Origin of the sequence: Streptococcus cristatus (assembly GCF_003943465.1) — a bacterium.
In the GTDB taxonomy this organism is placed as follows: Bacteria; Bacillota; Bacilli; order Lactobacillales; family Streptococcaceae; genus Streptococcus; species Streptococcus cristatus_C.
Genome location: NZ_RJPR01000011.1, coordinates 1 through 57,671, shown reverse-complemented (window position 1 = coordinate 57,671; position 57,671 = coordinate 1). Strand labels below are relative to the sequence as shown.

At 39.8% G+C, this 57,671-nt stretch carries 52 protein-coding genes and 1 pseudogene (1 of these 53 running past the window's edge); 47 read left to right on the top strand and 6 right to left on the bottom strand.

Annotated elements, in window-relative coordinates; all coding sequences use genetic code 11:
- The 41 genes and pseudogenes from prfA to D8793_RS09755 all read left to right on the top strand — a co-directional run.
- A protein-coding gene (gene prfA / locus D8793_RS09960; protein ID WP_125371734.1) for a peptide chain release factor 1 crosses the window boundary here: on the top strand, positions 1–97 show its end. Its footprint begins 983 nt before the window's first position; only the last 97 of its 1,080 coding nucleotides appear in the window; the start codon falls outside the window, past its left edge; the stop codon is at positions 95–97.
- Positions 97–927 (top strand): peptide chain release factor N(5)-glutamine methyltransferase, encoded by an 831-nt coding sequence (gene prmC / locus D8793_RS09955; RefSeq protein ID WP_125371733.1) that lies wholly within the window; start codon positions 97–99, stop codon positions 925–927. The genes prfA and prmC overlap by 1 nt, the downstream gene beginning before the upstream one ends.
- Positions 920–1,510, top strand: coding sequence for an L-threonylcarbamoyladenylate synthase (locus D8793_RS09950; protein ID WP_125371732.1), 591 nt, complete (start codon positions 920–922; stop codon positions 1,508–1,510). Before prmC ends, D8793_RS09950 begins: the two co-directional genes overlap by 8 nt.
- A 47-nt stretch (positions 1,511–1,557) precedes the next feature.
- A complete protein-coding gene (gene glyA / locus D8793_RS09945; protein ID WP_125371731.1) occupies positions 1,558–2,820 on the top strand; it encodes a serine hydroxymethyltransferase in 1,263 nt (420 codons plus the stop codon).
- A gap of 1 nt (position 2,821) precedes the next feature.
- Entirely contained in the window at positions 2,822–3,796 is a 975-nt protein-coding gene (locus tag D8793_RS09940) for a nucleoid-associated protein (RefSeq protein WP_125371730.1), read from the top strand.
- The gene (locus D8793_RS09935; protein ID WP_125371729.1) at positions 3,796–4,398 is read left to right on the top strand and encodes a lysozyme family protein; all 603 of its coding nucleotides are present in this window, start codon (positions 3,796–3,798) and stop codon (positions 4,396–4,398) included. The genes D8793_RS09940 and D8793_RS09935 overlap by 1 nt, the downstream gene beginning before the upstream one ends.
- Before the next feature lie 221 nt (positions 4,399–4,619).
- Positions 4,620–5,117: a free L-methionine (R)-S-oxide reductase MsrC gene (msrC, locus tag D8793_RS09930; RefSeq protein ID WP_125371728.1), complete on the top strand. Its 498-nt coding sequence runs from the start codon at positions 4,620–4,622 to the stop codon at positions 5,115–5,117.
- Complete coding sequence (gene dnaX, locus D8793_RS09925; protein WP_125371727.1) at positions 5,117–6,781, top strand: DNA polymerase III subunit gamma/tau; 1,665 nt, start codon at positions 5,117–5,119, stop codon at positions 6,779–6,781. The genes msrC and dnaX overlap by 1 nt, the downstream gene beginning before the upstream one ends.
- Before the next feature lie 38 nt (positions 6,782–6,819).
- On the top strand, positions 6,820–7,011 hold the full coding sequence (locus D8793_RS09920) for a DUF3272 family protein (RefSeq protein WP_062005208.1): 192 nt from the start codon (positions 6,820–6,822) through the stop codon (positions 7,009–7,011).
- A 210-nt stretch (positions 7,012–7,221) separates the two neighbouring features.
- Positions 7,222–8,505: a 3-phosphoshikimate 1-carboxyvinyltransferase gene (gene aroA, locus D8793_RS09915; RefSeq protein WP_125371726.1), complete on the top strand. Its 1,284-nt coding sequence runs from the start codon at positions 7,222–7,224 to the stop codon at positions 8,503–8,505.
- Positions 8,498–8,974 carry a shikimate kinase gene (locus D8793_RS09910; RefSeq protein ID WP_125371725.1) on the top strand — a complete coding sequence of 159 codons (477 nt, stop codon included), beginning with the start codon at positions 8,498–8,500 and terminating at the stop codon, positions 8,972–8,974. The genes aroA and D8793_RS09910 overlap by 8 nt, the downstream gene beginning before the upstream one ends.
- Positions 8,971–9,819, top strand: coding sequence for a prephenate dehydratase (pheA, locus tag D8793_RS09905; protein ID WP_125371724.1), 849 nt, complete (start codon positions 8,971–8,973; stop codon positions 9,817–9,819). Before D8793_RS09910 ends, pheA begins: the two co-directional genes overlap by 4 nt.
- A complete protein-coding gene (locus D8793_RS09900; protein WP_125371723.1) occupies positions 9,816–11,153 on the top strand; it encodes an LCP family protein in 1,338 nt (445 codons plus the stop codon). Before pheA ends, D8793_RS09900 begins: the two co-directional genes overlap by 4 nt.
- A 182-nt stretch (positions 11,154–11,335) precedes the next feature.
- On the top strand, positions 11,336–12,697 hold the full coding sequence (gene rlmD, locus D8793_RS09895) for a 23S rRNA (uracil(1939)-C(5))-methyltransferase RlmD (protein ID WP_125371722.1): 1,362 nt from the start codon (positions 11,336–11,338) through the stop codon (positions 12,695–12,697).
- Between the two features lie 210 nt (positions 12,698–12,907).
- Positions 12,908–13,081 carry a hypothetical protein gene (locus D8793_RS09885; protein WP_003052100.1) on the top strand — a complete coding sequence of 58 codons (174 nt, stop codon included), beginning with the start codon at positions 12,908–12,910 and terminating at the stop codon, positions 13,079–13,081.
- Positions 13,078–13,902: a replication initiator protein A gene (locus tag D8793_RS09880; protein WP_125371720.1), complete on the top strand. Its 825-nt coding sequence runs from the start codon at positions 13,078–13,080 to the stop codon at positions 13,900–13,902. Before D8793_RS09885 ends, D8793_RS09880 begins: the two co-directional genes overlap by 4 nt.
- Before the next feature lie 155 nt (positions 13,903–14,057).
- Entirely contained in the window at positions 14,058–15,425 is a 1,368-nt protein-coding gene (gene dcm / locus D8793_RS09875) for a DNA (cytosine-5-)-methyltransferase (protein ID WP_125371719.1), read from the top strand.
- Complete coding sequence (locus tag D8793_RS09870; RefSeq protein WP_125371718.1) at positions 15,397–15,825, top strand: hypothetical protein; 429 nt, start codon at positions 15,397–15,399, stop codon at positions 15,823–15,825. Before dcm ends, D8793_RS09870 begins: the two co-directional genes overlap by 29 nt.
- A 10-nt stretch (positions 15,826–15,835) precedes the next feature.
- Positions 15,836–16,219 carry a thioredoxin domain-containing protein gene (locus D8793_RS09865; RefSeq protein ID WP_125371717.1) on the top strand — a complete coding sequence of 128 codons (384 nt, stop codon included), beginning with the start codon at positions 15,836–15,838 and terminating at the stop codon, positions 16,217–16,219.
- Positions 16,220–16,228: 9 nt separating this feature from the next.
- Positions 16,229–16,462 carry a helix-turn-helix domain-containing protein gene (locus tag D8793_RS09860; RefSeq protein ID WP_125371716.1) on the top strand — a complete coding sequence of 78 codons (234 nt, stop codon included), beginning with the start codon at positions 16,229–16,231 and terminating at the stop codon, positions 16,460–16,462.
- A 2-nt stretch (positions 16,463–16,464) separates the two neighbouring features.
- The gene (locus D8793_RS09855) at positions 16,465–17,046 is read left to right on the top strand and encodes a CPBP family intramembrane glutamic endopeptidase (protein WP_125371715.1); all 582 of its coding nucleotides are present in this window, start codon (positions 16,465–16,467) and stop codon (positions 17,044–17,046) included.
- 76 nt (positions 17,047–17,122) lie between these two features.
- The gene (locus tag D8793_RS09850; protein ID WP_125371714.1) at positions 17,123–17,611 is read left to right on the top strand and encodes a hypothetical protein; all 489 of its coding nucleotides are present in this window, start codon (positions 17,123–17,125) and stop codon (positions 17,609–17,611) included.
- A complete protein-coding gene (locus tag D8793_RS09845) occupies positions 17,611–19,431 on the top strand; it encodes a VirD4-like conjugal transfer protein, CD1115 family (protein WP_125371713.1) in 1,821 nt (606 codons plus the stop codon). The genes D8793_RS09850 and D8793_RS09845 overlap by 1 nt, the downstream gene beginning before the upstream one ends.
- 17 nt (positions 19,432–19,448) lie before the next feature.
- Entirely contained in the window at positions 19,449–19,691 is a 243-nt protein-coding gene (locus D8793_RS09840; RefSeq protein ID WP_003094402.1) for a hypothetical protein, read from the top strand.
- 16 nt (positions 19,692–19,707) lie between these two features.
- Positions 19,708–20,562, top strand: a complete 855-nt coding sequence (locus tag D8793_RS09835) for a VirB6/TrbL-like conjugal transfer protein, CD1112 family (RefSeq protein ID WP_125371712.1) — start codon at positions 19,708–19,710, stop codon at positions 20,560–20,562.
- A gap of 61 nt (positions 20,563–20,623) precedes the next feature.
- Positions 20,624–20,977: a PrgI family protein gene (locus tag D8793_RS09830; RefSeq protein WP_125383882.1), complete on the top strand. Its 354-nt coding sequence runs from the start codon at positions 20,624–20,626 to the stop codon at positions 20,975–20,977.
- Complete coding sequence (locus D8793_RS09825) at positions 20,955–23,285, top strand: VirB4-like conjugal transfer ATPase, CD1110 family (RefSeq protein WP_260471127.1); 2,331 nt, start codon at positions 20,955–20,957, stop codon at positions 23,283–23,285. Before D8793_RS09830 ends, D8793_RS09825 begins: the two co-directional genes overlap by 23 nt.
- Positions 23,282–26,086: a phage tail tip lysozyme gene (locus D8793_RS09820; protein WP_125371709.1), complete on the top strand. Its 2,805-nt coding sequence runs from the start codon at positions 23,282–23,284 to the stop codon at positions 26,084–26,086. Before D8793_RS09825 ends, D8793_RS09820 begins: the two co-directional genes overlap by 4 nt.
- 138 nt (positions 26,087–26,224) lie before the next feature.
- Positions 26,225–27,229, top strand: coding sequence for an Abi family protein (locus D8793_RS09815; RefSeq protein ID WP_125386914.1), 1,005 nt, complete (start codon positions 26,225–26,227; stop codon positions 27,227–27,229).
- A 239-nt stretch (positions 27,230–27,468) separates the two neighbouring features.
- Positions 27,469–32,394: pseudogene (locus D8793_RS09810) on the top strand (SspB-related isopeptide-forming adhesin).
- On the top strand, positions 32,395–32,589 hold the full coding sequence (locus D8793_RS09805) for a calcium-binding protein (RefSeq protein ID WP_125371708.1): 195 nt from the start codon (positions 32,395–32,397) through the stop codon (positions 32,587–32,589).
- A complete protein-coding gene (locus D8793_RS09800) occupies positions 32,573–33,124 on the top strand; it encodes a hypothetical protein (RefSeq protein WP_125371707.1) in 552 nt (183 codons plus the stop codon). Before D8793_RS09805 ends, D8793_RS09800 begins: the two co-directional genes overlap by 17 nt.
- A gap of 49 nt (positions 33,125–33,173) precedes the next feature.
- On the top strand, positions 33,174–39,989 hold the full coding sequence (locus D8793_RS09795; RefSeq protein ID WP_125383880.1) for a helicase-like domain-containing protein: 6,816 nt from the start codon (positions 33,174–33,176) through the stop codon (positions 39,987–39,989).
- A 70-nt stretch (positions 39,990–40,059) separates the two neighbouring features.
- A complete protein-coding gene (locus tag D8793_RS09790) occupies positions 40,060–40,359 on the top strand; it encodes a DUF5962 family protein (RefSeq protein WP_003094641.1) in 300 nt (99 codons plus the stop codon).
- 15 nt (positions 40,360–40,374) lie between these two features.
- Positions 40,375–40,665 carry a DUF5966 family protein gene (locus D8793_RS09785; protein WP_125371705.1) on the top strand — a complete coding sequence of 97 codons (291 nt, stop codon included), beginning with the start codon at positions 40,375–40,377 and terminating at the stop codon, positions 40,663–40,665.
- A gap of 224 nt (positions 40,666–40,889) precedes the next feature.
- Positions 40,890–43,463, top strand: coding sequence for a hypothetical protein (locus D8793_RS09780; RefSeq protein ID WP_125386912.1), 2,574 nt, complete (start codon positions 40,890–40,892; stop codon positions 43,461–43,463).
- A 140-nt stretch (positions 43,464–43,603) separates the two neighbouring features.
- Positions 43,604–44,242 (top strand): peptidylprolyl isomerase, encoded by a 639-nt coding sequence (locus D8793_RS09775; protein WP_125371704.1) that lies wholly within the window; start codon positions 43,604–43,606, stop codon positions 44,240–44,242.
- Positions 44,243–44,281: 39 nt separating this feature from the next.
- Complete coding sequence (locus D8793_RS09770) at positions 44,282–45,370, top strand: toprim domain-containing protein (RefSeq protein WP_125371703.1); 1,089 nt, start codon at positions 44,282–44,284, stop codon at positions 45,368–45,370.
- Between the two features lie 53 nt (positions 45,371–45,423).
- On the top strand, positions 45,424–45,648 hold the full coding sequence (locus D8793_RS09765) for a DUF5965 family protein (protein WP_125371702.1): 225 nt from the start codon (positions 45,424–45,426) through the stop codon (positions 45,646–45,648).
- 3 nt (positions 45,649–45,651) lie between these two features.
- The gene (locus D8793_RS09760) at positions 45,652–46,047 is read left to right on the top strand and encodes a DUF5945 family protein (protein ID WP_125371701.1); all 396 of its coding nucleotides are present in this window, start codon (positions 45,652–45,654) and stop codon (positions 46,045–46,047) included.
- Positions 46,048–46,091: 44 nt separating this feature from the next.
- Positions 46,092–46,379, top strand: a complete 288-nt coding sequence (locus D8793_RS09755) for a hypothetical protein (RefSeq protein WP_125371700.1) — start codon at positions 46,092–46,094, stop codon at positions 46,377–46,379.
- A gap of 23 nt (positions 46,380–46,402) precedes the next feature.
- On the opposite strand, the gene D8793_RS09750 is transcribed toward D8793_RS09755, so the two are convergent.
- From D8793_RS09750 to D8793_RS09735, 5 genes are read right to left on the bottom strand one after another with little or no spacing between them, the layout of a single operon-like run.
- Positions 46,403–46,702 carry a DUF5960 family protein gene (locus tag D8793_RS09750; RefSeq protein WP_125371699.1) on the bottom strand — a complete coding sequence of 100 codons (300 nt, stop codon included), beginning with the start codon at positions 46,700–46,702 and terminating at the stop codon, positions 46,403–46,405.
- Positions 46,689–47,057 (bottom strand): hypothetical protein, encoded by a 369-nt coding sequence (locus D8793_RS09745; protein ID WP_084825933.1) that lies wholly within the window; start codon positions 47,055–47,057, stop codon positions 46,689–46,691. Before D8793_RS09745 ends, D8793_RS09750 begins: the two co-directional genes overlap by 14 nt.
- A complete protein-coding gene (locus tag D8793_RS09740) occupies positions 47,054–48,469 on the bottom strand; it encodes a Y-family DNA polymerase (protein ID WP_125371698.1) in 1,416 nt (471 codons plus the stop codon). Before D8793_RS09740 ends, D8793_RS09745 begins: the two co-directional genes overlap by 4 nt.
- Positions 48,470–48,473: 4 nt before the next feature.
- Complete coding sequence (locus tag D8793_RS12260) at positions 48,474–48,608, bottom strand: hypothetical protein (RefSeq protein WP_260471140.1); 135 nt, start codon at positions 48,606–48,608, stop codon at positions 48,474–48,476.
- A 2-nt stretch (positions 48,609–48,610) separates the two neighbouring features.
- Complete coding sequence (locus D8793_RS09735) at positions 48,611–49,303, bottom strand: helix-turn-helix domain-containing protein (RefSeq protein WP_125371697.1); 693 nt, start codon at positions 49,301–49,303, stop codon at positions 48,611–48,613.
- A 179-nt stretch (positions 49,304–49,482) separates the two neighbouring features.
- Between D8793_RS09735 and D8793_RS09730 the strand changes: the two genes are divergently transcribed.
- The 6 genes from D8793_RS09730 (at position 49,483) to D8793_RS09705 (ending at position 57,336) form a co-directional block, all read left to right on the top strand.
- Positions 49,483–51,072, top strand: a complete 1,590-nt coding sequence (locus D8793_RS09730) for an ATP-dependent nuclease (RefSeq protein ID WP_125371696.1) — start codon at positions 49,483–49,485, stop codon at positions 51,070–51,072.
- Complete coding sequence (locus tag D8793_RS09725; protein WP_125371695.1) at positions 51,054–52,100, top strand: RNA helicase; 1,047 nt, start codon at positions 51,054–51,056, stop codon at positions 52,098–52,100. The genes D8793_RS09730 and D8793_RS09725 overlap by 19 nt, the downstream gene beginning before the upstream one ends.
- Positions 52,101–52,110: 10 nt before the next feature.
- A complete protein-coding gene (locus D8793_RS09720) occupies positions 52,111–54,423 on the top strand; it encodes a CHAT domain-containing protein (RefSeq protein WP_125371694.1) in 2,313 nt (770 codons plus the stop codon).
- A 326-nt stretch (positions 54,424–54,749) separates the two neighbouring features.
- Positions 54,750–55,109, top strand: a complete 360-nt coding sequence (locus D8793_RS09715) for an SAG1252 family conjugative relaxosome accessory protein (protein WP_125371693.1) — start codon at positions 54,750–54,752, stop codon at positions 55,107–55,109.
- Between the two features lie 9 nt (positions 55,110–55,118).
- Positions 55,119–55,484 carry a MobC family plasmid mobilization relaxosome protein gene (locus D8793_RS09710; protein WP_125371692.1) on the top strand — a complete coding sequence of 122 codons (366 nt, stop codon included), beginning with the start codon at positions 55,119–55,121 and terminating at the stop codon, positions 55,482–55,484.
- A complete protein-coding gene (locus tag D8793_RS09705) occupies positions 55,471–57,336 on the top strand; it encodes an SAG1250 family conjugative relaxase (RefSeq protein ID WP_125386908.1) in 1,866 nt (621 codons plus the stop codon). Before D8793_RS09710 ends, D8793_RS09705 begins: the two co-directional genes overlap by 14 nt.
- 44 nt (positions 57,337–57,380) lie before the next feature.
- Here D8793_RS09705 and D8793_RS09700 read toward each other — a convergent pair.
- Positions 57,381–57,671, bottom strand: a 291-nt coding sequence (locus D8793_RS09700) for an Rgg family transcriptional regulator (protein WP_446677592.1), incomplete at its 5' end; no start/stop codon positions are given.

Below are 57,671 nucleotides of genomic sequence, written 5' to 3'. Positions count from 1 at the left end.
AAAGCTAGATACGATCTTGTCTGGTAAATTGGATGAAGTTGTAGATGCCTTGGTACTCTATGACCAAACGCAAAAACTAGAAGAGCTGAATAAATAATGACCCTAGCTCAATATTTAGCTGAGTTAGAGCAGGAGCTGGTAGCAGCGGGAGAAGAAGCAGAAAGCCTGTCTTTCGTTTATCGAGCTCTCAATGACCTCTCTTTTACCGACTTTGTTCTCAAGCTTCAGGCAGAGGTTAGTCAGGAAGATCGTGACCAGCTGAAAGCAATTCATGAGCAGCTGCTCGCTCATAAGCCAGCCCAGTATATCATTGGGAGCAGTGACTTTCACGGCTTGACTCTCAAGGTGGACGAGCGAGTTCTGATTCCAAGGCCTGAGACAGAGGAACTGGTGGAACTGATTTTGTCAGAAAATCTCGAAGGTTCTCTGTCTGTCTTGGATATCGGAACGGGTAGTGGGGCCATCGCTCTGGCACTGGCAAGCAGTCGTCCAGACTGGCAGATTACTGCTTCTGACCTCTCAGAAGATGCACTTGCCTTGGCGGCGGAAAACGCCCAATCCTGCGGACTTAACCTTACTTTTGTCCAATCCGATTGCATGGAAGCGTTTAGCGGGACATTTGACATCATCGTTTCCAATCCGCCCTATATTTCAGAAGCGGATAAGAATGAAGTTGGACTTAATGTTTTGACCTCAGAACCTCACATGGCCCTCTTTGCTGAGGAGGATGGCTATGCCGTCTATCGGAAAATAGCCGAGCAGGCAGGAGACTATCTGACAGAAAAAGGAAAAATATATCTGGAAATTGGTTACAAGCAAGGAGATGGCGTCAGGGAATTGCTAAAAAAATCCTTCCCTCAAAAACGAATCCGAGTCTTGAAAGATCAATTTGGAAAAGATAGAATGGTGGCGGTTGACAATGGATAAGATAGAAAAGACTCTGGCAGCAGGCGGAGCGGTTGTCCTGCCGACGGAAACGGTGTATGGCCTCTTTGCCCAAGCCTTGAACGAAGAGGCGGTTGAGCGAGTCTACGAATTAAAAAGACGACCGCGTGACAAAGCACTCAATCTCAATGTGGCTAGCTTGGAAGATATTTATGCCTTTTCCAAGAACCAGCCCAGCTATCTGGAACAAGTCTATCAAGCCTTTCTACCTGGACCACTGACTATTATCCTCCAAGCTAATGACCGAGTTCCTGCTTGGATAAACTCAGGTATGGAAACTGTGGGCTTTCGGATCCCTAAGCATCCGGTTACGCTGGACTTGATTCGCAAGTACGGTCCCTTGATTGGTCCATCCGCCAATCTTTCTGGAAAAGCCAGTGGAACTGATTTCCAGCAGATTATGATGGATTTTCAAGAGCAAGTCTCGGGAGTAGAAGATGACGCTTCCTTGACTGGTCAGGATTCAACCATTCTGGACTTGTCTGGAGAAAAGGCACGTATTTTGCGCCAAGGAGCCATTACCCGCGAGGACATTCTCGCCCAAGTAAATGATATAACATTTTAACTATTAGGAGCCTAGCGCCCTATTTTCTCAAAAAAAGGAGACACCTTATGATTTTTGACCAAGAAGACTACAAAGCATTTGACAAAGAACTCTGGGATGCCATTGCCAATGAGGAAGAGCGTCAGCAACATAATATTGAGCTGATTGCTTCAGAAAACGTCGTTTCTAAAGCTGTTATGGCGGCTCAAGGTTCTATTTTGACCAATAAATACGCTGAGGGCTACCCAGGTCGCCGCTATTATGGTGGAACAGACGTAGTGGATGTAGTGGAGAGCTTGGCAATTGAGCGCGCTAAGGAAATTTTTGGTGCCAAGTTTGCCAATGTGCAACCTCACTCAGGAAGTCAGGCCAATTGCGCAGCTTATATGGCTTTGATTGAGCCGGGCGACACTGTTATGGGCATGGATTTGTCTGCTGGCGGTCACTTGACTCACGGGGCTTCAGTCAGCTTCTCTGGCCAAACCTACAATTTTGTATCCTATAGTGTTGATCCAGAAACAGAATTACTGGACTTTGATGCCATCCTCAAGCAAGCCAAAGAGGTTCAGCCTAAGCTGATTGTGGCGGGTGCTTCAGCCTACTCTCATATCATTGACTTTTCAAAATTTCGTGAAATCGCTGATGCAGTGGGTGCCAAGCTTATGGTAGATATGGCTCACATCGCTGGCTTGGTCGCTGCTGGCCTCCATCCGAGCCCAGTGCCTTATGCGGACATCACAACTACGACGACCCACAAGACCTTGCGCGGCCCTCGCGGTGGTTTGATCTTGACAAATGATGAAGACTTAGCTAAGAAAATTAATTCAGCTATTTTCCCAGGCATTCAAGGCGGACCATTGGAGCATGTCATTGCAGCTAAGGCTGTGGCTTTTAAAGAAGTGCTTGATCCAGCTTTCAAGGTTTATGCCCAGCAGATTTTGGACAATGCCCAAGCTATGGCGCAAGTCTTCCGTCAGCATGATAAGTTCCGCGTGATTTCTGACGGTACTGAAAATCACCTGTTCTTGGTTGATGTCACTAAGGTTGTAGAAAATGGGAAAGTAGCACAAAATCTCTTGGATGAGGTCAATATCACGCTTAATAAAAACTCCATCCCTTATGAGACTTTGTCACCATTTAAGACTAGCGGTATTCGTATCGGTACAGCAGCTATTGCAGCTCGGGGTTTTGGTGTCGCAGAAAGTATCAAGGTGGCTGAGCTTATTATCAAGGCTCTGGAAAACGCTGAAAACGAAGCGGTGCTGAACCAAGTGCGGGCGGAAGTTCGTGAACTGACGGATGCTTTTCCGCTCTATGAAGGTTTGAACTAAGATGGACATTTACGTAAAAAAGGCCATCATTCATCAATTCAGTCCAGCTGATACCGAACTGCTGCTGTCGGATAAGTTTCTCAACATTACTCCAAAGATTGAGGAATACTTGCGTAAGAAAATCGAACAGGTCTATTCAGACGAGGCTAAAACAGGCATTTTCGAACCTGATAATGTCTTTTTAGCCCAGCTTTCAGACGACTTACTGGAAACATCCGTGACAGTGGCCAAACTTTGGCAGGAAGAGTTTTCGGTCAGTGAAAACCAGAAAACCAACGATCTGATTTTCGTTCAGTTTGACAAGGAAGGCGTGGAGCATTTTGCTTTTCTGCGGATTGCGCTGCGGGAAACCCTGACCCACTTGGGTGGTGAGACGGACAATCCAATCAAGCTGACGCAGAACAATCTGCCTGGCTTTGGTACAGGTGCGGACGAGGCTCTGGTCATCAATCTCCAGTCTCGCAAGTACCATCTGATTGAAAAGCGCATCAAGTACAATGGTGCCTTTCTCAACTATTTTTCGGATAATCTCTTGCAGGTCAGTCCCAAGATTTCACCAAAAAAATCTATCAAAGCTCTGGAAAAAACAGCTCAAAAGATTGCTGAAAGCTTTAACACAGACGACTTTCAGTTCCAGTCTAAGGTCAAATCCAGCATTTTCAAAAATCTGGAAGAAAATGATGAATTGTCTCCTGAAAAGTTGGCAGACGAGCTGTTTGACAGCAATCTGACAGCTCGACTTACCTTTATTGACCAAGTTAAGGAAACTGTGCCAGAGCCAATCAAGTTTGATGAGATTGACAGCAGTCGCCAGAAAAAGAAGTTCGAAAATCAAAAATTATCCCTCTCTAATGGAATAGAGCTAATCGTTCCCAATAATGTTTATCAGGATGCTGAATCCGTGGAATTTATCCAGAACGACAACGGGACCTATTCTATTCTCATCAAAAATATCGAGGATATACAAAGTAAATAATGTTTAAATTTATCAGAAGATTGATTTTGCTCATCATTCTGGCTGCCATCGCGATAAAAGGCTATCAAGTCCATCGTGATGTTAAGCAGGTTATGACCTATCAAAGCTTGGTTAGAGAAGTGCTGGACGAGCAGGACACAGCGGCTAATGAAGAGCTAGTCCTAGCCATGATCTACACAGAAACCAAGGGAAGAAACAACGACCTCATGCAGTCTAGTGAGAGTGCAACAGGCGAAATCAATTCGATTACAGACAATAAAGAAAGTGTTCGGCAAGGTATTCAGACTTTATCGGACAATCTAGAGCTGGCCAGCGAGAAAAAGGTGGATGTCTGGACGGCAGTTCAGGCCTACAATTTCGGCCAGGCTTATATCGACTATGTTGCGCAAAATGGCGGCGAGAATACGCTCGAGCTTGCAAAAAAATACTCAAAAGAAGTGGTTGCACCGAGTCTTGGCAATGTGACTGGAAAAACCTATTCATACTATAATATACTTTCTATTTTTTACGGCCCCAAGCTTTATATTAATGGTGGAAATTACTACTATTCGCGTCAGGTACGACTAAATATGTACCTTATCCGCTTTATGGGGTGGCTGTAAACAGATGAGTTGAGCATAGATCGCCTTTCTATAGGAATAAGAGGCTGGGATGGATAATCTCAGTTTCTTATTTTTGAATAAAGAAAAATAAGGATTAGGTCTCTCTTTTGTAGCGGTCAGAATAAGAAAATGTTTTTCAAATTGAAGCTCGGACTAGAAAAGAAGCTAAAAAGTTTTGATTTTTTCTTCTGTAGGACGTGCTTTTTGATATAATAGAAAGTATGAATAAAAGGGAAAAAATTTCAAATTATCAACTATTACTGGCTCAGCTGGAAGCCTTGTTGGAGGGTGAGACCAACGCTTTGGCCAATCTTTCTAATGCTAGCGCCCTGCTCAATCAAGCCCTGCCCAATTCGGTTTTTACTGGTTTCTATCTTTTTGATGGGAACGAGCTGATTCTGGGGCCTTTTCAAGGCGGTGTTTCCTGTGTCCATATTGCCTTAGGTAAGGGAGTCTGTGGGGAATCTGCTGAGAAAGAGCAGACGATTATCGTAGATGATGTGACCCAGCATGCCAACTATATCTCTTGTGATAGCCGTGCTAAGAGCGAGATTGTGGTGCCCATGGTAAAAGATGGCCACCTTTTGGGAGTGCTAGATTTGGACTCAGCCTTGACGGGTGATTATGATAAGGTAGATCAGGAATATCTAGAAAAGTTTGTTCAGATTTTGCTTGAAAAAACGACTTGGAATTTTGAAATGTTTGGAGAAAAAGCCTAATGTATCAAGCTTTATATCGAAAGTACCGCAGTCAGACCTTTGGTCAGCTAGTGGGGCAGCAGGTAGTAGCCACCACCCTGCGTCAGGCTGTGGAGCAAGGCAAAATCAGCCATGCCTATCTCTTTTCTGGTCCGCGTGGAACAGGGAAGACTAGTGTTGCCAAGATTTTTGCCAAGGCTATGAACTGTCCGAATCAAAAGGACGGTGAGCCCTGCAATGACTGCTATATCTGTCAGGCTATCACTGAGGGAAGCCTTGAAGACGTCATCGAAATCGACGCTGCTTCAAATAATGGGGTAGATGAGATTCGTGACATTCGGGACAAGTCAACCTATGCACCCAGTCTTGCCAAGCACAAGGTCTATATCATTGACGAGGTCCACATGCTCTCGACTGGGGCCTTTAACGCCTTGCTCAAGACCTTGGAAGAGCCAACCGAAAATGTGGTCTTTATCCTAGCGACGACAGAGCTGCATAAGATTCCAGCGACCATTCTTTCTCGTGTTCAGCGATTTGAGTTTAAGTCTATCAAGACGCAGGACATCATTGGTCATATTGAGTGGATTCTGGAGCAGGAAGGCATTGATTTTGAGCAAGAAGGTGTGCAGATTATTGCCCGTCGAGCTGAGGGCGGTATGCGAGATGCCTTGTCTATCCTCGATCAGGCTCTTAGCTTGACCCAAGAAAATCGTTTGACTACTGATATTGCTGAAGAGATCACAGGCTCTATCAGCTTAGGTGCCTTGGATGCCTATGTAGCAGCCTTGATTGCTCATGATGCAGTAGCAGCCTTGGATAATCTCAATTTGATTTTTGATAGCGGCAAAAACATGGCCCGTTTTGTGACGGACCTCCTGCAATATCTGCGTGACTTGATTATTGTCAAAACTGGCGGGGAAAATCATCATGCCAGCGAGCTCTTTCTGGAAAATCTCAAGACACCGCAGGACACTCTCTTTGCCATGATCGAAATGGCGACCAAGAGTTTGGCAGACATCAAGAACAGCCTGCAGCCCAAGATTTATACAGAAATGATGACCATTCGACTGGCTGAGGAAAAAGCAAGCTCGGATCAGATTCCTGACAACTTGGTAGAGGAACTGTCTAATCTCAAGCAGGAAATTCAAGAGCTTAAGCAACAATTAGCCAACTTTGGCAGTCAGCCAACTCCAGCAGCTAAGAAATCGGAGGCACGACCTCAGAAGGCTAAGACCTATCGCGTAGACCGCAATAAGGTCAATGCCATCTTGGAAGAAGCGGTGGAAAATCCTGACTTGGCTCGCAGCAATTTGACCAAGCTGCAAAATGCTTGGGGTGAAATCATCGAGAGTCTGGCAGGAGCGGACAAGGCGCTGCTTATTGGTTCGCAGCCAGTTGCAGCCAATGAAAACCATGCTATTTTAGCTTTTGAGTCTCATTTCAACGCTGAGCAGACCATGAAAAGAGAAAATCTCAATACCATGTTTGGAAATCTGCTGAGCAATGCTGCTGGCTTTTCACCAGATATTCTGGCTATTTCTCTCGAGGACTGGACTCAGATTCGGGCAGAATTTTCAGCTAGAAGTCGTAGCAATAAAGCAGAAGCAGCTGAAAAGCAGGAAGAAAGTTTGATACCGGAAGGCTTTGATTTTCTAGCGGAAAAAATCACCGTTCAGGATGATTGAATTTAGATTTTTATGATTTTTCATGCTATAATGGAAGAATGAATAGACGACAATTTATTGTAATGGCGGCTTTTACAGCCTTAGAAACGTACTTTTTTAATAAATCAATCATGTCTGAAGACTATCTGATGGCTATTTTCTGGGCTATCTTGATTGGTCGCAATTTGCAGATTAGCTATGTGATGGGGCGGATTATGGATGAGATTGATAAGCATTTAGGACACAAATAATGGCTAAATCAGAGAATGACTAGAGTAAGAGTCTGGCATTCTCGTGGTTTTGACAAGGAATAAAGGGAGGCTGATAGACGAGTGTCGCAGCCTCTTTTATCATGTAGAAAAGTAGAAAGAAGGAAGAAGTCGGAATGAATACAAGAATTTTTTAGAAAATTGCTATTTTTATGATAAAATAGAAGTTAGTAGCAATTGAAAGGGGCATCTATGAAGTTAAGAACAAAGGCAAAAGGTCTGAATGGTCGCATCCGTGTGCCAGGCGACAAATCTATTAGTCACCGTTCGATTATGTTCGGGAGCTTGGCCAAGGGCCTTACAGTGGTTCACGATATTTTGAGAGGTGAGGATGTCCTTTCTACGATGCAGGTCTTTCGCGATTTAGGCATCAAGATAGAGGATGATGGAAAGACTGTCAAGATCCACGGTGTTGGGTTTGATGGTCTCAAGGCGCCGCACAATAAATTAGACATGGGAAATTCAGGAACCTCTATCCGCTTGATTTCGGGTGTTTTGGCAGGTCAGGATTTTGCAGCAGAGATGTTTGGGGATGATAGTTTGTCCAAGCGTCCGATGGATCGGGTGACCCTGCCTCTTAGTCAGATGGGTGTGGATATTTGGGGTCAGACAGAACGAGATTTACCGCCACTTCACATCCATGGAAGAAAAGATTTAAAGCCTATCCATTATCAGCTGCCAGTGGCTTCCGCTCAGGTCAAATCAGCCTTGATTTTTGCGGCTTTACAGGCTCAAGGCGAGTCAATCATTATTGAAAAGGAAATTACCCGTAACCATACAGAAGATATGATTGTCCAATTTGGCGGTCAAATTGAGGTCAAGGGTAAGGAAATCCGTGTGCAGGGTGGTCAGACCTTTACAGGACAAGAAGTGAGAGTGCCTGGTGATATTTCCAGCGCAGCCTTCTGGCTGGTTGCAGGTTTGATTCTGCCCCAGTCCAAAATCGTCCTTGAAAATGTAGGAATCAATGAAACTCGGACAGGGATTCTTGATGTTATCAAGGCAATGGGCGGTAAGATGACCCTTTCTAATATAGATGAGGTGGCCAAATCCGCTACGATTACAGTTGAGACTTCTGAGCTGAAGGGAACGGAGATTGGCGGAGAAATTATTCCGCGCTTGATAGACGAGCTTCCGATAATTGCCCTTTTAGCGACCCAAGCTGAGGGCAGAACGGTAATCCGAGATGCAGAGGAGTTAAAAGTCAAAGAAACCGATCGGATTCAGGTTGTTGCAGATGCTTTAAATAGCATGGGAGCAACCATTACTCCCACAGCAGATGGCATGATTATCGATGGAAAAACGCCTCTTCATGGTGCAACCATCAATACATTCGGCGATCATCGTATTGGAATGATGGCAGCCATTGCGGCTCTATTAGTTTCGGATGGAGAGGTGGAGCTGGAGCGGGCAGAGGCTATCAATACCAGCTATCCAAGCTTCTTTTCAGACTTGGAGGGCTTGGTGAATGGCTAAGATTTTACTTGGCTTCATGGGAGCGGGAAAATCAACGATTGCGAGATCCTTGTCAGCAGATTTTCTGGATATGGACGAGCTGATTGTTCAAAAAATCGGCATGTCCATCCAAGAGTATTTTGCCCAATATGGTGAGCCAGCCTTTCGAAAAATTGAAGCTGAAGTCCTGGCTGAGTGTATCCAGCAGGATATCGTGCTTTCTACAGGCGGCGGTGTCGTCTTGAGCCCCCAAAACCGTGACTTATTAGCTAAAAATCCCCAAAATATTTATCTGAAAGCTGACTTTGAGACCCTTTTTCGCCGGATTGAGCAAGATCAGGAAAATCAGCGCCCCTTGTATCTGACCAAGAGCAAAGCAGATTTGCAAGAGATTTTTGAACAACGGCAGGCTCTCTATGAGGCGGTCGCGACACAAACAATTGACGTGGTAGGAAAAACGCCACAAGAAATTATTGAGGAAATTCAATGAAAGTAGCTTTTTTAGGACCCAAGGGATCTTTTTCCCACCATGTTGCCCGAGAAGCCTTTCCCCAAGCAGACTTGGTGCCCTACCAAAATATCACAGAAGTGATGAAGGCCTATGAAGGGAAAGAGGTGGATTATTCAGTTGTTCCCGTGGAAAATTCGATTGAAGGAAGTGTCCATGAGACCTTGGATTATCTTTTCCATCAGGCTGATATTCAAGCGGTAGCAGAGATTGTTCAGCCCATTAAGCAGCAGCTATTGGCGACCAGCTTAGATAAGCCTATTGAAAAAGTCTTTTCCCATCCTCAGGCGCTTGCTCAGGGGAAGGGCTATATTCGCCAGCATTATCCAGAAGCAGCAATAGAAATCACAGCTAGTACAGCCTATGCGGCTCGCTTTGTAGCAGAGCATCCTGACCAACCTTTTGCCGCTATCGCACCGCGGACTGCGGCAGTCGAGTATGGTTTGCAAGTGGTGGCTCAGGATATTCAGGAAATGGAGGAAAATTTCACTCGTTTCTGGATTTTGGGACAAACCACCCCTGCTCTTAAGCTTGTAAAGCAAGAGGAAAAGCAGAGTTTGGCTCTGACTTTACCGGATAATCTGCCCGGTGCATTGTATAAGGCACTATCAACCTTTGCCTGGCGCGGTATTGACTTGACAAAGATTGAAAGTCGCCCTCTTAAAACAGCCCTAGGGGAATATTTCTTTATTATTGATATTGATAATGAACGGAAAGAATTAGTGGATTTCGCTTACCAAGAGCTTGCTACACTTGGTATCACCTTTAAAATTATAGGAAGTTATCCCGTTTTTCAAATTCAGGATTATAGATTGGAGCAGAGATGAGAGAAACAGAAAATCTTAGTCGACACGAGCAGTTAAGGCTGGATTATCTCCATACAAACTATTACTATCTTAACGAACATGAAAAAGAGGAGTATAATTACCTCCGCCAAAAGTCGAAAGGACGGCCAGATGCTGCGCAAAAGGCGTCTACTAGGGAGAATGTGCAGGCTTCATCGGAAGATCCGAAGACGGACTCATCCGGTTTGTTACCCAAATACCCGGGTAAAGGTTCTCTTAGCAGAAGTCAAAAGAATTCTCGCACTTCTTCAAAGCAAGAAGCGAAAAAATCAACTCAGAAGACTCCGAGAACCTACAAAAAAATTCGTCCTAAGCGCGTGCTGATGTGGCTCCTGATTTTTGTGCTTTTGGTTGTTTCTGGCATGCTCTTTATGTTTTTTAAAGGCTTAAATACAGCGAGACCAGGAAATCTCAAAGCAGCTGATGTTGAGTACTTTGATGGTCATGATGCTCGAGATGGGATCAATATTCTTGTTTTAGGGACGGATGGCCGAATTGGAGAAAATTCAACGGAGACTCGGACCGACTCAATTATGGTCTTGAACGTTGGCAATAAAGACCATAAAATGAAGTTAGTCAGCTTTATGCGTGATACCTTGATTCATATTGACGGTGTCAGCAATTCCTATACGGAGCCAACGGATGATGATTATTATGATCAAAAATTGAACTCCGCCTATACTTTTGGTGAACAAGACAATCATCGTGGAGCTGAGGCAGTTCGTCAAGCTTTGAAAGATAACTTCGATATTGACATTAAATACTATGCTCTAGTGGACTTTAACACCTTTGCGACTGCAATTGACACCCTCTTTCCAAATGGTGTATTCATGGATGCTAAATTTTCGACGATTGATGGCGAAAAAGTCACAGAAGTGGAAGTTCCAGATGATTTAAACATGAAGGATGGAGTGGTTCCTACTCAAACCATCAAGGTTGGTCGTCAGCACATGGACGGGCGAACGCTCTTAAACTATGCCCGTTTCCGTAAGGACGATGAGGGTGACTTTGGACGTACACGCCGTCAGCAAGAAGTTTTAACTGCTATCATGCAGCAGATAAAAGACCCTACGAAGCTTTTTACAGGATCTGAAGCATTAGGAAAAGTTTTTGCCTTGACCTCGACCAATGTACCTCAGAGTTTTATTTGGTCACAAGGCTTATCTTTGGTGCTTGATTCACGCAATGGGATAGAGCGCCTTACTATACCAGAACTAGGTGACTGGACGGATACCTATGATATGTATGGTGGTCAAGGGCTCCTGATTGATTTTGAAGCCTATAAAGAAAGATTGAAACAAATGGGATTAAGATAGGGCTCTTATGATATAATGGGAAGTGGCAGATTTTGTCTCTTCCCTTTCTTTTTGGAAAATAGCAGAGCAGAAATATGTGCATCTTTTCCAGTAGGAAGAAAGAAATAAACAGTAGAAAATCCTGTGATTCCCTGCTTTAGTATCATTGCAGTTGAACGTAGGATTGATTAGAAAGTAAAGAAATGTTAAAAAAGAACGATATTATTGAAGTAGAAATTGTAGATCTGAGTCATGAGGGAGCGGGTGTGGCCAAGGTAGACGGCCGCGTCTTTTTCATTGAAAATGCCCTGCCGAGTGAAGTGATTCGCATGCGCGTCCTCAAGGTCAATAAAAAAATCGGCTTTGGCCGAGTTGAGGAATTTGTGAAAAAGTCTGACCAGCGCAATGAGCATGTTGATTTGGCCTATCTGCGGACTGGGATTGCTGATTTAGGACACTTGGCTTACCCAGCCCAGCTAGCTTTTAAAGGCAAGCAAGTGCAGGACTGTCTCTATAAAATTGCTGGCATTTTGGACGTAGAAGTGATGGAGACACTGGGCATGGATCAGCCACTGGCCTACCGTAATAAAGCCCAAGTGCCAGTCCGTCGTGTCAATGGCCAGCTGGAAACTGGCTTTTTCCGGAAAAATTCCCATGACCTCCTACCGATTGAGGACTTTTATATTCAGGATCCAGTTATTGACCAAGTCATCGTTTTTGCGCGCGACTTGCTGCGTCGCTTCGACCTCAAGCCCTACGATGAGAAGGAGGGCACTGGTTTGATCCGCAATTTGGTTGTCCGCCGTGGCCATTATTCGGGTGAAATCATGGTCATTTTGGTGACCAGTCGGCCTAAGATTTTCCGAGTGGAGCAGTTAATTGAGCGCTTGACAGAGGCTTTCCCAGCTATCAAGTCCATCATGCAAAATATCAACGACCAGCCGGGCAATGCGATCTTTGGTCGGGAATTCCGAACACTCTACGGCCAAGACTTTATCACTGACAGCATGCTGGGCAAGCAGTTCCAGATTGCTGCGCCAGCCTTTTACCAAGTCAATACCGAGATGGCAGAGAAGCTTTATCAGACGGCCTTTGACTTTGCTGATTTTAAAAAAGAGGATATTGTGCTCGATGCCTACTCGGGTATCGGCACCATTGGTCTGTCGCTGGCTGACCGAGTCCAGCAGGTCTATGGAGTCGAGGTCATTCCTGAGGCCGTGGAAAATAGTCAGCGCAACGCAGAACTCAACGGCATCACCAATGCCAGCTATGTTTGCGCCCCTGCAGAACAAGCCATCCAAACTTGGCTGAATCAGGGAATCAAGGCGGATGTCATCCTAGTCGATCCGCCGCGCAAGGGCTTGACAGAAAGCTTTATCACTTCCAGTGTCAGCATGGAGCCCCAGCGGATAGTCTATATCTCCTGCAATCCTGCCACCATGGCGCGTGATATCAAACTCTATCAAGAGCTGGGCTACGAACTGAAGAAAGTCCAGCCAGTGGATCTGTTTCCTCAAACGCACCACGTGGAGTGCGTAGTGTTGCTACAACGAAGAAAAGGGTAAGAATCCTTTATTTTAAGCACTTTTTCAAGCATTTTGTCTTTATTGAAAAGAGTGATTTTGACATAAAAAAGGTGCAAAAAAAGTATATTGATGTGAACGTCTGTTTGGATGTCGACTGCGTAGACAAAAAAGAGATACGTCAGTAATAAATTAACTCAACGAGAACATTTTAATAAGTGTTCTCGCTTTTTTATTTTCAGGAGGAAAAGCATGCAAAAGGAAGAACAGTCATCGCGGCAAATCGTGATGTGCCATCTCATGGCTATCATGGGAATAAATATTGAGAAAGCAACTCAGTTAATTGCTGAAATGGAAGAGTCAGGGCTAATTCAATTTGATGAGTTAGGAAATGTTGGTTTATTAGTGTTGGAGGGACAATCATGAAACGTATCACCGCAAATCATTACCAAACATCAGAGCGTTACTATAAGCTCCCAAAACTCTTATTTGAAAGTGACCGATATAAGGACATGAAACTTGAAGTTAAAGTAGCTTATGCTGTCTTAAAAGACCGTTTGGAGTTATCTTTGAGTAGAGGTTGGATAGATGAGGATGGGGCCATCTATTTGGTTTATTCCAACTCAAAACTTATGACACTTCTTGGTTGTTCCAAGTCAAAGTTGCTGACGATAAAGAAAACATTACGTGAGTATGGCTTGATAGATGAAGTCCAACAGTCTTCCAGTGAAAAAGGACGCTTGGCCAATAAGATTTACTTAGGGGAGCTAGAACATGAACCTACCCCCGTCTTAAATTCAGACGGGGGTAGTGTTCAAAAAACACTAGGGGGGTGTCAAAATCAGCCGGGGCCGGTCTTAAATTCAGCCACTAGTGAGACTGAAGTTAGTGAGACTAATAATAGTGAAACTAAAGGGAGTGAGTCTGTCATTGAGGACGAGGAGGAGACAGAAAATCTAACAAGTAAGAAAAGCGAAAATGAACATTTTCATAGTAAGGTGGAGCAAGTCACAAGATATGACAGAGATTACATTTGGGGACAGGTTCATGACCAGTTGAGACAAGTTGGATTATCACAGGCAGCTAGTGACTATGCCATGATTCATTTTGACCACCGCTACAAATATGCTTTGGAACACATGAGGTTTGCGGCTAAGGCAGAAACGATAGCGGAATACGTTTTTAATGGCATATTAGCCGAATGGACCAAGGGACAACGCTTAAACGAACTAAAAGGAGGTGAGTAGATGTTTTGGTGGATTTTATTAGGGATTTTGGGACTAGGAATGATTTGGCTCATTATTGAGGTCATCACTGCCCCAGAAATGGAAGATCATTATTAAGCAAGGGCGTTACGGAAGAAGTAATGTCCTTTTATTTTTGCCAGAAAGGAATGAGAGACATGAAGTTTTTAGATTTGTTTGCAGGAATTGGAGGCTTTCGATTGGGTTTAACTAATCAGGGCCATGAGTGTATTGGCTTTTGTGAAATTGACAAGTTTGCGAGGAAATCTTACAAGGCCATCTATAAGACCGAAGGAGAAATAGAATTTCATGATATTAGACAAGTTACAGACCAAGACTTTAGACAACTTAGAGGGCAAGTGGACATCATCTGTGGGGGCTTCCCTTGCCAAGCATTTTCACTCGCAGGAAGACGATTGGGATTTGAGGATACTAGAGGAACTCTGTTCTTTGAGATTGCTCGAGCGGCCAAACAGATCCAACCACGTTTTCTATTCTTGGAAAACGTCAAAGGCTTACTCAGTCACGACAAGGGAGAGACATTTCGAACAATCCTCACCACATTGGATGAGTTGGGGTATGATGTCGAATGGCAGGTGCTTAACAGTAAAGATTTCCAAGTGCCACAAAACCGTGAAAGAATTTTTATTATCGGACATTCTAGAAGATACCGTTCCCGATTCTTATTTCCTCTCAGAAGAGAAAGTAGCTCAACTTGTCTTGAGCGATTAGGTAATATCAATCCGTCAGTAAAAGGCATGAATGGGGAGGTTTATCTAACCAGCGGTTTAGCACCAACCCTAACAAGAGGAAAAGGAGAAGGGACAAAAATTGCCATTCCAGTATTAACCCCAGATAGGTTAGAAAAACGCCAACATGGCAGACGCTTTAAGGACAATCAAGAGCCTATGTTTACCTTAACTAGCCAAGATAGACATGGAGTGGTCGTCGCAGGAACCTTACCAACGTCTTTTTTGCAAACTGGACGAGTCTATGACCTTTCAGGTATTTCTCCAACACTGACTACCATGCAGGGAGGTGATAAAGTTCCTAAGATTCTTTATCGTGAAGAAGCACCGAATTTAAAAATTAGGGAAGCCACCAAACTAGGCTATGCCAAGGCAACTATTGAAGATTCTGTCAACCTTGCTTACCTAGAGTCTACCAAACGTAGAGGGCGAGTAGGAAAGGGAATATCAAATACCTTGACCACCTCTGATAACATGGGAGTGGTCGTAGCTGCTTTAGAGTACCGTAAGGACAAGTGGTATGAAGTGACTGGGCTTGTCTTAGACGGAAAACTTTATCGTTTGATTATCAGACGCTTAACACCTAGAGAGTGTTTTAGACTTCAAGGATTTCCTGATTGGGCTTATGAAAGGGCAGAGACTGTATCCAGTAAAAGTCAGTTATACAAACAGGCCGGAAATAGCGTGACCGTCACCGTTATTGAAGCTATTGCTAGAGAATTTAGAAAGATTGAAGAGGAAGAAGAACATGAAATTATTACACACGAAGAGTATTAGGGAGTGCACAGAACTGGAAGAAGCCATTCATCAAGCAGAAGTGGATAACATCATGAATTTAGTTTTTGCGTTACCAGATTATGACTGTGAGCTTTCAATAACCTATATTGACGACTATCATAAAAATCATTGGTCGCCTTACTTTTTAGAGTCTAACTTGCATCGTGTAGAAGAGTTACTCCAAAATGAAGACCTTAAAAATGGAGTGGATGTCTTTGTAACTGAAGAGAACGACCTTGCCTTTAAAGCCTATGGTCAAAGCTACACCTATCAGGAGAGTGGTGGTGTCTTAACGGCTCTAGTGACTGTGACATGTTTTGGTGAAGGTAGGGCAGCCATTGATATGAGTAAGGTCTTTATCCCACCAACTCAAGCATTACAGAAGAATTTATCCATGTAGGAGGGGAGCGATGCTAGAGATTTATTTAAGCCGAAACACCAGTCGGAATCAGAAGCTCCAGTCTTTCTGTGACTCACATGGTATCTCCTACACATGTAAAGCAGTAAGTCATATGTCACGTGAAGAATTATTGGGGTTGTTTACTAAAAGCAGTGATTGTTTTGAGTTACTAGTTCCGTCCTTTCAACGCTTTAAGCGCCACAGGGAAATGACATTGAGTGAATTGATCACGTTGGTTCTACGGAAACCAGACCAGAACTTGCGATTACCTCTCGTAGTTTCTCAACAGAAAGTCTACCCTGATCTCACACTAGACGAAGCGAGAACCTTTCTACCAAGAACGCATAAGGTAGTGTCGTTCCGAGAATGCCTCTATAAGCAGCTGACAGATTAAGGAGGAGCTATGAACGAACGCTTTTGGGAAAATTTAGAAAGCCTTGTTTTGGAAAAGGGTATGACATGGGCTGACCTTGCTCGAAAGATGTTTAAGGGACAATACGTATACCCTAGTGAGTTTAACCGTCTCTACCAAACCTTTCGTCACTACAAATCTCATCGCCTGATGCCACAAGTGAAATGGGTGGAGAAAATAGTGAGTGTTTTAGAGATTGACTATGAAGATTTGTTTAGGAGGTAGAGATGAAACGTTTAGTAGTCATGTACGGGGCCATTCATGTCAATGTACTCCTAGTGAGTTTGTACCTAGTTGGTTGGCTAAATGGGGCATGGTTAACGGTTTTACAAGTGATGTTTTTAGCCTTGTTATTGTGGAGTTGGAAAAGGTTTAAGATACCTGAAAGAAACCTATCCTTGAAAGAGCGGGTGCTTTGGATTATTGGAGGTCTTGCTGTGATGGTAAGTATTGCTCTTGTCATGAGTGCTATATTTTCAGAGAGTGAGACGAATCAGGAAATGGTAGTGACTGTTCAAAATCAAGTACCAATGTTACCTTTTATCCTCTTTCTCCTTAACGCCAGTGTGGTGGAAGAGGTTTTCTATCGTGAACTTTTGTGGGGAGTCTTGTCTAAACCAATAACTCAAGTTGTGTTAACGAGTTTCCTCTTTGCTTTGGCTCATCACCCATCTAGCCTATTCACTTGGGGGCTTTATGGGAGTTTAGGCTTGGTATTAGGCTTGGTTAGATGGCAAACAGATTGTGTAACGTCTACTCTTGTTCATCTATTCTGGAATGGCATTGTCTTTATCTTGTCTTTGGTGTGATACTAAAATCAAGGGTTCTTTCGTATCATGAAAGCACCCTATTGTTTTTATGGGGAATCACATAAAGGAGGGAATTATGTCATCCGAACAACAGGAACGCCAGGCCGTTCAATACGCTGAGCGTAGTACCATGTTTACGGTAAAGGTTCTTCTCAAACTCTTAGAGTGGTCTGCTAGACATGCTCTAGCACAAGACTCAGCTTATAAGATTGGGGTTCAAAAGTTAGAAGAACTCCTTCAAAGTCCCTATGCTATTGAGTCGCTTAATATTGCTAAAGACATCTTGGATAGACCCGTTGATGTGGCGAAATTTAAGGAGTTAGTGGAATCAGAAAACCTTCCGATTGCTATTAGTTGGCAGGGCGATTACCTCCATTTCTATGCCAAGGATAAATCCTTGTTAGACAAGCACTTAGAGGTGTTGCTTCAGAATTTGGTTTCCAATCCAGAAAAACTGCAAGGCTTAACCCTTGATAAAACGCTTGATGAGGAAATCGCTAAAGCCAAGGAACAGATTGTGATGCTAGAGGCGTCTGCCGTTAAGGCCAAGGAGGTGACCCTCTAATGTACTCTGGGAAAAAAGCCATTAGCTTTGGCGTCCTAGGGCTTGCTTTAGGCTATTTCTGTCATCGTCTAGTCTTGCTTTATGACAGTCTCCCCAATCAACCGCCCTTAGAACGCTTTACCTATCTCTTAGGAGAAGGGCAGAATCAGGTCTTAAATCCCCTGTGGAATGGTAACTTCACTGGAAGATCGGTTTTGGGCTTTTGTTTTGGGTTTGTGACTATGGGGTTTGTTTATCTTTACGTTTCAACTGGTCAAAAGGTTTACCGGGAGGGAACTGAGTATGGCTCTGCTCGCTTTGGCAATAGCCATGAGCGTAAAGCCTTTATCAGTAAGAATCCTTTTAACGATACCATCTTGTCACGAAACGTTAGGCTAACCCTGTTAGAAAAGAAAGCCCCACAATTTGACCGAAACAAGAACCTTGTGGTTATTGGTGGGTCAGGGGCAGGAAAGACTTTTCGTTTTGTAAAACCCAACCTGATTCAGCTCAACTGTTCCAATATTGTTGTTGACCCTAAAGACCATTTAGCAGAAAAGACAGGGAAGCTCTTTTTAGAGAATGGCTATCAGGTTAAGGTCTTAGACCTTGTAAACATGACTAACTCTGATGGCTTTAACCCCTTTCGCTATGTGGAAACGGAGAATGATTTGAACCGTATGCTTACGGTCTTTTTCAATAACACTAGGGGCAACGGTAGCCGCAGTGACCCTTTTTGGGATGAAGCTTCTATGACCTTAGTCAGAGCGATTTCCTCTTACTTGGTGGACTTTTATAATCCTCCAGGTAGCACCAAGGAAGAAACAGACAGACGCCGCAAGCGTGGCCGTTACCCAGCTTTTTCAGAAATTGGAAAACTGATCAAGCTTTTATCCAAAGGGGATGATCAAGATAAGAGTGTCTTAGAGGTTATGTTTGAGAACTATGCTAAGACATATGGGACAGAAAATTTTACCATGCGTAACTGGGCAGATTTTCAGAACTACAAGGACAAGACTTTAGATTCGGTCATTGCTGTGACGACTGCTAAATTCACCCTCTTTAATATCCAATCTGTCATTGATTTAACCAAACGTGACACTTTGGACTTGAAAACATGGGGGACGCAGAAAACCATGGTATATCTCGTTATTCCAGATAATGACACTACCTTTAGGTTTCTCTCAGCCCTCTTTTTCTCTACGGTCTTTTCAACCTTAACCAGACAAGCTGACGTGGACTTTAAGGGACAACTGCCTATCCATGTCAGAAGTTACCTAGATGAGTTTGCGAATGTCGGTGAAATCCCAGACTTTGCGGAACAAACCTCAACAGTTCGTTCACGGAACATGAGCCTCGTTCCTATTCTTCAAAATATCGCCCAACTTCAAGGGCTCTATAAGGAGAAGGACGCATGGAAAACTATTCTTGGGAACTGTGACAGTTTGCTTTATCTTGGTGGCAACGATGAAGAGACCTTCAAGTTCATGAGTGGTCTCCTAGGCAAACAAACCATTGATGTGAGAAACACGAGTCGGTCGTATGGCCAGACAGGGTCTGGCTCAACCTCCCATCAAAAAATCGCAAGGGATCTCATGACCCCTGACGAAGTGGGAAACATGAAACGAGATGAGTGCTTGGTGAGAATTGCAGGTGTTCCAGTCTTTAAGGAGAAGAAGTATTTCCCATTGAAACATGAGAACTGGAAATACCTTGCGGACAAGGAAACAGATGAGCGTTGGTGGAATTATCAGATTGACCCACTAGAAACACAAGAGCCTCCGTTTGAACCATCAGAACATAAGGTTAGGGATTTAAACACAGAAAGCACACTATACTAATAGAAATGAGGAATCATATGAATCAAAAACTAACAGGCTTTGTTTATGGCGTGGACGCTAGTTCCATGTTTGCCCAAGCCATGGCACTTTTACAAAAAGGAATGATCGCGACAGGAGCATTTCTTGTTGTGATGGGCATTATTAACTTGTCGACCAATATCAAAGATGGTGGACCAGGTGTCCGCAATGCCATCTTAGAAATTGTGGGTGGTGTCATGGTAGGTGCCGCGGGTGCCTTCATCACCCAGATTACCATTTAGGAGGGCTAGGTATGACATGATCAACACATTACCTTCAGCTCTTGTCTTTCTAGCCTCGGAGAAAATTTCAAGCGATAGTCTTTTTGAAGGCTTTAACGTGGACTTGGAATCGACCGCTAACTTGGTTAAATCCCTTGCGGATTATAACCCTACGGTGTGGTCTTATATGTCAGCCATCACAAAGGGTATCATGGAGCCCTTGGGAGTGGCTATTTTAGCAGTCGTTCTCATTCTTGAGTTTTCTAAGATGTCTAAGAAAATCGCCAACTCAGGTGGAGCCATGACTTTTGAAGCCATTGCCCCTATGATCGTCTCTTATATTATGGTGGCTGTGGTGATTACCAACACCACCGTGATTGTGGAAGCCATCTTAGCTGTTGCTTCTCATATCATTGAAGGGGTAGCAGGAGTCGTTTCCAAAGGGGGAACGGCTTATGAGACAATTTCAGGACTAAAAGGCTCAGGAATTATTGGAAAACTCATTGTCGGCTTCTTTGCCATTTTGATATGGCTGGTGCGATTGATGAGTGTCATGGTAGTGAATCTCCTCATTACCATTCGGTTTATCCAACTCTACCTCATGATTCCTTTTGCGCCCCTAACGATTCCGACCTTCCTCAGCGATGACTGGCGAAGTGTTGGGATTGGCTACCTGAAAAATATCATGGTCTATGCCCTCCAAGGGGTCTTGATTTTCTTAATCATCTCTCTTGTTCCCCTCTTTGAATCAGCAGGGAAGCTAGCTCTCTCAAATGGAGCAGGGGTGATGGAGACTGTAGCGACCGCCTTTGGTGGCTTAGTTCAGGCTATTTTGTTAATCATTGCCTTGGTGGGCAGTCAACGGACTGCAAGAAGCATTCTAGGCATGTAAGGAGGATTGGGAAGGACGTTCCTCCCAATCTTTTTTCATACTCATATTAGATTGGAGTCTTATGAATACACGTGTTTTTAAGGACATCACAAAAGTCCAACACAGGGCTTGGTTGGGCTTTACCACCCGACAAGTCATCTTTGTTTTGCCAGCTATTGCTATGACCATACTTATCCTAGGATTAAACCTCTTTTACTGGCAATTTGGGGATTGGTTTGTCTATGGGCTTATCTTTACCTTTACCATTCCCCTCATGTTATTTGGGGTCTATCGTCCCAATGACCTCCCCTTTGAAACGTATCTTAACTACCGATGGCATTATGAAATGACCATCCCAGACCGTACACTAACAGGACAGAAAGGAATGTACCGTGAGAAAAACAAACCGCTCAATGAAACCAAAGACCTCTTCTAAGGATAAGAAGTCAAGTAAACCAAAAGCAGAGGTCTTGCCAACAACCGCCAATACCCTTCGCTACCAAGGGCTTTTTCCCAATGGTCTCATGCAAGTCACTCCTGATTATTTTTCCCAATCTTATCTTTTAGGAGATGTCAATTACCAAACAGTGGGACTTGAAGATAAGGGTGCTATTATGGAAACTTATTCGGACTTGATTAACAGTTTGGATGATAAGACCAATTTCCAACTCACCATTTTTAACCAAAGGGTCAACTTGGATAAATTTAGAAAAAGTGTCTTATATCCCTTACATGAAGATGGATACGATACCTACCGAGAGGATCTGAACTGTATCATGGAGAATAACTTAGAAGCCGGTGAAAATAACTTTTCAGCCATTAAGCTAATTTCTTTTGGGAAGTCAGAGCAAAATCCTAAACTGGCTTATCGCTCTCTTTCTCAAATTGGCGAATACTTCAAGAGTGGGTTTTCAGAAATAGACGCAGGATTTAGCTTGTTAAGTGGTGAGCACCGTGTGAACCATTTGGCAGATATGTTGCGAGGGGAAAATCATCTGCCCTTTAGCTATCAAGACCTGGTGCGTTCAGGACAAACGACCAAGCACTTCATAGCCCCAACCAGTCTATCCTTCAAACACAAAAATCATATCAAAATCGATGATCACTTATTACAGATTGTTTATGTTCGTGATTATGGGATGGAGTTGGGAGATAAATTCCTTCGTGAACTCATGCAGTCGGATTTGGAAGTGATGATTAGCCTCCATGCTAAAGGCTCAGCCAAGTCAGAAGCCATGAGCAAGCTCCGTACCAAGAAGACCTTAATGGAATCGCAAAAAATTGGGGAGCAACAAAAGATGGCACGATCTGGTGTTTATCTTGAAAAGGTTAGTCAGGTTATAGAAAGCAACATTGATGAAGCCGATGAGCTGATTAAAACCATGACCCAAACAGGGGACAAGCTCTTTGATACCCTCTTTTTAATTGGGGTCTTTGCGGATAACAAAGACCAGTTGAAGCACTCGCTTGACATCATCAAACAGGTGGCAGGTTCTAATGACCTCGTTATTGACAATCTTTCCTACATGCAAGAAGCGGCCTTTAATAGCTTGTTGCCACTTGGAAAGAACTATCTTGAGGGGGTATCTCGGTCTCTCTTGACCTCAAACATTGCCGTGAATTCCCCATGGACCTCTGTTGACCTGCAAGATAAGGGTGGGAAGTTTTATGGCATTAACCAAATTTCAAGTAATATTATCACGATTGATCGAGGAAAACTCAATACCCCATCAGGTCTTATTTTAGGGACATCAGGTGCTGGTAAGGGGATGGCGACGAAGCATGAAATCATCTCAACCAAGTTAAAAGAAGCAGAGAGTGATACTGAAATCATCATTGTCGATCCTGAAAATGAATACAGCATTATTGGCCAAGCCTTTGGTGGGGAAAGCATTGACATTGCGCCTGACTCTACCACCTTCTTAAATGTCTTAGATTTATCCGATGACAACATGGATGAAGACCCTATTAAGGTCAAATCTGAATTTCTTCTCTCTTGGATTGGGAAGCTCTTGGACCGAAAAATGGATGGTCGAGAGAAATCGCTGATTGACCGTGTAACACGGCTCACCTATAAGCATTTTGACACACCGTCCTTGGTGGAATGGGTCTTTGTCCTTTCTAAACAACCTGAACAGGAAGCCAAGGATTTGGCTCTTGATATGGAACTCTATGTGGAAGGGTCACTAGACATCTTTTCACACCGCACCAACATCAAAGCCGATAGCCATTTTCTCATTTACAATGTCAAAAAATTGGGAGATGAATTAAAGCAAATTGCCCTTATGGTCATCTTTGACCAGATTTGGAATCGTGTAGTTAAAAACCAAAAACGTGGCAAGAAAACTTGGATTTACTTTGATGAAATGCAGCTTCTGTTGTTGGATAAGTACGCTTCTGACTTCTTCTTTAAGCTCTGGAGCCGTGTCCGTAAGTATGGGGCAACCCCAACAGGGATTACTCAGAACGTGGAAACCTTACTTCTTGATGCCAATGGTAGACGCATTATCGCTAATAGCGAGTTCATGATTCTTCTAAAACAAGCTAAAAGTGACCGAGAAGAATTGGTTCATCTTTTGGGCTTATCTAAAGAGCTTGAGAAATACTTGGTCAATCCTGAAAAGGGTGCTGGGCTGATTAAGGCAGGATCAACCGTTGTTCCGTTTAGGAACAAAATCCCACATCACACCAAACTCTTTGACATCATGAGTACAGATCCAGAAAAAATGAGGGTTGAACAATGACACGAGAACAACAGAATGTCAAGGAAGCCCGTAAAACCTTTCAGAGTAGTTTAAAAGTTAGCCGTATCCATTACCGTAGGGAGAAGAAGGGGTTGAAACGCTTCCTTCCTAAACGACGCTTTATCATGCGCCGAGCTGAAAAAGCTGAAACTAGAGAGCAACGACAGGCCTTAAAACAGACCTACCAAGAGGAGAAAGACCTAGCGACAGATACCTTTAAGGAAGACATTTCCTATGTGTCTCCCAGATGGCTAAAACGTAAGGAAATCAAGAAGCATCGACTTCCTCAAGCCAGACAGCGTCTAGCAGTCGCGAGAAAACACTTGGCTGAAGTCAAGGTGGCAGAAAAAGAGGAGAAAGCCACTTCTAAGTTTACCTATCAGAAAGAGCCAGGAGAACCAAAAACATCACGTTTCCAATTTCAGAAAGAGAAATCTCTTGAAGACCTTCAGGCAGAAAAAGAGGTTAGATCAGCTAAACGTGACGTGAAGCAACTGAAAAGAGCCTATCAGGCCAAGAAACCCTCAACCAAGGTCAAACGAGGGTTACACTATGTTGCTTCGGAATCACTGGATTTAGTTGCTCAAGATGATGACTTAGAGGGTATCCGAACTGTCAAGGATTTGAGCATAAAAAGCAGACGTTACGGAAGATTTACTTATCAGTCAGGAAAACTGCTGGTGAATAGTGGACAGACTGGTGTGCGTTTCACAAAGGCTAAAATCTCCCATGGGAAGGAACGGTATCAAAACTTCAAAAAGGGGAAAGGCTTCACTCGTCAGAAACCCCTAAAACCAAGAAGACGTTACCACACTTTTATTAAACGAGCTAGAAAACACAGTGTGTCGGGACTAAAGGGGCTTATTCAAGCGATTAAGAGTAGCTTGAATTTCTTTTCAACGATTGTTCTTAATCCTATGACTTGGGTAGTGTCTGGTCTCTTGTTTGTCTTTCTTCTGATGATGAGTTTTGTCATAGGAATCTCAGGAACTACTCTTATTCAACAGGACGAGAGTGAGCTGACAAAAGCTTATACACACATGACGTGGGAAGATGCGGAAAATACTCGGACCAACGCCACTGGCATTACCTACTACACGAAGATTGATGAGGTCATGGCCTTTATGAACCTTAAGTATCAGGATTATGCTTTGGAAGAAGTCATGGAAGAGGGGAATAAGACCTATGAAGCCTATCTCAGTCAGCTTTGGCAGGACTTAAACGGTGGGGAGTCTTTGAAAGCCATGCTTGAGTTGACCAAAGAACCTACCTATAAACTCTCTGATGACGATAGGGAAGATTTAAAAGAATTAAGTGAAGAAGGCACCTATCTTGCCCTCCAAGAATTAGATAACCCATTTCAAGGCCAGACTGAAAATGATACGCTTACCATGACGGTTCGCTATGGCTATGAGGTGATTGATGACAAGCCCACGCTTCATCACCATATCATTTTAGAAGCTAAAGTAAATCAAGTGATTGTAGCTCCCATGGATGGCAAGGTTTCCCTAGATGGAGAGAACATTATTCTGACATCAGGTAAAGGTCTAAACAAATCTCAACTGACCTTATTTAATGTCCATACCGGTCGAGTGACAGATGGTCAGAAAGTTCAAGTAGGAGATGTTATTGGCCAAACTAAGGATGGTGCTGGTCTTAAAGTGACCTATCAAAAGGTTGACGATGATTCAGAGAAACTGGTTTACGTCAATCCAGCCTTTTACTTCCCAAAGGTCATTCAACTGCAAACGACAATTCTCCCTACTATCGGTCAATTTGGTGGAGACGAGTTTGCGAGGGCTAAAGTCATCTATGAGTATTTGAAGAGTCAAGGAGCGACCAATCAAGCTATTGCGGCTATTTTAGGGAACTGGTCGGTAGAATCGTCCATCAACCCGAAACGAGCAGAAGGCGACTATTTGACTCCTCCTGTTGGAGCGAGTGCTAGCTCTTGGGATGACGAGGGGTGGCTATCCCTTAATGGACCAGCTATCTATAATGGACGATACCCCAATATCCTAAGACGTGGCTTAGGCTTAGGGCAGTGGACAGATACAGCAGATGGGTCACGCAGACACACCTTATTATTAGTATATGCCAAACAAAAGAATCAGAAGTGGTATGACTTAGGCTTACAACTGGATTTTATGCTCCATGGGGATAATCCTTACTATACCAACTGGTTAAAAGACTTTTTCAAAAATTCAGGAAGCCCAGCCAACCTCGCTCAACTCTTTCTCATTTACTGGGAGGGCAATAGTGGGGATAAACTCTTAGAACGTCAAACAAGAGCCACCGAGTGGTATTATCAGATTGAGAAAGGCTTTAGCCACCCCAGTGGTGGAACCGCCCAAAGTGATCCAAAAGCTTTGGCAACTGTTCGAGGAGACCTTTATGACAATTCTATCCCAGGTGGTGGTGACGGAATGGGGTATGCTTATGGGCAATGTACGTGGGGAGTGGCAGCACGTATCAACCAACTGGGCTTGAAACTTAAAGGCAGAAATGGTGAGAAAATCCCAATCATCAGTACCATGGGTAATGGTCAAGACTGGGTAGCCACAGCAGCACGCCTTGGTGGTGAAACAGGCAAGGTACCAAAAGCAGGAGCGATTGTTTCCTTTGCGGGAGGTGCTCATGGAACACCTGCCGATTATGGTCACGTGTCGTTTGTCGAGAAGGTTTACCCAGATGGCTCTTTCCTTGTCTCAGAGACCAACTACAATGGCAATCCCAACTATACCTTCCGTAAATTATCAGGAGTGGATAGCACGATTAGCTTTGCTTATACGACAAAATAGAAAGAATAAGTTAACAAGTATATTTTTGTTAGCTTATTCTGTTTTATAAATATTGTGATAAAAATTCTATCTTTCAATTTTAAATATACGCTTAGCGATATGGTATAATAATTGTGAAAGGTGACTGAAGATTATCAAATGGAAACAAATGTTGAAAAAATTAAAAAAGAGTCAAAAACTGGTTTGACCTCTTCGGGTTTAGTTGACCATATTTTGAAAAATCATAAAATAGATATTCATGATGTCGACTCTATCTCACTCTTAAATATGGGCTATTATCATGGATATAAGCGATATAGATTTGTTAAGAAAGCTAATTCAGGTGGTAAGCTATCAATTACTTCATTTAAGGAAATTGTAGCAATCTATCAGTTTGATATGGAGCTAAAAGGCCTATTTTATCCTATTGTAATGCTAGTTGAAACAGCATTAAAAAATAGAACGATTGATTCATTAGTTGCAGAATCTAGTAGTGGGATAGAAGATGTATTAGATAATCAATTAGCTTGCTACATAGATTATTCTGGTGACACTGAGAAATATGCTAAGAAATTCCTACAGTATAATGAAACAAAGCAAAATATACTGGATACAATTGAATATTACTCAGACAAAAATGAAGTAATAAAACATTATTTTGATAGTGACTATCAAATTCCTCTTTGGGCGTATTTTGAAGTTATTACTTTAGGACAATTTAGTAGATTTTTAGGATGTTTAGTCAAATCAAGTCGTGAAAAATTGAACCAAGATTTTACGATTATCCCTAAAAGGTCGAATTCACTTGAGTTAGTTGTTAATTCTCTGATTGAATTAAGGAATGCTACTATGCACAANAGTGCCATTTTTGATGCCAATTTCTCAAGTGGTGTGTCTAAAGCACTAAAAAGACAGATAAAACAAGATTTAGGGTTATCAACATTCACTTGTGTATTTATTGAGGATTATTTTATTTTACTTATTTGGATTTTGAACCTTCTAAAATTTGATTCAGGGATTCTTATTGAATACATCAATCAATTTAATGAGATTGTTGAAAGATTCGATAAATCCCTAGATAATCGTGATATTTTCTTTAAGATTATCAGTACAAATAGAAAAACGTCGATTCAACAATTAAGTAAATTTATTGACAAAAAATGAATTTAGTGGTAGTATGATATTATCGAATTGGGGCGTGCTAGTCATGTCTGGGAGGGTCTGATGCGTCAGTCCTCCCATTTTTTATTTATAAGCAATTTTCAGAGGTTATCGGTAGTGCTACCGATAGCTTTTTTCTTTGTCCTTTTTTTGATGTGATACCAAAATCAAGCCGTCTTTTTTATGATGGGGAGAGAGTGACAGATTGTTACTACTTATCAAAAGAAAAGAAGGACTTTTTTATGACCAAACAATGTCATCATCACTTTTTAGTCAATCAGGAAAAGGCAGAAAAGCATGTCTTCCGTAAAAGTAAGAAGTATCGGACACTTTGTTCGGTAGCTCTTGGAACCATGGTGACGGCTGTTGTCGCTTGGGGTGGCCAAGTAGCACAAGCTGACGAAGTGGTAACACCTTCGCTAGATAAAACCGTTCAGTTAACGGAAAATCCTGCGACTAATTTACCCGAAGCTCAACCCACACCAGTTGCTGAACAGACCGCTAGTCTTGCCTCAACTGGTCAATCAGATGGCGCTATCACAGTTACTGTTCCTCATGATGTTGTGACAAAGACGGTCAATCAAGCTACTGCTGAAGGGGGTACGACCATTCAGGATAAGCCTATGGATTTGGGAAACACAACTTCTGCGAGTGAGACCAGTAAACAATTGGATAAGGCAGAAGCAGACGCTGCGAAACAGGCTGAGGACATCACTCGGGTGACAAATACCTATAAAGCTGACAAAGCCGCTTATGAACAAGATAAAACTCGTGTCGAAAAAGGAAATGCTGCGTTGGTTGCTAGTCATAAAGAAGCTACTAAAGCAGGAAAGGCCTTGAATAGTTCAGTAGATACCACGGCTTCAGAAGTGAAGACTCAGGACAAGTCTGCGAACGTGACTATTACAACTCAAACCGTTCCGTCAGGAGAGGGATCAACTGTTTCAGGTTATCAGGACTACATATCTGCGGTAGCTGCTATTGATAAACAAAACAAGGCTAGTCTTGCGGACTATATCACGAAAAAACAAGCCGCAGATGCCATTACCGCAAAGAACTTAGCTGTTCAAAAGGAAAATGAAGCAGGTCTTGCGAATGCAAAGGCAGAGAATGAAGCGATTACTAAACGCAATCAAGCTGGACAAAAAGCGATTGATGATGAAAATAAAGCAGGTCAAGCTGCTGTGGATACCTACAATAATAACCAACAAAAATTGGTGACAGACCGTGAAGCTGAGATTGCTGCTATTATAAAACGCAATAAGGAGAAAGAAGAAGCTGCTAAGAAAGAAAATGAAGCCATTGATGCCTACAATGCCAAAGAAATGAACCGATACAAACGTGACTTAGCTGACATCTCAAAAGGAGAGGAAGGTTACATCTCACAAGCTCTTGCTCAGGCTCTCAACTTGAACAATGGGGAACCGCAAGCCCGCCATTCAGCTGACACGAGAAACCCTAATCGCATCATTGCTAAGGGTGACGCCATGCTTGGTGGGTATTCTAAAATCCTAGATTCTACTGGTTTCTTCGTCTATGATACCTTTAAAACTGGAGAAACCCTTTCATTCACTTATCAAAACCTTCAAAATGCGAGTTTTGATGGTAAAAAGATTACCAAAGTCGCTTATGACATCACAAACCTAGTGTCTCCAACTGGGACGGATTCTGTACAATTAGTTGTGCCTAATGACCCAACAGAAGGCTTTATTGCCTATCGTAATGATGGGACAGGGAATTGGCGAACCGATAAAATGGAGTTTCGTGTCAAAGCCAAGTATTTCTTAGAGGATGGCTCGCAAGTCAGCTTTACCAAGGAAAAACCAGGTGTCTTTACCCATTCCTCACTTAATCACAATGACATTGGCTTATAGTATGTCAAAGACACATCAGGCAAGTTTGTACCTATCAATGGCTCAACCATTCAAGTGACAGATGAAGGCCTAGCACGTTCACTTTCTTCAAACCGTGCTAGTGATTTGAACCTCCCAGAAGAATGGGACACCTCTTTTAGCAAGTATGCTTACAAGGGAGCGATTGTCTCAACCGTCACATCAGGCAATACCTACACCGTGACTTTTGGACAAGGCGATATGCCCCAAAATGCAGGACTGACCTATTGGTTTGCCTTAAACACCTTACCTGTTGCACGAACCGTCAAACCTTATAGTCCGCAACCACATGTGACCCCAAAACTAGACCCAGTCCCAGAGCCGATTAAGGTTGTGCCGAAAACCTTTACGCCAAAGACTTTTACCCCAGAGCCACCTGTGAGCTTTAAGGAAAAACCATTAGAGAAAGTCACTCAGCCTAGCCTAACACTTACCAAGGTCACCTTGCCTAAAGACCCTACGCCAGAACCGTTACCAAAAGCACCACAAGTGCCAACGGTTCATTATCACGACTATCGTCTGACAACGACCCCTGAAATCATGAAAAAAGTGGTCAATACCGACCAAGACAATCTTCATGACAAAACTATCGCCAAGTATTCGACAGTTATTTATCCTTTAATAGTTGACGTTTTTTCTTCAAATCGTGCCAAAACAACTACCCTTACGTTTGAAGATTACCTTCCAGCAGGCTATGCCTTTGATAAAGAAAAAACACAAGCAGAAAATGAGAATTATACGCTTACCTTTGATGAAGCTAAGAACTTTGTGACCCTGACTGCCAAAGAAGCCTTGCTTCAAGAGGTCAATCAAGATCTCACTAAGTCTTATCAACTGGTGGCTCCTAAACTTTATGGCAGCCTTCAAAATGATGGGGCTACCTATTCCAATAGTTATAAGCTCCTCATCAATAAGGGAACGTCAAATGCCTATACAGTGACCTCTAACGTGGTGACCGTTCGTACACCTGGTGATGGGAAAATCACTAGCCGTATTACTCCTCAAAAACGCAATGAGAATGAAGACGGTGTGGTCATTAACGATACGGTGGTGGCTTTAGGAACGACTAACCATTACCGTTTGACCTGGGATTTAGATCAATATAAAGGTGATACCTCTTCTAAAGAAACGATTGCTCGTGGTTTCTTCTTTGTGGATGATTACCCAGAAGAAGTCTTGGATTTGGTGGATAAAGGAACAAGTATCACCACTCTTGATGGTAAAGCCGTATCAGGGATCACTGTTAAGGCCTATGCGTCGCTGTCAGAAGCTCCTAAAGACCTTCAAGATAAACTCGCTCATGCCAAGATTTCTCCTAAAGGAGCTTTCCAAATCTTCCAACCTAACGACAATCAGGCTTTCTATGACCAGTACGTTAAAACAGGAACCTCTTTGAACCTTCTCACCAAAATGACAGTCAAAGACAGACTTTATGGTCAAACTAAGACTTATCGAAACAAAGCCTACCAAGTTGATTTTGGGAATGGCTATAAAACAAATGAGGTGACCAATACCCTTGTCAGCCCCACACCTAAGAAACAAAACCTTAATAAGGATAAAGTGGACATCAATGGAAAACCGATGGTAGTGGGTTCACAAAACTACTATACCTTGTCATGGGATTTAGACCAATACCGTGGCATTAAAGCTGATAAAGCTCAAATCGCAAAAGGCTTCTACTTTGTGGATGACTATCCTGAAGAAGCTGTGCTACCAGATGACACAGCTATTCAACTAACGACATCTAACGGCAAGGCTGTCATAGGTGTTACGGTAAAAAACTACACGAGTTTATCAGAAGCCCCTAAACCCCTACAAGCAGCCTTTGAGAAACGCAAGATTGCGCCTAAAGGAGCTTTCCAAGTCTTTGTGGCAGAAGATCCACAAGCCTTTTATGATTCTTATGTGACCAAAGGCCAAAACATTACCATCGTTACACCGATGACAGTTCGTGAGGAGATGCTTAATTCAGGGAAGTCTTATGATAACGTGGCTTACCAAGTAGACTTTGGGCAAGCCTATGAAACCAATACGGTGACCAATCACGTGCCAAAGGTAAATCCTCATAAGACCAATACCAATAAAGAGGGAGTGTCAATTGATGGCAAAACCGTTCTTCCTAATACCGTAAATTACTATAAGATTGTTCTGGATTATAGTCAGTACAAGGACTTGGTAGTGACGGAGGATACCCTTTCCAAAGGTTTTTACATGGTAGATGACTATCCTGAAGAGGCACTTAGCCTAAATGCAGATGGTGTTCAAGTGATGGATAAGGCAGGAACTCTTGTCAAAGGGATTTCGGTGAAAGCCTATGCCTCATTGTCAGAAGCGCCTAAAGTGGTTCAAGATGCTATGGCCAAACGTCAGTTCATACCAAAAGGAGCCATTCAAGTTCTAAGCGTTGATGATCCACAAGCCTTTTACGAAACCTATGTTAAAACTGGTCAAACCTTAGTGGTGACCCTTCCAATGACGATTAAGAATGAGCTGACAAAGACTGGTGGGAAGTATGAAAACACCGCTTATCAGATTGACTTTGGTTTGGCTTATGTGACAGAAACAGTGGTCAATAATGTGCCAAAACTAGACCCACAAAAAGATGTGGTGATTGATTTGTCACAAAAGGAGAACAGTCTTGATGGAAAAGAAGTTGCCTTGAATCAGGTCTTTAACTACCGCTTGGTGGGAGCACTTATTCCTGGTAATCGTGCGACACCACTCATCGAATACCGCTTTGACGATGATTACGATGAAAGCCATGACGACTATAATGGTGTTTACAAGGCTTATACTGTGGTAGATGTCAGTCTAAAAGATGGGACGGTTTTACCAAAAGGGACAGAAGTGACTAAGTACACGCTACAACATGTCGACACGTCAAAAGGAACGGTTACCATCAGTTTTGACAAGGAATTCCTAGAAAAACTAGCAGAAGAATCCGAGTTTCAGGCAGATGTTTACTTGCAGATGAAACGAATCGCTTCAGGTGAAGTAGAAAATACGGTACTACATACCGTCAATGGCTACACCATCAGTTCAAACACGGTTAAAACAACTACTCCTGAACCAGAGCCACCAACTCCGAATCAACCAACACCACCCCAACCACCTATTCCAACACAAGAACCACCAGTTCCAACACAAGAACCACCAGTTCCAGCAAGTGTCTTACCAAATACAGGAGAGAGTCAATCTCTTTTGGCGCTTGTCGGTGGAGGCCTTCTTTTAGGCTTAGCTTACGGCCTTGCTAAACGCAAAATGGAGGACAACTAGATGGAACCAAAAAGCATATATACGAGAGACTCAGACCAGGATGGTTTAACGGATGCTCAAGAGTTAGCACTAGGGATTAACCCTTTTAGTAGCGATAGTGATAGCGATGGACTAACAGACCTTGAAGAAGTCCAACGAGGCTTGGAACCCTGTCAACATCAACGGAAGGAAAGCAGTTATGACTTGGACCTATGAGACCATCTCAAACCTACTGTCTGAGATGTCACGAGAAAACTATGAAGACATGGTCAAAGCCTTTCTATCCATGGAATTAAGTATTAAAAATAAGTCACTCCTTGATACGCTCTATCAAGACTTTATGGCCATTGATGACTTGTCTTTAGTCAGTGATGACTTACGCCTAAGAGCAGATGGTTATCAGGAACAGCTTCAAGAAGAACTGACAGACTTGTTAGATAAACTCTACCGAACAGGGGAGGGAACTAGTTTCATCATGGAAGTGATAGCGTCCAACAACATTTTGGACACCCTTACTCAATATGAGGTGTTGGATGAGGACGACTATTCGTCTCTCACCTTAGAAACCATGCAAGACATTATTCAAAAGGATCTGTCTTTAACGAGTCAAGATTATTTTGGAGATGTGACCTACCTTGCCTTGCAGAAAGATTTGTTAGACCAGAAAAGCCATTTCTTACAACAGTATGTGACGACTTTAATGGATAAGTTGCCACAAGGAAAAGACCAAAGTACCTTGGTCCTAGACTAAAGCAGTGGGCTGAGAACTTTTCTCAGCCCTTTTTTGTTTGGAGGAAACAATGAATCAAGAATACTTATTACAGATGTTGCGAGCGACCATTCCTCGTGACAACAATCTATTAGAAACATTCTTACGCTATCAGTCGGAACACTTTGATGAACCATGGGATAATTTACTCCTTAACTTTATGACTCAAAAGGACAAGCGACAATCGCCTGTTCAGGTGGTAATTTTTGAAACTGAAGTTTCTGCTTTTGTACAAGCCAGTACCTCTGAGGAAATGAGTGATTTAATAACGTACACCCAGACCTTTGGACAAGCTGGTCTCAAAAAACTTACTCAATTAACGGATGAGGAAAAAGCCTTGGTGATTGAAGTCGCCCTCTTTAACCTAGCCACTCGCTTTCAGCTCTTAGACCAAGAAGGAGCCTATCAGTCCATTTCAGTAGCTTCTCTTTTGGATAAAGGCAATGCTGCTAACTTAGTCAATGTCTACCGAGTCGCCAATAATTTGTCTGACCGTATTAGCCGTGACATTGAACAATTTCTCCTCACCTATGACCCTGAAATAATAAGCACTCAGGACCATGTTGAGGAAAAAGAGGAGTCTATTGAAGAAATAGTCATTCCAGAACCTTATCAGGACATCGCCTTTCGTGAAGAAGAGGGTATCATCATTGCAAATCTTGAGGAAGAGTTATCACAACTAGATTTGCGGACAGGGCAAACCAAACATCTACCAGCCTATCAGAATTTGAACTTAGCTCAGAAGTTTGAGATACTGAATCATTTTGACCAAGTGCGAAATAGTCGTCCAAAACTGCCAAACCTGAGACGTGGGGAATTTGACCATGAAATGGAAATGACCCCAATCTATGAGAACGATGAACTATTAACCTATTTAGAATCAGATGGGACGGTCTATGACCTACAACGTCCCCTAACACCTCAAGAAGAAGTGTTCTTAACTGAAATGGGTCAAGCGATTTTAGTAGAAAATACTGAAAAATTGACCAGTTTAGGGATAGATTTTGCTGATTTTGAAGAACATCAACGTAGGGTGCTGATAGATGCAGCAGGGCGTTTCCATTTGAAGAATGCAGACCTCGCCTTATTGGGTGGCTATCCCAAAGCAACCGTCACTCAATTAGCCCTTGTGACAGAATTGCTTCAAATGGGACTACCGCATGATAAGGCAGAGTTTTTCTTGACCAGTCAACTAGACTTAGAAGAAGCAAGACCCATTGCCTACGCCTTCTTACATGAAGAACTCACTCTTGAAGAAGCTAGAACCTTTGAAAGGGACAAACAGTCCCAACCAGACGTATCCTTTAGAGACTGGAGAGAGCGGTTAACAAAAACAGAATCTGAAATCATCATGCCTCAAGAAACACCTCAAAATCCTATTGTAGAAGAAGTCCTTAAACGCTATCCAATTGACTCCATGGTGACTTACAAAGGACAGGACTTTAAGGTGATTGCCATAGAAGAGTCAGGTGTTAATAACCTGATTCGGATTGAACTACGAAATGATTTCACGAATCTGATTGAACAAAATCCAGTTCTTTTCCTACGGACATTAGAGGAGATCACTCAGGCTCTCCATCTTCCTTCTGTCGAAGAAAAAGAAGAAGTGGAACAACCTAGCCAAGAATTAGACCTCTTTTCCTTTAAGGAAGATGATGAGAACCAAGAAGACGTTTTTCAAGAACCAGTCATAGAAAGGGAAGTAGAAAAATCTGAAACTCTTGAAGAAGAGATTGATTCAGAGCTTTCTGAAGTCATTGAGATAACACCAACCACTGATTTTCACTTTCCAGAAGATCTGACAAACTTTTACCCTAAGACAACTAGAGATAAGGTTGAAACGAACGTGGCTGCCATTCGTTTGGTAAAAGCTCTTGAAGTTGAACAACGCAAAGCAACCCCAAGTGAACAAGAACTCCTTGCCAAATACGTGGGCTGGGGAGGACTAGCCAATGAGGTCTTTAATGAGTATAATCCTAAGTTTTCTAAGGAACGTGAGGAATTAAAGACGCTAGTTACAGATAAAGAATACTCAGACATGAAACAGTCCTCTTTAACTGCCTACTACACAGACCCACTCTTAATTCGTGAGATGTGGAATAAACTAGAGTGTGATGGCTTTACAGGTGGAAGAGTGCTAGACCCTTCTATGGGGACTGGGAATTTTTTTGCGGCAATGCCCGAACACTTGAGAAAAAATAGTGAGTTGTATGGAGTTGAATTAGACACGATTACAGGAGCTATTGCCAAACACCTTCATCCGAATAGCCACATTGAGGTGAGAGGCTTTGAAGCAGTCAATTTTAATGAGAATAGTTTTGACTTGGTTCTTTCAAATGTACCCTTTGCCAATATCCGTATTGCGGATAATCGCTATGATAAACCCTATATGATTCATGATTACTTTGTCAAAAAATCATTAGATTTGGTGCATGATGGTGGGCAAGTCGCTATAATTTCCTCCACAGGAACCATGGACAAACGGACAGAAAACATTCTCCAAGATATTCGTGAAACAACTGATTTTCTTGGTGGCGTCCGTTTACCAGATACTGCCTTTAAGGCTATTGCAGGAACGAGTGTCACAACGGATATGTTGTTCTTCCAGAAACATATGGACAAGGGCTATCAAGCAGATGACATTGCTTTTTCAGGTGCCATTCGTTATGACAAGGATGACCGTATTTGGCTCAATCCTTACTTTGATGGGGAGTATAATCCTCAGGTTCTTGGAAGCTATGAGGTTAGAAACTTTAACGGTGGGACACTTTCTGTGAAAGGCAATTCTGATAGCTTAATAGGAGATGTTCAAACTGCTCTTGAACAGGTTAAACCTTCTAGGGAAGTTGACCTTTCTGACATCTTCATCAATCCAGATGTACTGGCAAGACAAAACATTGATACCTCGATTCCGTCTGATATCAGAGAAACCTTAGACCGTTATAGCTTTGGCTATAAGGATTCGACGATTTACTACCGAGATAGTAAGGGAATCCGTGTTGGGACTAAGACAGAGGAGATCAGCTATTATGTGGATGAAGAAGGGAACTTTCAGGCTTGGGATACCAAGCATTCGCAAAAGCAGATTGACCGCTTTAATGACCTCAAAGTCACAGATAGCACCGCTCTTGATGTTTATGTGACTGAGGAAGCCACCAAACGTGGGCAGTTTAAGGGCTATTTCAAAAAGACGGTTTTCTATGAAGCTCCCTTATCTGAGAAAGAAGTGGCACGGATTAAAGGCATGGTCGATATTCGTAATGCTTACCAAGATGTTATTGCCATTCAGCGCTACTATGATTACGACAGAGATGACTTTAATCACTTGCTAGGAAAACTCAACCGTACCTATGATAGCTTTGTCAAACGCTTTGGATATGTGAATAGTGCTGTGAACCGTAACCTCTTTGATAGTGATGATAAGTATTCACTGCTTGCAAGTTTAGAGGATGAAAGTCTTGACCCAGCTGGTAAAACAGTTATCTATACTAAGTCCCTTGCCTTTGAAAAAGCCCTAGTTCGTCCTGAAAAGGAAGTGACGGCAGTAGCATCTGCTCTTGATGCACTCAATTCTAGTCTTGCGGATGGGCGTGGAGTAGATTTAGATTACATGATGTCTGTTTATCAGATAGACTCAAAAGCGACTTTGATTGAAGAATTAGGAGATACCATTATTCCAGACCCAGAACGCTATTTAAAAGATAGAGAAGTGGTTTATGTTTCTCGTCAGGATTTCTTATCAGGTGATGTAATCACCAAGTTAGAGGTTGTGGATTTGCTTATCAAAGAAAATAATTCAGATTTTCCATGGCAGCACTATCAAAACTTCTTAGAAGACGTGAAGCCACCACGTGTCACCCTAGCTGATATTGATTATCGGATTGGCTCACGTTGGATTCCTCTAGCCGTTTATGGGAAATTTGCCCAAGAAACCTTTATGGGACAAACTTTTGACCTGACTGACCAAGAAGTATCAACTGTTCTTGAAGTCAGTCCAATTGATGGCACTCTTTCCTACCAGTCCAAGTTTGCCTTCAGGTATTCTATCGCAACGGATAGAAGTCTAGGTGTGTCTGGTTCACGCTATGATAGTGGCCGAAAAATCTTTGAAAACCTTCTTAATTCCAATCAACCAACTATCACGAAACAAGTGGAAGATGGGGATAAGAAAAAGAATGTGACGGATGTCGAGAAGACAACTGTTCTTCGTGCTAAGGAAACGCAACTTCAAGACCTCTTTCAAGATTTTGTGGCCAGTTACCCAGACGTGCAACAGATGATTGAAGAAACCTATAATAGCCTCTATAACCGTACGGTCTCAAAAGTCTATGATGGTGGTCATTTAACCATTGATGGCCTTTCTCAGAACATTTCCTTACGCCCTCACCAAAAGAACGCTATTCAACGGATTGTGGAAGAAAAACGAGCCCTACTTGCCCATGAAGTCGGTTCAGGTAAGACCTTAACCATGCTTGGGGCAGGCTTCAAGCTGAAAGAACTCGGTATGGTACATAAACCTCTATATGTGGTGCCGTCTAGTTTAACCGCTCAGTTTGGTCAAGAAATCATGAAGTTCTTCCCAACCAAGAAGGTTTACGTAACGACCAAGAAAGATTTTGCGAAAGCCAAACGCAAACAATTTGTGTCACGCATTATCACAGGGGACTACGATGCCATTGTCATTGGGGATTCCCAATTTGAAAAAATCCCCATGAGTCAGGAAAAACAGGTCACCTATATCCAAGATAAGCTAGACCAATTGCGAGAAATCAAACAAGGCAGTGATAGTGATTATACGGTTAAAGAAGCAGAGCGTTCTATTAAGGGATTGGAGCATCAACTAGAAGAACTCCAAAAGTTGGAACGTGATACCTTTATTGAATTTGAAAATCTAGGCATTGACTTTCTCTTTGTGGACGAGGCTCACCATTTTAAGAATATCAGACCCATTACAGGCCTTGGGAATGTGGCGGGAATTACCAACACAACTTCTAAAAAGAACGTGGATATGGAAATGAAGGTCAGACAGGTTCAAGGAGAACATGATTATCGTAACGTGGTTTTTGCGACAGGAACTCCTGTTTCAAACTCTATTAGCGAACTCTATACCATGATGAGCTATATTCAACCAGATGTCTTAGAACGGTATCAAGTCTCAAACTTTGACTCGTGGGTGGGAGCTTTTGGGAATATTGAGAATTCTATGGAACTTGCCCCTACAGGGGATAAATACCAACCCAAGAAACGCTTTAAGAAGTTTGTGAACCTTCCTGAACTCATGCGGATTTATAAGGAAACAACAGATATTCAAACGTCAGATATGTTGGATTTACCTATACCTGAATCCAAAGTCATTGCGGTGGAGAGCGAACTCACTAAAGCTCAGAAATACTACCTTGAAGAGTTGGTTGACCGTTCAGACGCCATCAAGTCAAGCAACGTTGACCCTAGTGAGGATAACATGTTAAAGATTACTGGGGAAGCTAGAAAATTAGCCATTGATATGCGTCTCATTGACCCAGCCTATACCTTATCTGACAATCAGAAGATTATGCAAGTGGTGGATAACGTGGAACGGATTTACCGTGAGGGTAATGGAGATAAGGCTACACAGATGATTTTCTCAGATATTGGAACCCCTAAAAGTAAGGAAGAAGGGTTTGACGTTTACAATGAACTGAAGAACCTCTTAGTGGATAGAGGGATTCCCAAAGAAGAAATTGCCTTTGTCCATGACGCTAATACCGATGAGAAGAAAAACTCTCTGTCTCGTAAGGTCAATAGTGGAGAGGTGCGAATTCTCATGGCCTCTACGGAAAAAGGTGGAACAGGCTTAAACGTCCAATCACGTATGAAGGCTGTCCATCATTTGGACGTTCCCTGGAGACCAAGCGATATTGTCCAACGCAACGGTAGGTTGATTCGTCAGGGTAATATGCACCAAGAGGTAGATATTTACCATTACATTACCAAAGGGAGCTTCGACAACTACCTCTGGCAAACTCAGGAGAATAAGCTCAAATACATCACGCAAATCATGACCTCTAAAGACCCCGTACGGTCGGCAGAAGACATTGATGAACAGACCATGACTGCTTCAGACTTTAAGGCTTTGGCAACAGGTAATCCTTATCTCAAACTGAAAATGGAGCTAGAAAATGAGTTGACCGTTTTAGGCAATCAAAAGCGTGCCTTTCATCGCACCAAAGACGAGTATCGTCATACCATTGCTTACTGTGAACAGAACCTCCCTATCTTAGAGAAACGTCTCAGTCAGTATGACCGTGATATTGCTCAATCCTTGGCAACTAAATCCCTGGATTTTGTCATGGGATTTGACAATCAGACAATTAATAACCGTGCAGAAGCCGGAGACTATTTACGCAAACTCATTACCTATAACCGTTCTGAAACCAAAGAAGTCAGAACACTTGCGACCTTTAGAGGATTTGAGCTTAAAATGGCAACCAGAAGCCCTAGTGAGCCTTTGCCTGATATAGTGTCCTTAACCATTTCAGGCAGCAACCAGTATTCTGTCTCTTTAGACTTGAAATCAGATGTGGGAACCATCCAACGCATTACTAATGCCATTGACCATATCCTAGAGGATCAAGAAAAGACAGAAGAAATGGCCAATAACCTCAAAGATAAATTAACAGTTGCAAGGGTTGAAGTGGAAAAGGTCTTTCCTAAAGAAGAGGATTATCAGATGGTTAAAGCCAAATATGACATCCTTGTCCCATTGGTAGAACAAGAAGCAGAGGTTGAGGAAATAGATGTAGCACTAGCTAAGTTCAATGAAACGATCCAACCGCAACACGACCAACAACTTTCTCTTGATTTTTAAGAAAAAGGCTGACAAAAAATAGTGAACGCGGTAAAATGAAGTCAAGAAATCACCAAAGGAGAACAAACTCATGACCCAAACAGTAGAAGCGATGCGTTATCAACTAGAAGAATGGCTAGCACAAGGCTTTACAACACCTGAAGACCGAGCTAACTACCAAGCCTTAAAGGAACAATACGAAGATGAAACCCTTGATTACAGCTTTTCAAAGCGAGAAATCATTGGTCAATTAGACATTATCATTACCACTCGTGAGAATGATTTTCCAGATTTAGATGAGGTGACAAAAGAAGGCTATCTTGATCTGGTTGCTCAACTTGATAACCTAGACAAGGGACAGGCTGACTACTATCGCAAGCAATTAGTGTAGAAAGAGGTGTAAGACATGATAGAACAAATCATTCAAAGTCTTTTGATTATCGCAGCGATCGGACTGATTTTACTTGTCCTTTATCGGATTACGAAGATGCTTGGAAGCTTATTTATCATTGGATTAATCGGATTTTTAGCCTTTACAGAAGTCTATGGGATTTACCTCTTTTTTACAGAAAGATACCTCTATGTCAAAGATTTAGCAACCAATGGTATGTTGAGTTTTACGACTTTCTATATTGGTTTCAATATCTTACTTGTTTTAGGGCTTGTGATCAAAGTGGTTAGAAGTTGGATGGCATAGAGTAATGGGATTACCTAAGTTAGGTAGTCCTTTTTCTATAGATTCTTTTTGAAACGAACTTGTAATAGTGATTGTGTGCCTTCTATATATCTGGTATAATCATTATTGATTAGAAAAAAGAAGAGGTGTTTTGCTTGCTTGAAAAATTAATCCTATATTTCCCAATAATTATTTTTGTACTGTCCTATATAATGAAGTTTTTTTGGCTTAGATTTTCAATTTTTATGGATGAATTAATTTCAGGTGTTAAAATCAAAATTTTTTCCCATATATTATTTTGGTCAATTGTGAGTTATATTTATTGGGTATGCAATCAATATGAGATTTTATTATTTCAAACTAGCGATAACAATTTAGGTTTATTACCACTATTTTCTCTAGTCTTGACAATATGGGCAAGTTTTGGAGTTTATGTAGGTTTTCTACAATTCATGGCTGGGTATGATAATAAAGAGAATGGAACCTACTTAGGCTATCAAAAAATGGATTTCTTGACAAAAAGCAATGTTTGGTACCATGTAACAAATAGTTGGGAATTTTTTGGCTCTTTATTACTTTCAATTGTTATTCCTATTATAGTTAAATTTAACACATCAGTTGATATTCGTTATCAATATATTTGGCAAGCTATAGTTGGATTCCTATTAATTTTGTTTATTTTTCTTTTGAAATTTAGCTTAAAAGTGGCTAAAATAACTATATTTATTAACAAAGAGACTGATGGAGGATTGAAAGACGTTATACAGTCGGATATTAAAAACAGATATAACAGATATTTTAATAGATTGGTCAAACAAAAATTTTCCTACGGAGCAAGGGAGAGTTATTTTAGACAAGTCAAGATGGATTTGTCTAATATTGACAATAACACAGACAAGATTATATTTTTAAAAGTTATTTACTTAAAAATTATAGATACTGAACTTCTTGACAAATTTGAAGATAGAGATATCGTCAATTATAAGTACTTTATAAAAGAGAAATACGATTTAATATCTAATATTGATTTTAAAGATAACAAATTGATTTCTTTTGCTATTACTTTATTTAAATTAGATGCTCAAATATTTGATAAATTGATTAAAAAGGATACACTCTGGATAGAGAGTGACTGTATCTTTGAATCCATGGGTGGTATTTTTAATAAGAAACCTATTCTAGATGTAGAGTGTAACCATAAAATCAAACGATTATCACTTAATTCGTATGAATATAGTGAGATTAATAATATACATATTTACATGTTTAAAAAAATAGCGAAAATGGCTAAAAATAAACAATCAATTTCTCAGATGGTACACCTAATTCAGGAAAAGATTTCTCAAAATAATATTAGGGAAAATTATTGGGAAACGGATAACTCAGGCGGTGCATTTATTTTTGAAAAGACAATCTCTACTTCTAATCTCCGAATTGCTAAAAGTTATTATGAGGAAATCGAAAAGATAGATGTATTTTATTCATCATACTATCCCGAAATTAAATATGAATCTGATAGTAATAATATATATATTTCTTTGTATCCAAATATACTTAAAATTGAATTCCATTTTAAAGACGGAAGACAGTATTATATTAAACGTAATGAGATTAGAGATTATTATGATGAATATGAAGAAAATGTTTGGAATATTCTTTTTGATAAATATAGAGATTCGGATAATCTATCAGATGTATTTCTTCCTAATTTAAGAGAACCTGAAATTATATTAGATTCTTTTGGAGATAGTAATGAAGTAATCATACGAGACTATGATAATAAGATTGGTTATTCCAAAACTTGCTTCAAGTACCTAACTGATCACTTTGAATATATCGATAACAATAACTCACAATTTACGAATTTGTTAGAAATGGTAAAAACCATGTCTGCTGATTATCGTGGAGCATTTGCTTTGTACCAATTGCTTTATCCAGAAAATTCGAATTGGGATTCGAGTGTTGAAAGTTACATAGAGATTCTATCAGAAGTTTTACCACCAAGAAAAGAAGAGAGAGAAAAAATCTATAATGATATGGTTTCAATAATCAATGAGATTAAATATGGTAAGAGTCTTGGTTCTGAAGTTCTTGGAAAGGTATTTAAGACAAGAGATATCGAACTGTTTGATGATGAGTTTTTGAAAGATTTCAAAGGGATTCCTAAATTAAAACTCATAGTAGTTCAAAGTATATTGTCTACCAATACATATGGTTTTAGAAGAGTGGAGTTGCAAGACGGATGGGAAAAACAAGATTTAGTTGAACAATACATAAGAGGGCTTTCTATAACCCCTAAATTATTTCCTAGCTACACTGATAATAAGACTTTGAATTCATCTATGAGTGAGTTTTTATTGAAGAATATGGAGTTACTAAACTCTTATGATTTTGGACAGTTACCTTTAAGTTCAATTTTGTTGTTTGAAAAACTTTTACATTGGAAGTGGAGGGGAGATAATAAGCACGATGAACAAGAATTTATGGTTAATCTTATAAAAGAAGAAGTTGAACATAGATTGATTGGTTATAAGTATAGCCTCGATGGGTCTTTATTGAAATTTTTCACTTTAAAATTGACAGAAGGTCAAGGGAATCAATATTTAAGAATTGTTAATGATAAAGATTTTAAAAAAGAATTTAAGTTTGCTTTACTTAATCATCTTAATAGAAATCAATTGACACTAGATACGTATTTAGATGGAATTGCTGATGAACTTAAAAAATATGATAGTGTAACGATTGGTATTTATGAAAAAGAATTAATTAAAAAAGAGGTAGAAAAAATAATTTTTGAAAATTATTTATCACTTGAATAGTTGCTATTATAAAATATAGACTTCATAATAATTATTATTGGATTACCTAAGTTAGGTAGTCCTTTTTATTTGTGATAACTTTTTCAAGTCCATCTTGTTATGATGGTGCTATCTTATGAAAAAAGGAGGTAGCGCTAGTGATGTTAAACAAAATGAAGGCTCGGTTACTCATTGGCTTCGGTGGTCTAGCAGTCACCAGCTTTATGGTGATGATGGGTTACACCATTGGTTCTCAGTCTGTAACCAATCATACACAGAAACAAATTCAGACTGAGGCTCATAAACTGTTGACCAAAGAGAAAGAAAAGGAAAAAGGAAATGTCCTTTCTGATGAATTGGTCAAGGAATTTCTCACGCAATACTATACCAAGGAAAAGCTGGGCGAGAACAACAACCGTATCAAGCCCTATATGATAGATTCTGCTTATAAGGAAGAAGTTGCTCGTCAAGAAGAATCAATCAATCAAGTCTATAAGGATTATATGTTGGATTATCGCTTCGAATCTGCTCAAATCTATGTCAATACAGAAGACAATGAAGCCCTTGCAGAGGTTACTTATCAAGTTGTTTATGTGTCAGATGTCAGCGATAAGGCTCAGAAAAGTATACAGACAGAAACAAGAACTCTTAAACTCTCTTATGCCAAAATGTCAGATAAACTCCTTGTCAATCAGGTAACCATTTGGAATGGGAAACTAGAGGATTTAAAAGAAACTTCTGATGGAGTTAACTCAAGCATTCCAAAGATTCAAGGCACTACTACAAGTGAGACCAACTAGCAGGAGTTACTCTTCTGCTTTTTTTGATAGGGAGATGAGATGACAAGAATTGAAGCAGTGAAACACAAGGCGATTTTAGACGTGGCAGGAAGTCTAGGCTATTCTTTTAGAAGATTATCAGGACAAGTCTATGAACATCCAGAACACGATTCCTTTAAAATTTTTGCGGATACCAATACCTTTAAATGGTTTTCACGTGATATACAAGGAGATGTGATTGATTTCGTTCAGTTAATGGCAGGGGTGTCTTTTAAAGAAGCCCTGTCTTACCTTGAAACTGGAGACTTTGAACAGGCTAAGGTGGTCGAAGAGACCTATCAACCCTTTCGTTATTATCTAAGAGAAGAACCATTTGACCAAGCACGAACTTATTTGAAGCAGATCCGTGGCTTTAGTGATGAGACCATCAATGCTTTTGGCAGACAAGGGCTGTTAGCACAGGCTCATTATCAGACAAAGGCCTTTCAGGAATCTGTACTTGTCTTTAAGAGTTATAATCATCAGGGTCAGTTAGAAGGGGCAAGCCTGCAAGGGCTTGTCAAAAATAATGAGAGACATGATCGAGGATACCTCAAGAAAATCATGAAAGGCTCTCATGGTTATATAGGGATAAGCTTTGACATTGGAAACCCTAAGCGTCTTATTTTTTGTGAATCAGTGATTGATATGATGAGCTATTATCAACTTCATCAGAAGCAGTTATCAGATGTTCGTTTGGTTTCTATGGAAGGCTTAAAACTGTCTGTGATTGCTTATCAGACTCTACGACTAGCCGCTGAGGAACAAGGTAAACTTGAGTTTTTAGATACTGTCAAACCAAGTCGCTTAACGCATTACCTTCAGACCATTCAGGAGACGACTACTTTTTTTCAGACACACTCAGGTTTATTGACTTTGGCTGTTGATTATGACGAAGCAGGGCGTGATTTTTGTCAGAAGTTATCTGAGAAAGGACTTCCCATTGAAACAGACCTACCGCCATTACAGGAACTGGAAACTAAAGCTGATTGGAACGATGTCGTGAAATTTCAGAGAGATCTTTCTCTAAAGGATGTGATCCAATCGGCTAAGTTACAGGTTGTCAGAAGTAACCCTTCACCTAAGCGAAATATGGTTTTAGACTTGTGATAACAAAATCAAGTTTCTTATCATAAGCTAGAAAGGAATAAGGAGGACACCCTATGAGTGTGATTGAACGCTTAGCTGAAAGAGTAGCTAGGCAAGAGGACAAAGTTGCGAAGGAGACGGAGAAACTAGAGACCTATCGCAATCAATTACAAACAGCGATGTATCAAGCCTTTATCAAACGCCAACAAAATAGTCCCTGGACTTTTGATGAAGCATTGACGCAGGCCTTTGGCCAAGAAGAACAATCAACACTATCCGATAATAGAAACGAGGAATAACACATGACAAAAAATTGGACCTTTGACCAACCCCTAGATGATAAAATACCAACGTCTTCATCAGAAGAACGTGCGAAGATTGCGGCACTATTTCATCAGGAAAAACATCAAGAAATTGAAGATGTGGATTATGTGGCGGCCTTTGAGATGGAACAACAAAAGGCTAAAGATCAGTCTGTTTCACAACAAAAATCACAAGAGAAAATAGAGCCAAGACAAGTTCCATCACCTACCATTACCAGCGACTACAAGCAACATTTAGCCAATGTCATGGCTCAAAATAATGAGGACATTCTTCAAAGTCAGAAGAAAATCGAAGAGTTGCACCAGTTGATTGATGATAAGAATAAGCACAATAAAAAACTACAAGCCATTTCAGAAGCTATTGATGACTTGTAAGTACGAGCAGCCCTTACAAGGGCTGCTTTTTAAAAGGAGAGAAGATGAGGTTATTCAAAAAGCAAAGACACAACCAAGATAGTTTTAAACGGCTCATTCATCGCTTATCAGGAATGTCTGAAGCTGACTTATATAAGGTCAACCAATTATTAGATGTTGTTTTTGATTCGACCAGTCAATCGACCAGTGACGTAAAAAAAGCTCCTCAAGATGTACAAAAGGAGCCGACCCTAGATGAGACCATTACTGAAGCTAAGAATATGCTGAAGACTGAGCAACTTGAAAAACGGATAGAGCAGTTTAGGCAGGCGAAGAAACCTAAAAATGAGTAAAAAAATTAGGCGTTAATGTTGGCCTAATCTTTTTGTCTAATACTTGTTGTTCGCTGATAAACATACTTTCTTGTCAATTTACTATCATTTAGATTTTCTATGTCAAAGATAAAATAATGATCACGATTGTCTTTGGCATTTTCTTTATTGAGTTTGAAATAGTTTTTAGCTGATTTCGCCATTGCCAACATAATATCATCAGTTAGAAAAGTCAGTGGAGTATCTAGTGCTGAGTAGCGATAGAAGTCACTTTCAAATTTTCGGTAATGTTCGCTGAAGTAGTCCATCTGTAATTCATTTTTATAAAAATCAAGCTGATTCATGGTAGACCTCCTCAACTAATGTGATAGTTATAATATCTTCTAAAGCGATAGTGATATGTCCGTCACTGGTTTTTAGAATGACCTCATCCGTTGATAGTGTCGGAACGGTTCCGATAATAGTTTGATAGTCATTTTTCTGTATTCTAGTCACCTGTATCGTTAATTGATTGGCGTAACTTTGACTGAGTAACAACAACTTTTGATTTAGCGATAGGTCAGAAAGATAGTTGATTTGCTTATCGTCATCTGATAAAGCAGAGGTGTGTTCAGATAAAAAGAACCCCATCCACTTTTGCATTTTAACATCTTGATAGTCTCTTGCAGATTGAAATGGTAAGTATGATCGGTCAATCATTGTAATCCCTCCAAGCCACCTGCTGAGTGGCCTCCTATTAGTTTACTTCTTGCAATGTTCCTGGAACTGTCTAAGAGGGCAGTTCCTTTTTGAACCGCTAAAAAACCGAATTGGTCTCTAATATGATCAATAGTTCGCTGTAAGTTTTCTTCTTTCTCTGTTGCTTCGACATCATCAAATAAGGAGATTAAGGCATAGCTTTCATCAACAAACCCTGAGTAATTGACTGCAATCCCCCGAACAGCTCCTGAAGTGTACTTTTTACGAAAAAGCGTTAGCACGGTATCTGTAAGCAGACGTGTTTGGTTAGTAGGTTCTATCTTCATTTGAGTGTTGATTGGCTGTTTCATTTCCGTTTTAGAATAGGTCACAACAACGGAAACAATAGTCGCTTTCTGATGTTCTCGTCTCATTCGGATAGCCACCTGTTCAGCCATTTCACTCAGGACAACCTCAATATCACGCTGCTTAACGTAGTCACGAGGTAGCACCTGAGAGTTTCCAAGTCCGTGTGATTTTGGTTTATAGGGTTGATGAACATTACTTTCATCAACCCCGTTAGCATGAAACCATAACTGAACCCCAACCTTTCCAAATTCTTTTTTCAATAAATCAGGGTTGCTATTGGCTAGTTCCTTGATAGAGGTAATTCCTAGTTTGTGAAGGCGTTTCTTGGTTCTAGAACCAATTCCCCAAAAATCAGTTAGGTTAGGAATTGACCAGACTTTTGTTTCTACATCTTCGTAGGACCAATTGGCACGCATAGTAGGTGTACGCTTGGCTTCATTGTCTAAAGCGAGTTTGGCCAATAATGGGTTAGCATTACTCATACCAATGGTAGAATAGATACCAGTCTTTTGCCAGATGTCATGTTGTAGTTTGGCAGAGACCACATCTAATTTTGCTTTTCTATCCATCTGTTTATCACTTACAAAGTAATTGAGTGAGGAGGTTAATTCAATAAACCCTTCATCAATGGAGTAGGGGAGAATATCTTCAGGAGCTGCATAATCTTGGAAAATATGTTGAATGTCAATATTTTTTTCGATGTAGCGATCCATACGTGGTGGAACAATAAGCGTTCGCTTAGCCCAATGTTCAATATAGGAAATATAGCGCGGTGATATGTCTAAGCCTTGACGTTTAGCATTATAGTAGTCAAATTTTCTTGTGCTGATGTCAAAAGGTAAATCGTAGGCACGTCCAACATTATTTTTTCCAAAAACTTTTTTGAACATGGGAGAAGAGGCCAAAATCAATCCACCAGCGTTGTCAGCTCGGCTCATAACACAGAGAGAAGTATGTAAAGGGTTTAATCCTCTGTCTACACACTCTACAGAAGCATAAAAGGATTTCATGTCAATGAAAGCTATATCTGAACGCGACTCTTTTGTGTAATCAATATAGCCCATGTCTTTAGTTCCTTTTTAGATTTTCTAACTGTTCTATCAGTTCTTGAATATGATCAGTAATATCATACTCTTTGAGATAGGGTGTAAAATAGATACGGTTGTCTCTGAGATAAATCATTTCTTTAATATTGACTGACATATTTAAGCTCCTATAACAGGCATAAAGTGACTTACGACAAGTCCCACGATACGAGGATTATCTTCATAAGGAATCCATTTATCCGGGTAGTTATCGTTGAGTGATACCATTCTAAATCCATTTTCTTCTCTATATAGTTTTTTGATATAGACAGAGTCATTCCAGGATAGGGCGTAGACGGCACCATCATAATCAAAACCACTAGCACGGATCAGAGCTACTTCACCATCAAGATAGATAGGTTCCATGGAATCTCCTGTAATCCAAGCAGCAATATCATAACCATATTGTTCTTCTTCGGCATAGACGGTTTCTGTTTCATATTCATCAAATAGTGATTCCCCAAGACCAGCAGAAAGAGAAACATCAGATAACACTTCCACCGCAAATAGTGGCACAATCTTATCAATTGATTGTTGTGTTTGAAGCAATCCTTCGGCATACTCATCCACCTTATCTTGATTTTCCGAGGAGAGTTGGAGGTAGGTGTTCACAATCTTGTATTCTGATTCAAAATAGGTTGTTGGAACATCAAGTATTCTTGCAAGAGTAGCAAGGTTCTTTTGATTAGGAACGGATTTACCAGTCTCCCATTTATTATATGAAGCTCTATTGATTTTTAACAGATTAGCTAGCTCAGATTGAGAATATTGCTTTTCCATTCTACATTCTTTAAGACGGCTACCAGAAAACATAAATCAAAACTCCTGTTGCTTTATTATGCAACAATTATATCAAAAATTTTTTAAGATGCAAGTGGGAACTATATTTAAGGGATTATTGGGCGTTAAATGGTGGTGATTAAGTGCTATTTATCACTAGTATGATATAATTTTGTTGAGTAGTTTGTACTAATTGATGTTAGGGGGCATATATGATTTCTAGGATAATTTTACAAAATTTTAAACGTTATAAAAAAGTTGATTTTACTTGTAATTCAGAGGTTAACATTTTCGTTGGAGAGAATGGTGCAGGAAAGTCGACGTTATTGTATGCAATTGGATTAGTGCTGAGTGGAAGCCATAGTCAGATTGAAAGAAGTAGTTTAGCTAGTATCTTTAATCAAGAAGCTATTTTAGAATTTATGAGTACAAAGGATATCACACAACTCCCGAAAGTACTTATTGAAATTTTTTTTGATGAATTAAATACTGAAATTTCATCTAATTTCAATCTTGAAGGGAAACATAATTCTCAAAAAATAAAAACTTTTGGACTTTCATTAAAAATAACTCCGAATCAAGATTATATTGCTGAAATTAATTCTGTCTTAAATGATAGTAATTGGACGGTATTTCCATTTGAATTCTATAGAGTTGAATTTTTGACATTTGCAGGAAAAACCTACTCTTCATACAATAAACCTTATAAGTTTATGCATTCAATGGTGAATACAAGTCTAATTGATACACAACAAGAAATTAAAAAACGGATCCATGAGGTATACTTAGAAAATATAGCAGCAGCAAATAGAGCAAAGGTTAATCATCAGTACAGGATAAATTCACTTAATTTTTTAGATACTTTAAGGGAGGGCGAATTACTGAAGGAGAATGCTTCAGAATTCCAACTTCATTTTGATGAATCAGAAAATTCATTTAGAGATTCAATATCAGCTGTAAAAAATGGTGTAGATATAAAAAATTTAGGGCAGGGTGAAAAGGTATTATTAGGGGTAGAGAATGCATATAGCCATCTCAAGGAAACAGTTAAAATACTACTTATTGAAGAGCCTGAAAATCATTTGAGTTTCCAGAATCTCCAGAAATTAGTTAATATGCTGAGCTCAAATACTGGAGTTCAAGTTTTTATTGGAACACATTCAAATATGATTGCTTCAAGATTAGGAGTTGATAATTTGCATTTTTTAGACAATGGTCAGATATCTAAACTTGAAGGACTGAATAGAGATACGATACGATTTTTTCAAAAATCTACTAATCAGAATTTATTAAATTTTTCTCTTGGTAAGAAGATTATGCTTGTTGAAGGGAATGCGGAATATATTTTAATGGAAAAATTTTTTGAAATGATTTATTCCAAAAAGCCTGAGGATCTTAATGTATCAATTATCTCTGTAGATGGATTAAGTTTTGAAAGGTATTTAGAAATTGCCACTTGTTTTGTAGATAAGAAGGTGGTAGTAATTACGGATAACGATAGTGATTATGCAGGAAATGTACGGTCAAAGTATAGTTCATATCAGCAATTCCAGAATATAAAAGTTTCTTCTGATTTAGATAATGATAATCGAACATTTGAAATATGCATTTATAATAATAACAAGGCTTTGTTAGACTCTTCAAGTTTAACTAAATCCAAAAATTTACCAGGATACATGCTCAGGGAAAAGGCTGAATTTGCACTACGATTACTAGAACAATTGGAAACTGATAATATAAGTAAAAAATTTATTATACCAAATTATATTAAAGAGGCGATTGAATGGATAATAAAAGATTGATTCATGCGGTTGCTGGAAGTGGCAAAACAACTAAAATAATTGAAAGTATTGATCCTCAAAAAAGCAATCTTATTCTTACGTACACAGAGACGAACCAGAATACAATCAGAGGAAAGCTGATTGACAAATTTGGCTACATTCCTGAGTCTACTTTTATTTTTGGTGTGTTTGAGTTTCTATATAGTTTTTGCTTAGTGCCTTATTTAGGAAAACGACCAAAAGGAATAAACTTTGAATATCAACCTCAAGGGAAATTTGATAAGACTGCTATAGATACCACTGGAAGAATTGTTCAGAATCAACTTTCTAAATCTCTATTAAGGGGTTCATTAGTCTATAAGAGGAAAGAGATTAAATTTGATAATTCATATTTGGATAGAATTGATAAATTTTTTGATTGTATTTATGTAGATGAGTGTCAGGATTTTGAATCAGATGATTTTGATTGGCTCCTAAGTTTAAGTAATCTTAATGCAGAAGTGTCTTTACTTGGAGATTTTTATCAAAAAACCTTTAGTACTTCAAGGCGAGGTAATAAAGGAAAAGGAATCCATTCGAGTTTTGAGAATTGGATAAAAGTTATTTCTGATTCAGGGTTTGAAATTGATTTGTCAAGTTTGTCAAAAAGTTATCGTTGCCCAAAAATAGTTTGTGACTTTATTGTTGATAATTTAGCTATTGAAATTTTATCACAGCGAGAAGAAAAGCTTCCTGCCGAAATTATTCTCATAGATTCAAAGGATAAAATAGAATCAATAATGACAGATGATAACGTTATGAAACTTTTTTATCAAAAATCTTATGAATATGATTGTAAAAGTCAGAACTGGGGTGATAGTAAAGGCTCTGAATATGAAAATGTTTGTATAGTATTAAATCCAACAACATATAAATTATTCGCAGCCAATCATTTGAATGAACTTTCTTCACAAACCAAAAGTAAATTTTATGTTGCGTGTACTCGTACGAGAGGGAATCTCTATTTTGTAAATCAAAAAGATATCATAGATTATAAGAAGATAAAGTAAAGGAAATATTATGACAGAACAGTTTTTAAACATACCATTTGTAAGTTATTTTTTAACTACAAATAATCATGATAATCCAAATTTTATTGAGAGAGACACATTCTCCTATCGTTTTAATAGGAACATTGTGACTCATACTCAATCAAGATATTTAGTTGCTCATATACCTAAAAGTTTTGAAGAGTTAGTTCTTCCTTGGCCTCTGTCTTCATTTGTTGAAGAACAAAATTATATTACAGAATATATAAATATAGAGTTATTAAAAAATACAGAGGATATTGTTGAATCAATCAAACAAACTCCTTCAGGCTGTGTTTTTATTCCTGAGGAATTAAAAGACCATCCTATAATTCAAAAAATACAAGGGACACAATTACCGATAATTTTTTTAGAAGAAGGTATTGATATTCCTTCTAGTCAATTACAGTTAATTGTAGATAAAAATAATATCAATGCTAGCCAATTACTTGGTATAGATATTACAATTTCAGATAAAACAAAAATGGAACCAATCAGTATTCCTCATAAAAACTATCTGAGACCACTAGAGGTTGCAATCAATCGTAATAGAGGTTTGTACTTGTCTGTTTTTGCAAATAGGCAGGAACCTCAACATTGGAACATAAATAATGAAAGTAAAGAAGTAGTCGAAGAGAACGCTATAAAGGATATAAAATATTATTTGAAGCGACTAATTGCAGAAAAATATATTATATATCTTAGAAAATATGAAAAGGGAATAGACTCTCTTATTGATGTAATAAATAAATGGGATGATTCAATTAACACAGACGACTTGTATTCAGATGTTTTAGAAGAATACTTTCTGCAATTATCGGATTATTTTTTTGAAAAATTTGACGAAATAGTTTATCGTACAGATATGGTATTTGTGTTGCCGATGGTAAATAAAACAAGTGTTGATTTACTAAATAGAGAGTTTCAGTTAAGGCTGTCTAAATCTGTTCTTCGACAGATATATGATTTTTCAGGATATTATGGAATAGGGAGCGGAAAAGATTTTGAAAAGATATTACCAATAATTTCTGATAGGGCACAAGAAAACTCTATTTTAGATTCCTTATTTCTGAATTTTACACTAGATACAAAATCTCCGTATGTGCGTTTGCCTAACTTACCCTCCAAAGATATTGCTTTGTGGTATTCGCATATGTTTAAAAATATAATGAAGAATTCCAATTTATCAGAAATTGAAAAATTCAATAATAATTTCCATAAAATATCTGAGAAGTTAAAGTTATCATTAGATGATGACTTTATTGATATAATTGTTAAACATGGGAGGTATATAAACTTCATTACAGATGCACCACTTGAATGGGTTAAATATAAAGATACTCCTCTGGGCTTAATAAAATCAATCAGCAGATTGCCAATTATTCCTGGTAATACGCTAGTAAACTCAGCAAAACATAATTTTATAACTAAAATTCCAAAAGCTAATGTATCATTTTTAGTAATTAATAGTCTTAATGTATCTGACGGACTATATAATAATGGGAAAAAATTAGGGGAATTATTGAAAGAATATTTTCCTAACTATTGTGTTAATTACTATGAAGTTAGAAATAAAACTGACTTTATTCGTACGATGAATGAAAATCCTTCAACTTTTTTTATTTACTATGGGCACGGTAGTATGCCTGAAATTAGTAGAAATCAACCAGATCAGATTGGTAAGCTTCATATTGGTGATGATGAAATTGATATGATCGAGTTAGAAAAGAATATAAAAGTTGCACCTGTTGTCACTATACTGGGCGCCTGTCAAACTCAGGTGTTGGATTCGCATTATTTAAATATTGGAAATATGTTCCTCGGGCTAGGAAGTCAATCCGTAATAGCAACATATTTCCCAGTTGACGGTGATTATACTTTTAGTTTGATTGAATCAATTTTCAGACACTTGAAGAATTATTTTGAAGGAACCACTCCTTTGTATATAAAAAACTGGGCTGATATTATTTTACAAGCTAGACGAACACATTATATTACTGAGCCGATTAATACCATTATAGAGTATTTAGGTAAAAAAGGTGTTCAGTGTCATATTGACTCTATTGATTTGAGGAAATTTATAATGGAATACTGTATCAAATCCAGCTCAAAAGATAATACCGAATATCTCTCTGTAATGGAACAAAGTGTTATATATAGAAATAGAGCATATAAAGAATATTTTGAAAATTATCCAGAACCAACAAGAATGTTAATTGATTATATTTTTAAACATAACTATGTCTTTCCAGAGAGTATAATATTTACATCTCTTGGTTCTCCAGAGAAAATCAAATTTGTATAGAGTTTTTTGAGAGCGTCAGCTCTCTTTTTTCTTACTCCCATTTTCAATTCTGTGATAACTTTTCCAAATCATCCTTGTTATCCTTATATCATTCCTAAGAAAATCAAGTCTTGATTTTCTACTGGGGGTTTGGGGGCGCAGCCACCAAGTTATCTTATCGTTGGCTGTCAAAATTGAAAAGTTTTGGCCGGCTGGCGATATGATTTTTTGGGTATTGTGACCACAATGCCTGAGCTCGCAAAGACCGAACAAGGGCTTTAGGAAATTTCCCGTATGACACACGGGGTCGGGTCTTACCCGAGAAAGGATGAAAGTGAGGAAAAGAGATGTCTGAACAGTACCGTGACATTCGAAAAGAGATAAATTTAACTGCAGATGAACTAAAACAGATTGAAAAGATGATGGAGACTGGCAAACATCGTCACTTTTCACCATTTGTCAGAGATAAAATTTTGATGACAGATGATAAAAAGTCAGCCACTGAAGAATGGTTTTCCCTTTGGCAGTCTCAAAAGTTTGAACAGATTAGTCGAGATGTATATGAAGTTTTGATTGTCGCAAGAGAAAATCACCAAGTGACTCAAGAGCACGTTTCAATCTTATTGACCTGCGTTCAAGAATTGATTGCGGAAGTCAATCAAGTGCAGCCACTCAGTCGTGAGTTTCGTGAAAAATACATGAGATAGGAGGCTAGTATGGTTTATCGTTATCGTACCAATCTCAAAAAAGTATTTTTAACAGATTCAGAGTTACATCAATTGAATGAACGAATTGCTAAGAGTCACTGTCAAAATTTCTCGGTCTATGCCAGAAAAGTTTTGCTTAATCCCAATATGTCTTTTGTCACAATTAACACTGAAACTTATGACCAGTTAGTTTTTGAATTGAGACGGATTGGAAATAACATCAATCAAATTGCGCGTGCGATCAATCAAAGCCATCTGATTTCCCAGGAACAGTTACAAGAATTAAGTAAAGGAGTTAGTGAATTAATTACTGGAGTAGAGAAAGAATTTCAAGTGGAATTGAAAAGATTGAAGGAGTTTCATGGTAGTCACTAAACATTTTGCGACGCACGGAAAAAAATATCGCAGGCGTTTGATTAAGTATATCCTCAATCCCGATAAAACGGACAATTTGAAATTGGTATCTGATTTTGGTATGAGTAATTACTTAGATTTTCCTAGCTATGAAGAAATGGTTGAGATGTACAATGTCAATTTCACCAACAATGATAAGCTGTACGAATCCAGAAATGACCGACAAGAAAAACATCAACAAAATATCCATGCCCATCACCTCATTCAATCATTTTCTCCTGAAGATAATCTGACACCTGAAGAAATTAACCGCATTGGTTACGAGACTATGATGGAACTAACAGGAGGCCATTTTCGTTTTATCGTGGCAACTCATACAGATAAAAATCATGTTCATAATCACATCCTAATCAACGCCATTGACCGTAATTCAGATAAAAAGTTGATATGGAATTATGCCTTGGAACGAAACCTTCGTATGATTTCAGACCGCATTTCTAAGATTGCTGGAGCAAAAATTATTAAAAAACGTTTCTCCTACCGTGACTATCAAAAATATAGGAAAATTAGTCATAAATTTGAATTGAAGCAACGTCTTTATTTTTTGATGCAGCAGTCAAAGTCCTTTGATGATTTTTTAGAAAAAGCAGAGCAATTACATGTTCATATTGATTTTAATCAGAAGCATAGTCGATTCATGATGACGGATCGGGCAATGACAAAACCAATTCGAGGACGTCAGCTCAGTAAAAGAGATTTATATGATGAAGATTTTTTTAGAACGCATTTTGCCAAGCAAGAGATTGAAAGTCGATTAGATTTTCTGTTGAACCGTGTCAATTCTTTAGAAGAGTTACTAACAAAATCGAAAGTGTTAAATCTAACCATTGACTTAAAACAAAAAAATGTGATTTTTACCATAGAGGATAATGGTGAAAAGATAAGTTTAGGTCATAAAAAAATTAGCGATAAGAAATTGTATGATGTTCAATTTTTTAATCGTTATTTTAAAGATAGAGAGGTTAGAGATATTCAAACATTAGAAAATCTTCAGGAAGATTATCAGACTTTTCGAGAGGAACAGGATAAGAAGAAAGTCTCCGAAGAAGAAATTNAGGAAGCCTTCAAAAAATATAAGGAAAAATGCGATGCTGTCCATGAGTTTGAAGTTGAACTTACGGATAATCAGATTGAGAAGTTGGTTGATGATGGTATCTATATCCGGGTTTCGTTTGGTATCAAACAAAGTGGACTCATCCTTATTCCCAACTATCAGTTGGATACCCTTGAAGAAGAAAATCAGAAAAAATATAAAGTTTATATTCGAGAAACGTCCTCCTACTTTGTCTATAATAAAGAAAATTCGGATAATAATTGTTTTGTTAAAGGGAGAACGTTAATCAGGCAATTGACTACCGATAGCCAAAAACTCCCATACAGACGACCAACTTTAAAAAGCCTTCAAGAGAAGATTTCTGAAATTAATCTCATGATTGAACTGTCTAACACAAACAAACACTACCAAGAAATTAAAGATGAGTTCGTATTAGAAATTGCAGAGCTTGATATGAAACTGGAAAAAACACAAGAAAAAATCGCCACCTTAAACAAGATGGCGGAAGTGCTTATAAATCTGAAGAGTAGTGATCATGAGACTAGAAAATTAGCTAAGTATGATTTTGCTCAAATGAATATGACGGAATCAATAACGTTAGATCGACTCAATACAGATATTTTAAAATTACAACAGGAACTTGGTAATGAAATTAACGAATATGAGGAGGTAGCTAGAAGACTGGAGTCGTTTGTCAAAATTATTAATACCAATAAACTTACAGGCCTAAAATTCCAAGATAATGTCTCACTAGAATAATATTACTTATGACGAATTCGTTAAAAGATAGAGAATGATTTCATTTATTTTTTGTTTACTAGTTTATTAAAATGGTCAGTATAGTGTAATTTTAACTTGTCTTCTCTTAAAATATCGAATACTTGTATGGCCTGTTTCATTTTTTCAATTCCACTACTTAATTGGCGTTTAAATTCATAGTAGCCAGTTGCATAGAGAAAAACTGTCTGTTCATAGAAGTTCAATTCATTATCTAATAATGTTTTTATCTCACTAATTAAATAGCAACAATTAGAAAATTTTTCCTCATCTATACTAAGAATTAAACAATTTATAGCAAGTTGAGCGACCATTCG

Excerpts from the sequence above, each read along its gene's own strand:
- prmC (WP_125371733.1), top strand. The coding sequence starts at position 97 with ATGACCCTAGCTCAATATTTAGCTGAGTTAGAGCAGGAGCTGGTAGCA.
- D8793_RS09950 (WP_125371732.1), top strand. The coding sequence starts at position 920 with ATGGATAAGATAGAAAAGACTCTGGCAGCAGGCGGAGCGGTTGTCCTG.
- glyA (WP_125371731.1), top strand. The coding sequence starts at position 1,558 with ATGATTTTTGACCAAGAAGACTACAAAGCATTTGACAAAGAACTCTGG.
- D8793_RS09940 (WP_125371730.1), top strand. The coding sequence starts at position 2,822 with ATGGACATTTACGTAAAAAAGGCCATCATTCATCAATTCAGTCCAGCT.
- D8793_RS09935 (WP_125371729.1), top strand. The coding sequence starts at position 3,796 with ATGTTTAAATTTATCAGAAGATTGATTTTGCTCATCATTCTGGCTGCC.
- msrC (WP_125371728.1), top strand. The coding sequence starts at position 4,620 with ATGAATAAAAGGGAAAAAATTTCAAATTATCAACTATTACTGGCTCAG.
- dnaX (WP_125371727.1), top strand. The coding sequence starts at position 5,117 with ATGTATCAAGCTTTATATCGAAAGTACCGCAGTCAGACCTTTGGTCAG.
- D8793_RS09920 (WP_062005208.1), top strand. The coding sequence starts at position 6,820 with ATGAATAGACGACAATTTATTGTAATGGCGGCTTTTACAGCCTTAGAA.
- aroA (WP_125371726.1), top strand. The coding sequence starts at position 7,222 with ATGAAGTTAAGAACAAAGGCAAAAGGTCTGAATGGTCGCATCCGTGTG.
- D8793_RS09910 (WP_125371725.1), top strand. The coding sequence starts at position 8,498 with ATGGCTAAGATTTTACTTGGCTTCATGGGAGCGGGAAAATCAACGATT.
- pheA (WP_125371724.1), top strand. The coding sequence starts at position 8,971 with ATGAAAGTAGCTTTTTTAGGACCCAAGGGATCTTTTTCCCACCATGTT.
- D8793_RS09900 (WP_125371723.1), top strand. The coding sequence starts at position 9,816 with ATGAGAGAAACAGAAAATCTTAGTCGACACGAGCAGTTAAGGCTGGAT.
- rlmD (WP_125371722.1), top strand. The coding sequence starts at position 11,336 with ATGTTAAAAAAGAACGATATTATTGAAGTAGAAATTGTAGATCTGAGT.
- D8793_RS09885 (WP_003052100.1), top strand. The coding sequence starts at position 12,908 with ATGCAAAAGGAAGAACAGTCATCGCGGCAAATCGTGATGTGCCATCTC.
- D8793_RS09880 (WP_125371720.1), top strand. The coding sequence starts at position 13,078 with ATGAAACGTATCACCGCAAATCATTACCAAACATCAGAGCGTTACTAT.
- dcm (WP_125371719.1), top strand. The coding sequence starts at position 14,058 with ATGAAGTTTTTAGATTTGTTTGCAGGAATTGGAGGCTTTCGATTGGGT.
- D8793_RS09870 (WP_125371718.1), top strand. The coding sequence starts at position 15,397 with ATGAAATTATTACACACGAAGAGTATTAGGGAGTGCACAGAACTGGAA.
- D8793_RS09865 (WP_125371717.1), top strand. The coding sequence starts at position 15,836 with ATGCTAGAGATTTATTTAAGCCGAAACACCAGTCGGAATCAGAAGCTC.
- D8793_RS09860 (WP_125371716.1), top strand. The coding sequence starts at position 16,229 with ATGAACGAACGCTTTTGGGAAAATTTAGAAAGCCTTGTTTTGGAAAAG.
- D8793_RS09855 (WP_125371715.1), top strand. The coding sequence starts at position 16,465 with ATGAAACGTTTAGTAGTCATGTACGGGGCCATTCATGTCAATGTACTC.
- D8793_RS09850 (WP_125371714.1), top strand. The coding sequence starts at position 17,123 with ATGTCATCCGAACAACAGGAACGCCAGGCCGTTCAATACGCTGAGCGT.
- D8793_RS09845 (WP_125371713.1), top strand. The coding sequence starts at position 17,611 with ATGTACTCTGGGAAAAAAGCCATTAGCTTTGGCGTCCTAGGGCTTGCT.
- D8793_RS09840 (WP_003094402.1), top strand. The coding sequence starts at position 19,449 with ATGAATCAAAAACTAACAGGCTTTGTTTATGGCGTGGACGCTAGTTCC.
- D8793_RS09835 (WP_125371712.1), top strand. The coding sequence starts at position 19,708 with ATGATCAACACATTACCTTCAGCTCTTGTCTTTCTAGCCTCGGAGAAA.
- D8793_RS09830 (WP_125383882.1), top strand. The coding sequence starts at position 20,624 with ATGAATACACGTGTTTTTAAGGACATCACAAAAGTCCAACACAGGGCT.
- D8793_RS09825 (WP_260471127.1), top strand. The coding sequence starts at position 20,955 with ATGAAACCAAAGACCTCTTCTAAGGATAAGAAGTCAAGTAAACCAAAA.
- D8793_RS09820 (WP_125371709.1), top strand. The coding sequence starts at position 23,282 with ATGACACGAGAACAACAGAATGTCAAGGAAGCCCGTAAAACCTTTCAG.
- D8793_RS09805 (WP_125371708.1), top strand. The coding sequence starts at position 32,395 with ATGGAACCAAAAAGCATATATACGAGAGACTCAGACCAGGATGGTTTA.
- D8793_RS09800 (WP_125371707.1), top strand. The coding sequence starts at position 32,573 with ATGACTTGGACCTATGAGACCATCTCAAACCTACTGTCTGAGATGTCA.
- D8793_RS09795 (WP_125383880.1), top strand. The coding sequence starts at position 33,174 with ATGAATCAAGAATACTTATTACAGATGTTGCGAGCGACCATTCCTCGT.
- D8793_RS09790 (WP_003094641.1), top strand. The coding sequence starts at position 40,060 with ATGACCCAAACAGTAGAAGCGATGCGTTATCAACTAGAAGAATGGCTA.
- D8793_RS09785 (WP_125371705.1), top strand. The coding sequence starts at position 40,375 with ATGATAGAACAAATCATTCAAAGTCTTTTGATTATCGCAGCGATCGGA.
- D8793_RS09780 (WP_125386912.1), top strand. The coding sequence starts at position 40,890 with ATGGATGAATTAATTTCAGGTGTTAAAATCAAAATTTTTTCCCATATA.
- D8793_RS09775 (WP_125371704.1), top strand. The coding sequence starts at position 43,604 with ATGTTAAACAAAATGAAGGCTCGGTTACTCATTGGCTTCGGTGGTCTA.
- D8793_RS09770 (WP_125371703.1), top strand. The coding sequence starts at position 44,282 with ATGACAAGAATTGAAGCAGTGAAACACAAGGCGATTTTAGACGTGGCA.
- D8793_RS09765 (WP_125371702.1), top strand. The coding sequence starts at position 45,424 with ATGAGTGTGATTGAACGCTTAGCTGAAAGAGTAGCTAGGCAAGAGGAC.
- D8793_RS09760 (WP_125371701.1), top strand. The coding sequence starts at position 45,652 with ATGACAAAAAATTGGACCTTTGACCAACCCCTAGATGATAAAATACCA.
- D8793_RS09755 (WP_125371700.1), top strand. The coding sequence starts at position 46,092 with ATGAGGTTATTCAAAAAGCAAAGACACAACCAAGATAGTTTTAAACGG.
- D8793_RS09750 (WP_125371699.1), bottom strand. The coding sequence starts at position 46,702 with ATGAATCAGCTTGATTTTTATAAAAATGAATTACAGATGGACTACTTC.
- D8793_RS09745 (WP_084825933.1), bottom strand. The coding sequence starts at position 47,057 with ATGATTGACCGATCATACTTACCATTTCAATCTGCAAGAGACTATCAA.
- D8793_RS09740 (WP_125371698.1), bottom strand. The coding sequence starts at position 48,469 with ATGGGCTATATTGATTACACAAAAGAGTCGCGTTCAGATATAGCTTTC.
- D8793_RS12260 (WP_260471140.1), bottom strand. The coding sequence starts at position 48,608 with ATGTCAGTCAATATTAAAGAAATGATTTATCTCAGAGACAACCGTATC.
- D8793_RS09735 (WP_125371697.1), bottom strand. The coding sequence starts at position 49,303 with ATGTTTTCTGGTAGCCGTCTTAAAGAATGTAGAATGGAAAAGCAATAT.
- D8793_RS09730 (WP_125371696.1), top strand. The coding sequence starts at position 49,483 with ATGATTTCTAGGATAATTTTACAAAATTTTAAACGTTATAAAAAAGTT.
- D8793_RS09725 (WP_125371695.1), top strand. The coding sequence starts at position 51,054 with ATGGATAATAAAAGATTGATTCATGCGGTTGCTGGAAGTGGCAAAACA.
- D8793_RS09720 (WP_125371694.1), top strand. The coding sequence starts at position 52,111 with ATGACAGAACAGTTTTTAAACATACCATTTGTAAGTTATTTTTTAACT.
- D8793_RS09715 (WP_125371693.1), top strand. The coding sequence starts at position 54,750 with ATGTCTGAACAGTACCGTGACATTCGAAAAGAGATAAATTTAACTGCA.
- D8793_RS09710 (WP_125371692.1), top strand. The coding sequence starts at position 55,119 with ATGGTTTATCGTTATCGTACCAATCTCAAAAAAGTATTTTTAACAGAT.